Below are 54879 nucleotides of genomic sequence, written 5' to 3' on the forward strand. Positions count from 1 at the left end.
GACGCGGGTTTTTCAGTTTTTTAAGATGCTACTTTCCGAATCCATGTTTAACGAACACACCGTTTTACCGCAGCTTTATTCGGAAAACTCCCCCCATGTTCAGTCCCGGCTCAGTCCGCATTCAGCGAACGTTCAGCTAGCCGACGTATACTTGATCGAAGCGGGCAATCTTTGGAGGCATAACTATGAAGAACGACAAAAATGCGAGGATTTTGCTCGTCGACGACGAGCCGCATATTCTGCAGTTTTTGGAGATGGGACTTGTCGAGGAGGGTTACCGGATCGCAACCGCGCCGGACGGCATGACCGCCGTCAACCTCGCAGGGGAGTTCCAGCCGCACGTTGTCGTATTGGATGTCATGATACCGGGCATGGACGGATTCGAGACGTGCCGGCTCCTGAAAAAAAAGGGCGCGGACATGGCCGTGATCATGCTTACCGCTAGAGATGAAGTTGAGGATCGGGTTAAAGGACTCAAGCTGGGGGCGGACGACTACTTGGTCAAGCCGTTCAGTTTTGACGAATTGCTCGCGCGTATCGAGGCCAGACTCCGGAACCAGTTCCCTTCCCTGTTCGGCGAGGTGGCGCTCGGTCCTTTCCGTCTGGACGACCGCCGCAGAGAAATCGTCTTCATGGACAGAGTGCTGGAGCTCTCGCCAACGGAATACGATTTGCTCAAGTACTTGGTCATCAATCACGGGATCGTCCTCAGCAAATCCAAGATACTCGATGCGGTTTGGGGCTATGATTTCGGGGGCGAGGAAAACATCGTCGAGGTCTATGTCCGATCGCTAAGGGAGAAGCTGAACGACAAGGAACACCGGCTGATCCGGACGCTGCGCGGTGCCGGGTACAGGGTGGATCTGCCATGAACGGCAGGCGGCGGCCTTTTGCCCATTGGTTGAACCGCCATTCGCTCCGCTTTCAGCTGTTAGCCAGGTCGCTCCTCATTCTGGCCGCTTTGTTAATGCTGATCGGGGTGCTGCAATACGTACTTATGAAAGATTTTCTATACCGGAATGAAGCGGAATCGATGTCCGCAGCGGCCAGAGGGCCTCTAAAAGATATCATGGAACGATTCGGTATCGGAATCGAGCATGACAACCCCGGCGGCGCCAACGACGGAGCGGAGAACCGGCGGGGCCCGGTATTTTTTCTGGAGAACACTTCGTTTGCGTTTGTCGGCACAGACGCCGGCTTCATCGATATTACCGGAGCAAACAACGGCGCTATATCGCCAAAGCTGTCGGAATCGGACTATACGAATGTGCTGACAAATAGGCGTTCTTCCAATCCTTCGCAACCATACCGTGTCGTTCGCGACACCGAAGGCACCGAGCAGCTGCTTGTTTTTCGTCCCGTCGGGGGCCCGGGCGGCCTGAACGGGATTATTCAGATCGGCAAGCCTACCGCTCCGCTCAAAGCCGTGGTGCTGCAGCAATTGGTCATATTCGCCGCGCTTTCGCTGGGGGCGCTGACCGGCGGTTTGGCCTTGTATTTGCCGGTGCTGCGGCGCACGCTGAAGCCGTTGCAGCAGATCGTCGGTACGGTGGAACGGATCGGCGCGGGCAATCTGGACGAACGGTTTCCTGCCCGGCAAGGGCAGGAAGAGATAGACCGGCTGGCGGAATCGTTTAACGGCATGCTGGGCAGATTGGCGGCGTCATTCGAGGCTGAGCGCGAAGCCAAAGAACAGATGAGTCGGTTTATCGCCGACGCTTCCCACGAACTGCGCACGCCGCTCACCTCGATTCATGGATTTATCGAGGTGCTGCTTCGCGGAGCCGCCGACAAGCGGGAACAGTTGTATGCGGCGCTCAACAGCATGCACGGCGAATCCGCCCGCATTAGAAAATTGGTGGAGGATCTGCTGACGCTGGCCAAGCTCGACCGCGCTCCCGGACTTATGCCGCGAGAGACACGGCTGGATGAAGTCATCTCCGAGATGGAGCCGCATCTTCGCATGCTGGCCGGAAACCGAACGCTCCGGTTCGATCTTGCAACCGGACTTCGCGGAATGTACGATCCCGACAAAATAAAGCAAGTCATATTAAACTTGTTTCAGAACGCTGTGCAGCACACGGACCCGGAGCGGGGATTCATTGCGGTGACGCTCCGGTCGGAGGGGAGCTCGGGCTGCATAGCGGTAACGGATAACGGTCCGGGCATCGCAGAACCGCACGTGCCGCACCTGTTCGACCGCTTCTATAGAAGCGATGCATCCCGTACGCGCAAACATGGCGGCGCCGGCTTGGGACTCTCCATCTCCAAGGCGATCGCGGAAGCCCATGGCGGGACCGTCGAAGTCAGCAGCGAAGCGGGCCGCGGCAGCACGTTTACGCTGCGCCTTCCGCTAAGCGTTGCATAAGCATGAAAACCTACTTTCGTCAGTCCTTTGGCCTCAATGTGTTGAGCCAGCGTCTTATGGGATTCGTCGGAGATCACGACCCTGCTGATAAACCCGTTCGTGTGCGATTCCGAAGCGAACGTCATGGAGCCGATTTCCTCCGAAACATCGACGAGCGGCATCCAGAGCGTGATCGTTTTGTCCGTATCGAGCGGCCAATAAACCTGATCCTGATGCCACGGTGTGTGTCCCCTCCCGGCTCTTTAAACAGCGCCTGGTCGTGGTAGATCCGGACGCCCTTCACGCCCATCAGGTCAGCCGCATCCTGGCGATCCCTCCCGGTTAGCGAGCTTAATATTCCCAAGGCATCTTGACCGGCGCCCCGATGTTCTCCGTTCGGAGCAGCATCCTGGCACGCTCGGATAGCCGGTCGTATGTCTCCTGCGGAATCGGCGTTCCTCCGCCTGCGCCGTACCATTCGCGGTTATAGATGAACGCCAGATTGGTCCGCAACGTATCCGTCACGTTCGGCGTTCCGCGGTGCCACATCCGGATATCGCGGATCACCATCGAACCCGCTTTCATGATGACCTTTTCGGAATGCATGTATTTCGCGGCCCGCACCATATCGCCCCAAATGTCGGTATAGCGCGTACTGTCCGGATCGAGATGCGTGCCTCCGGGCCGGGGCCCGCCGTATCCGAAGCGAAATAAACGCACCGGCAATCCGAACCTATCAACTGATCGATAATCGATAAGGCCATAGGGTTGGCCATGATGTGTTCCGCACAGAACGGCTCGATATAAGGCAGGAACATCTGCGCACGGTTCGTTCCGCTGTTGAAGCCTTTCCTGGCTGTGAATTGTTCTAACAGCGGCACGAAAGCTTCGCGCAGCTCTTTAATCTGCCCGTCGCCAAGCACCTGTTCGAGTACGATATACCCGTTCTTTCGCACCTGTTCCGCCGCGATCAGCACATTCTCTTGCTCCAGCAAGCCCGTTTCTCTTTCCCTGTCGCTGAGTTTGATAAACATGCCCTCACCCTCCTACCTGTTGATTAAGGTTCTGCATGCGTTGTCCTTGTTGTCCGTTAAGATCCTGCATCCGTTCCGTGAAAAAGGACATCCCCCGCTTGAAAGCGGTTAATCCGTACAGCATGGAGCTCCAGTCGATGACGGTTACCTTCGTCGGATACCAACGGTCCGGCTGCTCCAGGTGCCACCAGGAATAGCGGTGCAGGCCATACTTGTAGGGATCCCTGAATTTCTCTTCATCTTGAAGATCCTGCGGATTCACGTACTCGTCGTAAGGAATATGCGCCCGGTACAAGGCATACAGGTCGTAGATCCCGGCAGGGTACACCGGAAGGAAACCGGCGACGATGTAAGCGGATGCGATATTGTGCGGCGCGTTGTTGATTTTATCCGCATGATAACCGCCGAAAAGCCCATCGTTGGGACCCGCTCCATATCCCCAAACATAGGAAGGCACATCGCTCAGTTCCTTCCACTTCAACCGATCGGCCATGCAGGCGTTCGCATAGAACTCACGGTAGGTTTCGCTCTTCGCATATTCGGGGACGAGGAAGAACGGAAACTGGTGAACGAACGAAGACAGAAACGCTTGCTCGAACGTCGTATCCGTAAGCACCGGTATGTCGCGGTAGTTGATTTGAGGCAGCTCATTGATCCGTTCCTCGGCAAAGGTGTTATACCACAAATCTTGAATATCCGGATCTTCGGGCTGGCACAGCAGGGCCAGATACGCGACCAAAACATATTCGTTATACGGCGGGAGCGGTGCCCTGCCTTTTCCGTCCTTGACGATCATGTTAATGACGCCTCTCTCTTTGTCGGCCACGACGACGCGCCAATCGACCGACCCCAGCAGCTTGTGAGCCATACCGGCGATTTCAGGCGCGCTATCCTTGAAATGATGTCCGGCGAACAGCGCCCCTGCCACAAGCAGCGACGTATCGATGGTCGATATCTCCGAATGAAGGTTCGCGCCGGTTTCCATATCGACGAAGTGGGCGAAAAATCCGGTGGACGGGTCGCGTTCGGGCTTGCAGCCGTCAATTTCTCCCATCGCCCCGCGCAATGTCTGTTTTACTTTCTCCGCGGCATTGCTGTCCCAGCCCTCCATGTCGGCCACGCAAAGACCGATCAAGCCGACGCCGGTTGCGGCGATGGAGCATCGGCTCTCCGGATTTTCATCCATCGCCAGGTACGCATCCGCGTACAACCCGGTGCGGGGATGGCGGCACGCATCAAGCAATTGATAGGAATCCTTATATTGACGGTCGAAGAATGCCCTCACTTTGTCCGGCAGTTGATTGTATTCGTTCGAAATCGTATTCACAACCACATTCTCCTCTCTTTATCCTTCGGTATCGAATCAATCCATTAACGGAAGCCGATCGTCAAACGGTCGTCTACTCTGGCATGCTTTCTCGAACGCACCAGCGTGACGCTGCCGCTCCGCTCACATACATAATCCCCGCTCGGCATAATCTCCCGATCCGTGCCGATCGCAATAATATCTTCCGGCTGAGTGAGCCGGAATTGCAGCGACCGCTCCGTAACGGCCGTGATTTCGGCTGTGGAATAAACAATCTTCACCCCGTGATAGACGACATTCACAGGCAGCATAACGCCGTCCTTGCCCGACAGCACGAATGACCGGCCTTCGAACAGCGGCTGCCCTTTATCGTAAATATGGATTTCTTTGTCGAACCCGTCCAGATTGAGCATATGAATAAAACGCTCTCCGTCCTGCGTAGCGGTGGAAGTCACGAACACGCCGTGATAAGGGCCGTCCTGCGTAATCCCGGCAGTCGCGCCCAGCCTTTCCAGCGCCTCGCGGAAAAGCGGAATGTCGCACCGGTACGCCGCCGCAAAGACGACCGCCTTCCCTTTTCCGACCTCCGCTTCAAACGCGCACACTTCATCCGTACCGTAAACACGCATGATCGGTTGTGTATTTCCATGCTCGAAAATTTGCGCGAAATGCGATCTGACCTCCGGCCTCGGCGCCGCCCAGCCGTCCGCGCATAAGGACAGATAATAATTCTCCTCAACTCTGCGCGCGCCTTTCGGTTCGACACCGAGCGCATCCGCCAGAATCGTGCAATGCTTGCCTTCCATATCGTAGAGCGGTACTTCCCCGTACAGCAAAACACTTCCGCCGGACACCATGAAATCGGCCAGCTTCCGTTGGATATGAGCATGCATGTAGCGGGCGGACGGGAGCGCGATGACCTTCGTTTTTCCCGGATCGATCGGGCGGTTCTGCACATCGACCGAGCCGAAACGATAACCGGCCAGCAGCATGGCGCGGGCCATAATCTCCCACGGCCCGTGAGCGCGGTTCGCCTCAATGTTCTGAACGATCTCCCGCATCTTCGCGCTTTGCCGATACCGGTATTCGGTCATGTAATAGTCGGGTATGAACGCGAATGCGACATCGTCGCGTTCCTCGTCCATGACGGCCAATTTGTCCGCGACGGCAAGCACTGTCTTATTGACGCGCGCCATTCTCAGATACGTGTACCTTAATTCGCCGTCCGGTCCTACCGGAGCGGCGAAGCCGTGGCGTTCGCCGGTAAACGCAATGCGGTCGTTGCCGTCCCCAAGCTTCAAGTCCATCCGGTAATTGTAGCCGCCGCTGAACAGGTAGAAGTTGATCAGCCGGTTGCCTTGCGCGATGCACATCCGCGTCTTGAAGTCCGCTGCCGACGGATCGAGTCGCCCACCGAACGTTTCGCCGAAGTTTGCATCTCCGCAGTTGAACTCCAGCGACGCAAGCGGCTGATCGGGCAGGTGAACGGCATCCATGAAGCCGTTGATTAAATAAAGGTCCTGAAAGCTTTCCATGTTCAGGTCGCCGAAGTAAATATCGGAGCCCGACAAGTAGCCCGGCGCCTGAGTATACGATTCGTACAGCTGGCTGATCCCGATCGGGTAAGTGAATCCTCTTCCGCCGCCCGTGCCGTGAATGTTGACCAGGAAAGGAATGCCGCTCGCGCCGAACTCCTCCGCGCAGCGCCGCAGCTCCGCAATATATTTCGCAAACCGGCGGCGCATATAATAGCCGAGATCCTGGCGCAGCTCCGCCGCATACTGTTCGGAAGGAGAACGCACGCCCTTCCTGAAGGCATCCTCCTCATCGAGGTTGAACGGATATCTCTGCGCCAGCGTTTCAGCGTCATATTGCAGCTTCAGCCAGGCCGCAAAGTCACTCAGCACATTATCCGTCAAATCCGGCGAGTTGCTTACCCACGAGAGCATGCCGACTTCGTTATCCAACTGAAGGCCGATAACATTTCCGCCTTTGCCGTGCAGCCGCCCGGCCAGAACCGGAATGACTTCGGCGTACCAGCTGCGTGCGGCACGCAGGAAGCTTGGCGCCAAATAATCCACCGTCTTCGTCGAGACCGGCCGTCCGTCCCATGTGACCGGCACGATTTCGGGGAATTTCTCGTACACCCAATAAGGGAGCCCTTCGTTTTTCATTTCCGCCATAATGAACGGACCGGGCCGGGCAATGAAGTAAAGGCCGTTGTCTGCGCAGAGCTCAACGAAGCCGACAAGGTCGAGCTCCGGACGCGTCCTGCCCGTCAAATCGAACTGCCCTTCCTCCGGCTCGTGGCAGAGCCACGGGATATAGGAAGCGACTGCGTTGAAGCCCGCGTCCTTCAGCTTGTCGATCCGGTCCTGCCAATCTTCCTTCGCCAAGCGGTAATAGTGGATTTCGCCGCACATGACGATCTGCGGCCGGCCGTCAATCCAGATTTGTTTATTTTTAATTTCAACCATGTTTTCGCCTTCTTCACTTCGGATTGGCAGAATAGGTGAAACGTTTCGATAGCCATAAAAAAATCCATCCTCACGCACAAAGCTTCCCTGCGGGGCCTAATTAATATTCAGTACCGAATCACGCAAAACGAGCTGCGTCGGAAGCTTGTAGTAAGGTTCCGTGCTGTGTCCCTCCAGCATCTCGAAGATCAAATGGGCCGCAAGCGCGCCGCGCTCATATTTGGGCTGCATGATTGTCGTCAGCGCGGGCTGGACATATTTCGCCAATTCGATATCGTCAAACCCGATCACGGATACGTCGGCCGGCACCTTAATCCCGTGCTCCTTGAAGGCGTTGATGCCCCCGATCGCCATTTCATCGTTCGCATACATGACGGCGCTCGGCAAATTGCCCTGTGCGATCAGCATTTTCGTCATGCTGAAACCGTTCTCGCGGTTGAAAAGCCCGAACTGGTGCAGTCTGTTCCTGCCTTCCAACCCATGCTTTTGCAGCGCTCTTTCATAGCCGTGAATCCGCATGTAATGGAGCTCGCTTACCGTCATGCCGCTGATGTAGGCGATATCCCGATGCCCTTGAGTGATCAGAAGCTCGGCACCCAAATAGGAGCCCGCTTCGTTGTCCACTTCGATGCTGACGATGTGTTCGCTGTCCGCCTTGCGGTCCAGCAGAATGATCGGAAACTTTTTTCTCGCCGATTTAATGAGGATTTCCTCGCTGATGTTGTGGGCCAGCACGATAGCGCCGTCAACCCGCTTCTCCGTCAAAAATTTAACCGCCGTCGACGTTTCGCCGCCGACCGAGCTGCAGGCCAGCAAGTCGTACCCTTTCGACAAGGTCACTTCCTGGATGCCTTTCACCAATTCCGCATAGTACGGGCCGGCCAAATCGGTGACGATCAGCGCGATCGTTCTCGTGCTGCTCCGCTTCAGATCCGAGGCGATCCCGTTCTTCTGATAATTCAGCTGGCGGGCGGCGTCCAATATTTTTTCCTTTGTCTTTTTGCTTATTTTAGTATCGTTATTCAGGGCATAAGACACCGTCGATATCGATACTCCGGCCATCCTGGCGATATCTTTGATCGTAGCCATGTCGGTATCTCCATTTTCTATGAATATTAAAATTTCCTTATTATAACATGAGATCCTTGACCTAAAGCACCTTATTTTTTCAATTCGCCTTTTTAAACTTGAGCGTGACGGCCTCGCTTAGATTGCGCAGCACCAACCGCCCATTCACACTAACTGCCGGCATGTTCACGCTCCATTTGCCCGTGATGCGCATGCTCACCGTCCCGCTCTTGCCCACCGGCCGCACCGTCAGCCTCACCTCGTCGTCGCCCGCTTGAAGTTCGGTGATCTCAACCGTGGCATATTCGATTCGAAGCCCGGGATGCAGCTCAAAGTTTCTTACAAACAACGCACCGGAGCACGGCGGAAGCACGATCTCTTCCCCGTCGAACAGCGGCTGTCCGTTCTCATAGATTTGTCCGGCCTGCTCAATCTCATCATAGTTGCCGATCTTTTAGTGTTCATCCTCATTCTCCGGTGATGCCGGTTTTGTCGACGACCTCTACAAACCATTTCTGGGCGAAAAGATAAAGCGTGAGCAGGGGCAATATGATAAGCACGGTGCCCGCAAGCTTGATGGATTCGTTGATATTCACGGTCTGGCTCGCCCCCTGGCTTGAAGAGAAAGCCTGCTTGAACGCGATATCGAACGTTTGGAGCATAACCGGCAGCGTTCTCATGCTTTCGCCGAGATACAGCGATGCCGTATACGTCTCATTCCAATGCCAGACGAGCGAGAACAGAAACACGACGACGATGGCCGGCACCGAGATCGGCATGATGATGCGGAAGAAGATCGCAAGCGCCCCCGCTCCGTCAAGCTGGGCGGATTCTTCCAGCGATTTGGGTATCGTTCTGAAAAATTGCGTGTAGATCAGGATGAACAGCGCACTTTTGATGCCCCCCGCGAAAATCGCGGGAATAATGAAAGGCAGCGGCGAGCCCAGCATGCCGTATTCCTTAAACAGAAGGAACAGCGGGATCATGACGACCTGCACCGGGATGATGAATGTGAACAGGATGAATACGAACATCAGATTTTTCCCCGGAAAGTTGAACCGCGCAAAGCCGTAGCCGACGAACGCGCAGGAGATCGTTTGGGCGATGGCCGGCAGTACCGAGTTTAACAAAGATGCGGCGAACGCCTTCGGAAAATCCAGCACTTCCCATGCTTTCTGATAGTTGTCGAAATACAGCGATTTCGGCAGCCACTGGACGGTCGGATCGAGCAAATCCTGCAGGCTCTTGAAGCTTTGCGAGGTCATGAACAGAAACGGATACAAATAGACGAACCCGATGCTGATCAGCAGAGCGTACACGACCAGCTTGAGAACAAGGCCGTCGTTGCCCTGCTTGCCGAGCAGAAACTTTTTAATCTTGTACCAGAATCTTTCGACGACTGATTTATCCAGCCTCCGGATTGCTTTGCCTAATGATGGGAGCTCTTCCTTCATCCCATTCACCTCCCTGCTTTTCTCGGATTGTAGTCGTCGTTTCGGCCGAAGACCAGGACCACGACCAGAAGGATGGTGAAGATCACCATAAAATAAATCCATGCAAGCGCGGTTGCGTACCCGAACCCCGTATCGATCTGGAACATGTTCACTTTAATCAGGTCGATGACGTTGTTAAGCGAGTTGGTGAATAGATCGACCACCGTATAGATGATGTTGACCAGGATGAAAGGCTTGATGCTCGGCAGCGTAATCTTCCAAAAGATTTCCCAGGGCGAGGCCCCGTCGATCGAGGCCGCTTCATAAATTTGGCTGTTCACCTTCTGCAATCCGGCGAGGAAAATCAGGATCTGCACGCCCGAGTACCACAGAATGACGATCAGCTGTTGGATAATGCTGATAATCGGCTCCGACCACGAGGGGTCCAGATTGTTTTGCAAATAGTCGATGATGCCGTAACGCTCGACGATCGGCACCGACGCGGCGCCCTGCGCAAACAGCTCTTTGACGACCTGTCCGCTCGTGATGACGACCGGCAAGAAGAAAATCGCCCGGAAAAATCCTTTGAACCGTATCGGCTGGTTAATCAGGAGAGCGACCAGCAGCGAGAAAACGATGACGATCGGAATCATGAACACAACCGATTTAATAAACATCAGCAGTTCTTCCACGTATTTCGGATCGGACAGAAACGCATATTTGAAATTGTTCCATCGGATGAAATCCTTCTTGATGCCGTTGGATGAGATAATGACTTTATTAAAGCTCATATTCAGCGAAAAATAGATCGGATACGCCATAAACAGCAGGAATCCGAGTATCCACGGCAGCACGAACATGTAGCCCGTCATCATTTCCCTGTTTCTTCGAAACATTCTCCGCAGCATTGTCATTCACCCCCGACTGTCACAAAACCCATTGGAGGGACGGTGCGGCCTCGCACCTGCATATCCTTCTGCCGGTAATTGACGATTATTTTCACGCCGTTCGAGTACACGACCTCCACCACGCCCCAGTCGAGCACATTGCGCTCTTCGATCGCGGCGTTCTGCACCTGCTTTAACGCGCTGTTCACTTTCTCATACGTCGTCTTGATGTCCGCTCTCCAATCCTCGAAATACGAGGTGAACAGGTGGTTTGACAGCGTGTCCTTTAATTTCCACGACGGCTCGTTCATCACGTAATAGGAAGGATACGCGCCGTACTCGATCATCCGGAGCATGTATTCCTGCGGATTCGCGTTGTAATTGACGTTGGGAGCGAAATAGTCGCGATAGCCGTGCAGGACCGTCTGCAGAAAAGGAACCGTGTCCGTGGCAAACATATACTGCGACGAATACAGCGGCATTTCGTACATTTGATCCGCATACCGCCACATATAATCGAACGGCTTGTAATACGCCAATTTATCCGTTTGCTCGCGCAAGGTCCGGCTTAGTTTCTGGTATTCGTCCGCGGCCTCGGCTCTGGACATTCCGTCCTTCGGATTGAAATCCGAATACAGGATCCACCCGGTTTTATCCAACGCCAGCGCGTCTATGCCCATGTCCGCAAATTGCCGGACGTCTTTGGCCGCGATCCTGCCCGCCGCGGTCGGATTCATGAAATAGACGGTCAAGTCGGCGCTGCTCTCCGCGTCGAACCAGAGATAGTAGATGTCGCTCATCACCCGGTTGCCTGCCGTCCGCAGTCCGTCGACCTTCGGATTGAAATGATCGTTGCTGCCGAAAGCATTCGTATAGTCGTTGTAAAGATACAGCGACACGCCCTTCTGCTCGAGGTCTTCCTTCAGCCGCATCAGCTTTTGCTTCCCGCCGAGATCCTTCGACACCGGGAACTTATCGGGATTGTTTCCGTTCACGCCGCCGCTGTTCCAGCCTTGGAATACCGCGGAAATGTTGCGGATCCCGTCGCTTTGCAGCCGGTCGATGATCGATTCGGCCTCTTCGAAGCTCGTCATTTTGACGACACGGTTGCCTATAAGTCCCGGCGTCTTCTCCGCGCCGAGCATTTCGACCTTCAGCGGAATATCCCCTTCAGACTTCCGCTTCGGCGCGAGCACTCCTTGCTCCTCGAGATAGCCGCGGTAAGCCTTGGCCATGCCGACATAATCGGCGTCCTTGCCGCTCAGGAACATGTACCGTACCTGCCGGTCATCGCGATTTCTTTCCTTCTGATAGGTATTGAAGCCGCCCATGCTTTTGCTTGTCGGCTGGAAGTACGGGTAGCGCAGCATAAACTTCGGCGACGCCCAATAAAAATCCGTGTTCACGCCGCTTGGATAAGCGGAAATCCGCGCGTTGTATTTGCCGTCTTCGATTATCCCGATGAAGCCGTTCTGTTTAACCCCATGCACGAATCCGAACACGGGCATCATAATCGGCTGCTCGGGCAGGGTGAACCGGTCTTTCACCGATTCCACCGCCATATCCAGGCCGTACACCCTGCCCTCGAACGCCTGGTCGTACTGCGGGTGGTTTTGCTGGAACCGGATCAGCGCCCCGCTGCCGTCGGGGATAAAGATATAACCCGGACGCTCGTTTTTGCGGACCGCCCCCAGAAAAGGAAATGGCTGAATCGACGAGAGCCTGCCGGCTCCTTTCTCCACGATCGCCTGATCGGGAAGCCTGACGACGAGGGAGTCGGCTTCGAGCTTCACTTCCATCGCAAACGTCACACCGATGTTTTCCAGCGCATAGGTGGCGGAGAAGCCGTCCGGCAAAGGCTGAATCCGCTGCGTGGCGGCTCCGAGCGAACGGTAGCTGCCCCTGTTCTGCATCGCGCTCTCGTCGAAGTACTCCACCAGGAAAGGCGAGCGGACCGCCGCGCCCCACTCTTCGTTGAGCCGGGCCTGGGCGATCGTCGTCTCGTCCGGCACGGAGCTCCATACATATCCCGTCGCTTTATTTTTAATCATGACGCTTTGCGCGTCATTTGACGCGAACAGCTGCAGACTTTCGTTCTCCGCCATCAGCTTCATGCCCTCCGGCACGTTCCGCGCCGGCACCTTCGCGCCTCCGGCCTGCTCGGGCGCGGTATAGCTGTTGATTTTATACTGGACGGGGCTATCCTCCGGTTTGGCGAGGGTGGGCTCGGGCGGATCGGCGCCCGGTTCTTCGCCCAGCGCCAGCCGCACGATTCCGAAGAACAGCAGGCAGACGAGAGCGATGTAGCCGGCTCCCTTAATAACGGTAGACACGATACTTCACCTCTTGGAAGATAGAATACATAAAGTCCGTAACCTGGTTGGAGAGTCCGAACAGGATGAAGACCAGCAGCGCCATAATCAGCATACCGAACAAGGTTAAGAGAATGTTTTTGATCGTCTGCCCGATTTCATAGCCGTGGATTTCCTTGACCATCATGAACATGAGGAAGACGGAATACACGACGATCAGGTTGGAAGCGAAGTCGTACAGCACAACCTCCAGCGACGTCAAGCCTTTGGACATGACCGCCACCGGCGCGGCAAAAATAAAATAAGGGCCTAGCGCGTATACGGAGCCTTTATAGATATCCTTGAATTTCCCTTCGCCGTCGTTGATCGTGCTGACCAAATAGTTGGCGATCAGCCAGGCGAAGAAAGGAATGTACACCTTGAATGCCTCGGAGAGCAAGCTGATTTTTTTGACGTCCCAACTTGTAAACAGGAAATTCGTGTAATAGATTTCCACCACTCTCACAACGAACAGCAGAATAAGCAGAATCGTCGCGGACCATACAGACGCTTTGCCTTCGTTTTCAAGCTCGTAAAAGCCGTCGACCGGGTGCCGCATCATGCGGAACGCGTGCAGAAGCTGCGCAATAAGCTTGCGGCTTTTCAGCCATTTCCAGCCCGCGACCGCCTCGCGTCCGAAGCCGTATTTGCGGTAGAGCTTGCGCAATATCGCGATAGCAGACAAGGCAAGCCCGATGCCGACGAGAAATTTGGAGGCGTACTCCATCAGCCATGCCCGCCGGATTTCCCAGTAAGCGTTGGAATACTCGGCCTTGTTGCCTGCCGTCTTGAACTCCTCGAGCGCCGTGGCGTAGTCCCCTTGCTTCATGGCCGCCATGCCGAGTCCGGTATGGGCCAGACCGAACATGCTGTTGAGGCGGAGTACCTTGCGCCACGGCTCTTCGCTCTTCGCGTATTTGCCGTCCATGTAATACACAAGGGCTTCGCGCACGACATCGGCGAACTCCGTCGGCTTCAGAATTTGAATGTTGCTGCGCTGTTTATCGGTAATAAACAGCCTGCCGTCCGAGCTGACCGCTATGCCGCTGGGCGACTTGAACAGTCCCAGGCGCTGGCTTCCCACATCGTTTCCTCCGAAAACAAAGAGCACCTGGCCGTCCTGATTGTATTCGACGATCCGGCCCCTGAAGGAGTCGACAGCATAAAAGTTTCCCAGCCGATCCACCGTAATGTCCGCGATATCCATCGGCGACCAAACATCGGCAAACAAATTTTTACCGGCAACATTCAGCTTTCGGATCCCGTCGAAGCCTTTGCCGATGGTGCTGGTGAACACGAGTCCTTCGCCGTCGATCGCCACGTTCGTGGCCGACGGCGGCAGCCGCTTCATCAATTGGTCCATCTGGGCTTCGGTGTAGAACATGCGCTGCAGATATCTGGTTAAGTTGAATTCGGTTTTATTGCCGCCGAAATAGCCGAAAAATTCACCCTCCCGGCTGATCTGGATCAACCCCTGGATCGTGCCTTCGCCCACCACATACAGATTTTTCCGTTTATCCGCGATCACCTTCGTCGGCTTGAAAGGACTGTTCTTCCCGAACAAGCGGGAATCCGGCTTGCCGAACTGTTTCAGCAAGGAACCGTCCTTCCCGAACAGGAACACCTTGCTTACGCCGTAATCGGCCACGTAGACCGTGCCTTCTTCATCGACATACACGCCGGTGGGCTTGGACAGCACGTCCTTGCCGATGGTCCGCAAGTAATTGCCCCATCGGTCGAATACCACAACCCGCCGGTTGCCGGTATCCGCAACGTACACCTCGTCGCGTGCGTCAATAAAAATATCTTCCGGGCGCGAGAGCGGCACGCTCGTCACGATGCCTTCCCCGTCCTTTTCGGCAATGTTGAATCCGTCCACCGCACCTGCGGGCAGGTAAGCGCTTTGGGTCCAGACCGGACCGTCGGCGTCGAACGTATACGTAAAGTAAGGCGCATTGGCGAAAGCGGGCGCGGGTTGCAGCATTAAGGCAAATACTGCGAGAAGCAGAACGTATTTGAACTTCACCAAGCTTTCCTCCTCCGCTATTTCAGCCCCGAATGCGCCATGGTGTCAAGTACTCTGCTCTGCATGATAACGAAAATAATCAGGTTGGGCACGAACATGATAAGCGCCGCCGCCGCTGCGATTCCCTGGCCTGCGACTTTGTTCTCCAGATTGCCTGTCAGCGTCGTCATATAGAAGGCAAAGGTTCGAAGCGTCTCGGTATTCATGTAGATCTCCGAAGTTTCGGTGTTGTTCCAGGCCGTTTGAAACGCCAGGATCGCGACTGTCGCCAGTGCAGGCATGATCACGGGGATAATGACTTTGCGGAACACCGTGAAATTCCCCGCCCCGTCCATCGCCGCGGCTTCAATCAAATCGTTCGGAATCTGATCGACGAACTGCTTGATCAGGAACAGGCCTACAGGCATCGCCAGCAGCGGAATGATATGGCCGAGCATATTGTCCGTAAGTCCCAGCCCGTCGACGATCAGATAGCGGGGGATGGCGACGGACGCCGGCACGAACATGAGCGCAATAATATTGGCCTCGAAAATGACGCCTTTGCTCTTGAACTTCAGCTTCGACAGGGCGAACCCGGCCATGGCGCTGATCACGATGCTGAGGAACACGACGGCGCCGGTGACGACGATGCTGTTAAACAGAAACCTTGTCATCGGGATGACCGTTACGCTGGTCACGTTGATCAGGTCGTAGAAATTTTTAAGCGACGGATTGTCCACGAAAAACCGCGGCGGATATAGAAAAAGTTCATTGATCGGCTTGAGCGATTGCGAGAACATAAACACGATCGGCATGATCATGAACACGGCCAAGGCGATTAGGAACAGATAGAACTTGATTTGCGATCGGTTGAACGTTGCCGGGTTGATTTTGCTTCCTTGGAATGAGCTCATGTCCCACCTCTTAGTCTTTTTCCGAGAACAGCCTCCAGCATATTTTGGACAGCCCGTACACGATGACGAGCAGCACGGCGGAAACTGCCGACGCATAACCCATGTCGTATCGGATGAACCCGTAGTCCTGGATGTGGTTGACCATAACCTGGCCCGCATATTGCGGTGTCGGATTGGCGCCCGAGAGCTGGACGCCGATGTCGCCGGCCTGGAAGGTGCCGACCACGGCCATTACGGCGCCGAACAGCATTTGCGGCTTCATGGACGGTATCGTAATATACCAGAGCTCCTGCAGCCGGTTCTTGATTCCGTCGATGTAACCGGCCTCGTACAGCTCGGGGTTGATGTTCAATATGCCGGCTAGCATGGCAAGGAACCCTACGCCCATGCTGTTCCAGAGCGTAACGACGACCATGATCGCCATCAAATATTTCGGCGATTGCGTCCACTGGATCGGTTCGGAAATGATCCCGATGCCGAGCAGGAAATTGTTCAGGTAGCCCGCGGCGTCTCCGCTGAACACGACAAGCCATACGACGGCCATCGCGACCGAAGCCGTCATGGACGGCGAGTAAATGGCAAGCGTCAGCAAAGATCTGGACCGTCTCGGAATCTGGGCCAGGAGCCAGGCCAGCCAGAACGACAGAATATACCCGCCCGGTCCGACCAGCAAAGAGAACTTGAACGTGTTCGGCAGGACGTACATCATGAATATATTATCCTGGGTCAGCAGGTTTACATAGTTTTTCAAGCCGATGAACACAGGCGCTTGGACGGTATTGAAATACGTAAACGATAAATAAATGGCCACGATGACCGGAATGACGATAAATATCGTAAACATGACGACGAACGGGCCGACGAAAATCATGGCGTCCAGTTCCCTGCGCAAGCTTTTGCTCCATCTCACTCGTCCTCACCTCTTGCCCCGTCGACATCCTTAATGGAAGGCACTTTCAATTTCTTCACGACCTTGCCGTCTTTCACATAACCGAACTCTTCCATCTTCTTCATAATCTCGCGGTTGGCGAGTATGACGGCGTCTTCAATCGTCTTTCTCGGATTTTTCCCGTCGATGACGACTTTGTTCCAGGAGTTGCTGAGCTCTCTGTCCAGCATATAATCGCCCGGGATGCGGGCCACATCCTTCAGCCATTTCCACTGCTCGAGAATGACGTCCAGATCTTCCTCCGGCCATGGCAATTGAGCGAACGCTTCAAGATTGGCGCTGTTCCAACGGTACGCAGGTCCGTAGCTGGTTTCGATCAAATTGCCGAATTCCGCCTGCGCTTCCGCGGAGGTCCACCACTTGATGAACGCCCAGGCCTGCTCCTGCTTTGCGCTGCTCTTGAAGGCAACGACGCCTTGCCCGGTACCGGGCGCCCACCGCACGATTTCGCCCTGTTCGTTTCTCACGCCCGGATAAGGCGCGATCTTCCACGAGCCGGCAAGCTCGGGCGCGGCCGTCGTCAGCTCCACATACGTGTTGTAGTTGGATATGCCGACCGGCAAATTGCCGTCGCGGAATTGATTGTAAAAATTCGCCACCTGCAGCGGCATGTTGTACACCGTGAAAATATTTGTCATAAGCTTGAAGCCTTCCAGTGCCTGCTCGCTGTCCACGGCGCTTCTGGTCCCGTCCTCCGAGAACAACTCTCCGCCCTGCTGGTAAATAAAAGGCGCCGTGAGGCTGAAGTTCTTCAATGCGGCCGAATCGGCGATCGGAACGTAGAAATTCATGCCGTAGCGCTGAAGGTCCGGCAGGATGCCCAGCACCTCGTCCCAGGTTTGCGGCACCTTCAGCTTCAAGGCGTCCAGAATGTCCTTCCGGTAGTAAAGAACCCAGAAATTTTGCGTTTCCGGCAGCGCGTATACATTCCCATCGAATATGAACGGCAGCATCGCTCCCGGAGAAAATCTGCCCGCAACCTCCTCGTAATCGGGATACCGGCTGAGGTCCGTCAACGCGCCGCGCAGCGCGAGTTCGTAAGGCAGCTTCTCACTGACGCCGAGCGCCGCGTCGGGCGATGCTCCGGAGGCATTCGCCAGGATCAGCTTTTGCTCGTTGGGCATGATCGATAAAGAAACCCGGATCCCGGTCTTCTCCGTAAATTCCCGGTCCGCCATCTGCTGCATGAGCATGACATACTGCCTTGGCCGGTTTACCCATATTCGCAGCGAGCCTTCGTCTGCCGGATTGATCCGCGAGTAATCCTTGGCAAACGACAGGAAGAATGATTTGCTCATCGACCGGACTTTCGGCCACCAGCCCGCTGCAGCCTTCGGCAGCCTGGAGTTCGCATAAATGTAAAATTTATCGATTTGCAGCTCCTGTTTCGGCAAAACAAGCAGCAGATCGCCCAATTTCTGGTTGACCGAGCCGGAGCCCTCCGATATTCGATCGAACCGGTAGGGTATCGATTCGGGATCATCGGCCAGCTTCTCCAGCTGTTCGGCGCTGATCGTCAGATTGCGCGCCTCATCCGGGCTTCTGCCGCTGACTTCCCGCAAATACCCGTACTCTTCGCGAAGCTTTGCGGCGATTCCGTTAAGCCTTTCCGTGATGTCGGGCATTTGCTCGGTGATGTTCCAATCCCGGTTGACGTCCTGCGTATTGCCGGTAGCCATCTTGATTTCAAGATTAAGGGAGCCCAGCTGATCCATGGCCTCTCTTACCGTCTGTATGGCCCGTTGGTATGGAGCAGGATTCGCCACCAGCGAAAGCCGGTGTTCTCCTTTCGTCAGATAAAACTGAAACGCTTCGCCCTTCCCGTCGTTCAGCACTTCATTTCTCCAATCCGGCGCATACGCGAACGGATAGGCGGCTGCCTCCCGAAAAGGCACCTTTCCATCAAGCAGCAGCTTGCGGAACACCGGCATGTTGGTCTTGAAAAACTGCGTGTATTTAAAGGCAATTTGATAATAGCCGTCCTGCGGGGCTGTGATTTTCCAGGTCACGCTTTGTCCGCCTTGCTTCCAGCTGTCCGCTCCGATCGTATTCAAAGTGATGAGAGAGCCTCTGTACGGCGTCACATTGATATCGCCGCTCGCCACAGCCTGAATATAAGAGTCGGATCGCGTCGCCGGCTTCTCGGCTTCATAGGTTTGTAAAATCTCGCCGGCCGGCCGGGCCTCGCCTTTGTTTTGCCGGAGATACTCCTTGTAATCGGGAATCGTCTCCGGTGACTTGACGGTTACCCGCCCTACCTGCATGGCCTCGCGAATGTAGACCAATTGAATGCTGTTGCTGCCCTTCCTCAGAAAAAATTTCAGCGGTTCATCGTGAAGATAGCTTGCGTCCATAAGATCGACAGTCTGCCATTCCGACATTTCAACCTGCCTGGCATATACATCGTTTCCGAGCTTATCGCGTTGAAACTCTCCGGATTCGTTCGTCCACAGGCGCGGAAACACGATCCGCCTCGCTTCGAAATAGGGATACTCCCCGTTTATCTTGATGCCTCGTTCCGGTGCGGTAATTTTGCCGGGAAGCGCCAAATAATCTATCTGAATCCGGTAAAGTCCGTCCTGCGGCACATTGACCCGGAAATTGAGTTCGCTCGTCGTTTCTTCCCATACTACCGCAGCTCCATCATAGCCTTGCGCATTCGAAACGGAAGCCATCGGCGTCCGGCCGTTTCCGGCACGCATTTGGCCCGGATAAATCACCGTCTGAAAAGGTTGAACGTCACCATACTGTTTCTCCCACCCGGCGAGTACCTGGGCGTAATCTTCCTCGACAATTTGCTGCGTGAGCGGGCTTTCATTCCGTTTCGCGTCCGTTGATTGGCCGTCCTGTGCATCTTCTTGGGCGCTCTCGTCACCGCCGCCGAATAAATCATCCAGCAGACTCTTGGTGTCTTCTTGCGGATTTGCAGCTGCCGGACGCGGGCCGGAGGCGACAATGACGAAACACAGCATACATAGGACAAGCAGCAATGCCGGCGCTTTACGTTTCATAACTCTACCCCTCTTTGCAGTGAAAAATGTTTAAAAGAGCCGTTCTCCCCCTTACGAATAAGGGAGAGAACGTCGATACGGCGATCGTTATTTCGCGGCCGCGTTCAGCTGATCGTTGGCCGATTGATAAGTATCGTTCATTCTCTTCTCCAAATCGGCCGCAACGTCTTCCACTTTCACCTTGCGCTCCGTAACATCCTTCATCGTCGGCCCGAATACGGTATCCAAGGCCGTTTGATAGCCGGGCAGCCATTTGAGCAGATCCGTGAAGCCGTCCGGAATCATTTTGACCATTTCTTTCATACCCTCCGGCATGTCTTCCCGGCCGAGATACAAATTCCATACTTCCTCGTCGTTCACGAGCGGAACACTGCCGAGCGGCCACTCGGGCTGCAATCTTTGCATCCAGCCTTCTTTGGAGAAAGTTAGCCACTTGATGAACTCGAATGCTTCTTCCTTATACTTTGAGCTGCTGGACATGCCGACATAGTCGGTTACCATCGGAATTTTTTGCCCGCCGTCCCCGGCAGGGACCGGTCTGATATCCCACTTGAATTTGGCATTCTGCGCGTTGCCGCCGATACTCCAGGTGCCGTCGTACTGCATGGCGACCTTGCCGAGCATCCACGGCCACTGGTCTTTGCCGAACCATTGCTGAATTTCTTCCGGCTTATAAATATCATAAGTAACCTTGTCCGAATACATCAGCTCGTCGACGAAATCGGTCGCTTGCTTGAATGCCGGGCTCGTAAAATTGAATTTCTCGCCATCCCATGTATTCCACTGCAGATTCGAGTCAATCTGGGCCGGCAGCGTTTCGCGAAGCGCGGCAACGTTCGACATGCCGAATTGCTGATCGTTGAACTTCGTCAGTTTGACGGCGGCATCGCGCATGTCCTCCATCGTCCAATTCATCGGCGGCACCGGCACGTTCTCCTTCTCGAAAAGATCCAGGTTCAGGTTAATGCCGAACAGGAACAGGGAATGCGGAAGCGCATACTGTTTGCCGTCGTAATTCGCCGTTGCGTCCAGGTTTTTGAATGTTTTGCCCTGGCCGTATTCGTCGTCGTTGTTCAGATACGGCGTCAAGTCTTCGAGCCAGCCGTTGGCCGCCGCGAACGGTACGCCGAAGGTCCACATGACGTCGGGAAGTTCGCCGGCTGCCGCAACTGCCGACAATTTTTCATTCCACGGCCAATCCACAGCGGTATCCTTCACAATTTTGATGTTGGGGTGAGTCGCCTCGAATGCTTTAATGTAACGGTCGCTTTCTTCCGGCGACATCCAGGTCGCCCATTTGAGCGTAACCGTCTCTTTCGGCGCGTCGGCCGCCGTGCCGCCTTCTTCTCCGGCTTCGTCCGCAGGAGCATCCGTATTGTCCGGCGAAGCGTTGCCCGTCTCATTGGCCGGAGCCTGGTTTCCCCCGCCGCCGTTGTTGCCGCCGCAGGCCGATAATACCAGCGCCAGGCACGTAATCAGTACTAACGACATGGCAAGTGCTTTTTTCATCTCGCATCTAACTCCTTCGAGTGTTTTTCGCTTACCGCTTATTGATCGAATCCGTTTCTTGCAACCCGCCCGTTTGTGACTCCGGTACTGCCGATTGGCTTCACATCACCTCCCGCAATGGTTTTCTTCCGGGCCTCAGGCACAGCTTGAACGGCGGCTTTGGTATAGAAACGTTTCGACAATCGACTCAAATGCTCCCTTTCCCATGATTGCAAAAACTTATTCGCAGGTTCAAGGCCCTCTGTTTCACACAGTCAAACAAACTTGGCATATGACTTGTTACACGGTATATGTATGCGGTTTCAAGACCGTGGAAACCCTTACATTTTTATTGAATAATACTTGTGCATTGTGTTTAGTTCAGCATGTCGTGATCTATCGCGAACGTTCAGAAATGACTCGAAACGTTTCACCCATTACTTGAAATTTAACACACCCTTTTGAACGAAATCAATATTATTTTTTCTATTCGAGACTTGGGAACTACACAGACATGGCAAGCGATTCGGATAACGACAGCACTTCCTCAGCGGCCACTTCCCTGCCGAGACGGTCCGACATGTAAATGCCTTCACTAATCAGCATCGTTTGCAACGCAACTTCAGCAGTCGGCAGCAGATCGACTTTGCCTTGCAGCGCCGCGATCCAATGATGCTGCGAAGAATCATACGCGTCGGTGTTGTCCCGGAGATTACGCCACCGGAAGTCCATCGCATTCAGATTGAAGCTGCTGTCCATTTCCAAGTCGCACATATTGGTGTGATAGCTGAGCGGCACAGGTTTGCCTGCGGCATATCCGGGCAGCCTGAGCCCTCCTTCGGAGCCGACAACGCTGCTGCCCTCGAAGTCATTTAAATGAATCGCCCACGATTCGATAATATCCAGCGTGATGCCGCCTTTGAACCGCACAAAACCGACGCCCAGCTCTTCCACGTTGAACTGTGAAATATTTTTCCGCCGCTTGTCGATTTCCATCTCCTGATACGTTTGGCCTGTGATCGTCAGCACTTCAGGCGCGTCAAGCAGGTACAGGATCTGCGAGATGTTATAGACGCCCATATCCAAGAGCGCGCCGCCTCCGGCCGTTTCCTTGCGCGTGAAATATTGCGTTCCATAGCCGTCAACGTAAGGGCGGCCCCGTCGGCGATATCCGGTGGAACGGGCATGGAACAGCCTGCCGAGCTTGCCCTCCTCGATGAGCACCTTGGCCGCTTTCGTTTCTTTAAAATACAGGAAACTCAGTTGAATGTGCAGCTTCTTTCCGTACTGCTTGGCGGCATCGAGCATCGCTTTGCCGTCGATGAAAGAGCCTGCGATCGGCTTCTCGCAATACACATGTTTGCCGGCTTTCAGCGCTTCGATGGTGACGGGAGCATGGAAGTTATTATGCAGGCACACGTCCACCGCATCGATGTCGTCCCGCTTCAGCATTTCCCGGAAGTCGGAATAGGTGTGTGCAATATTATACTTTTCAGCGACACTTCCGAGCTCGGATTCATTAACATCGGCAGCAGCTACAACCTCTGCGCCTTCAATGTCCTTATAAGAATCAAGGTGAACTTTGCCGATCATCCCTACGCCTATCATACCGATCCTGATCTTATCCATCGTCATCCCTTGTTGCTTTCCTGCTTCAGTTTCGTCAAAAGGCGGCGTATATTGGCAAGCTGCCACTCTACTTCGACGTATTCGTTGTTGCCGGAATGGTGCTCCACGCTGTAATGCCCGGTATAACCCGCATCCATCAGGTTCCCGATTTTTTCTTCATAGCTTGGGAGTACCCATGCCGCAAAATGGGTATGAAAAGCGTACTTGGCGCACAGCTTATCGCCGTTCTCCTTATCGGCATCCCAGTTTTCCAGATGAAGCAGAATACCGAATGCCGGGCTGTCTACCGCTTCTACCAGTTTTCTGATATTTTCGGGATCGCGCGAAGTGCCCCAGTGATTTTCCGGACCGACTTTATAACCGCCATCCTCTGCACGGCGTGCGTACTCCTTGTAAATTTTCACCGTATACTCAAATTGCTCCTCGGTCATACCGAGTTCTTGCCCGCCCATATCGATCCTTACCGTTTGCGCGCCTAATATTTCAGCGGCGCGCAGGTTCTGCAGGGCGTTCCGATAGTGCTTCTCTCTGAGCTCCGGATCCTCTTCCCACACGTGAGCGCCGTCTACGCACAGATTGGCGAGATGCAGCTCCTTTTCATCCATTGCGGATCTGATCTTGCGCAAATAATCATCCTCGTAGGATGCCAGCATAATGTTCCAAATATCTGCGCCGCTCACATGATAACGGTACTTCAAGCTTTCCAGATAGCCGAAAAGGTCGATCCTTCCCTCATTAAACATGCCGTGAAATGAATAGGATGCGATGGAAATATTCATTTTTCTCCTCCTTAATCAGGTTAAACGTTTCGATCAAACCACGAATCGCGAATACGAATTAATCCTCCACAAGTTCAAACATGGCTTCCAGCCCTTCGGCACTGCTCGGCCCCATCGTCACTTTGAACATGCCTGGCTCCAACGTGTGCCGCAGCTGCCTGCCTACAAAGCTGAGCTGCCGCGCCGAGACGGAGAATCTCACCTCCCTGCTCTCACCGGCTTCCAGGAGAAGCTTGCGAAAAGCCTTCAATTCCTTCTCCGGCCGCGTAATCGACGCCGCCATCCAAATAGCGCTTCATGCGGGGCCGTCCCGTGCGCTTGGCGTTATACGAGATCGGAACCTGACCGACCGTCCGCGGAAAGGTAAAGCCCCCGAAGCCTATTCGAAACGTTTCACTAAACAGCTAGAAAATTTCGTGCAGCTTATACCGCATACAAGGACTGCTTCTGAATCTATTCACTGTATAAGATACCATCCCGTTTGTTTTTTTGTAAACCCTTTCTTTTTGTGGCGCACCCAGGACCGCCCGACTGCGCCATTTCCTCCGGCGTCTTCAATGCAATGGAGACGGACATGTTTCATCGGCAGCGTACCTCCGTTCGTGCATTTCCTTTTACCGGTAAATGGCTGTTCCCTATATTCCCTAAATCCGGTTAAAGTCATGTATCTGGACGATCCTTTCCTTCCTCGTTCCGCAAACAGCACAGGTTATGATTTCGCCATGCGTGCCACACCAAAAAGGGGCGTCCCCGCAAGGCAATGTCATTAAGTTAACCTGAAAGACTAAACTGGAATTAAAAATGAAATCCGAAACGGCATGGGAAAAAGCCCTGTGCCGTTTGTTTTTTGTGCAAGCAAGGAAAAAAGGGTACAGCAAACAAACGGATGGAATATCCGCTAAAAAAAGGGTCACGAATTATGCTACTCTGTAGACGAAGCTAACAGCTGATTTATAGCGGATTTTGCGCGTATTCTCCTGCCCTGGGCGGATGGGTCGAATCGGCAAAATGTTTTTGCGAATCAGCGCTTCAACATCGGGCGGGGGTTCATCACCACGTGAACGCAGGAAGTGTCTACAAACGTGAACGGCAACCGTGAAGTTGACTTGGTAGAGGTGCCGTTTAGCCATTTTGGAAATGACTACGTGCGAGGTAATCATTTCAGTGAAATTGTACATGATCATTCTTGCGAAAATCTCTTGGATGATGGACTCTTGTTTCTTTGCGTGAAAACTCGTCAACCCGACGGTGTATTTCAATGCTCTGAAAGAGGTTTCAATGCCCCATCGCATGTTATAAATGGACTTGAGTTCATCGGGTGGGAAATCAACGGCGGAAAGATTGGTAATGACGGTTTCATAAGCGCCACTCGGCAGGACGAAACGAACAACCCGAAAGGAAATCGGGTAATACAAGTTTTCATGCAAATCTAAAAAATCAAATGTTGATTTGGAAGGGATGAACTTGTACATCCCGGGATGGGCCTTGACCGCTTTGGTTTATTTTTTGGTGAGTGTCAGATGAACGTCCATATCAAACTCTCCGCTAGAGGGCAAACGCAAGCCCGAAAGAATACCACTGGAATCCACATCCTTTACCCGTATGACGTAGTTCCACCCTTTGCGCTCAATATGCGCGAAATTGTTGTAACTTTCATAACCTCTATCGGAAACAACAATGGTTTTGCCTTTGATGGGGGAACGATCAACCATATCTGCCAGTACCCTTCCCTCATTGCACAACCTTCGTGGCTGAATAATGGCATCAACGTAAAGTCTGTTACACAAGTCATAGGCTGCGTTCAAATGCAGAAGGTTATAGCCTTTCGTGTTTGGTTGACTTAGAAAATGAGTATCCGTGTCCGCAGGATCAGTTGCGATATGCAAATCCGAACCATCAATGGCAAGTAATCGATACCCTCGGTAATACTTGATATCCGCAAACGATTGCGTAAATTCGTGGAACACGAATTCCACAGCAGACGGCAGGATTTTATTCCTCTGCTGAACAAAAGCAGAAGTGGTTGCGGTGTTTACGTCATAACCCTGCGATTCCAAGAGTTCCTTATAGATAGAGGCTGTTACCGCCCATTGAGATCAGGAGTTGCATAACCGTTTCAAAGGGCAGCTTTTTCTTTCGGGTAAAATCTTTTTCAGGGTATTTGACATAAGGTGCTGGTGCGGCTGACATTTCTCGTATGAGAGATGTCAGCGTTTCTTTTAGCGNGGGTAAAATCTTTTTCAGGGTATTTGACATAAGGTGCTGGTGCGGCTGACATTTCTCGTATGAGAGATGTCAGCGTTTCTTTTAGCGAATTCGCGTACTCATTCATTGACGTAACCTCCCACTATAAAGTAATGTTTTCTCCTGTTTTCTCACTCATTCTCAAGATTTCAACTTTGACAACATAAGAGGTGCTGGTGGAGAATGTAGTCTGCACCACGATTATCTGTAAGAGCGTAGGCGGGAACAGAGCTTAGGATCATTTTGTTCCAAAACTGTCGATAATGAATTATGATCGCACAGTGGATCTCCACATTCACCCTTGGGGTTTACCCTCCCATGTCACGCTGGGTCTATGCCCTTACATTCCTTCGTTCTACCTCTCAAGGGGTGGATGCCGATTCTTGCTCCTTGTTTTTCAAGGGGCTTCGCCACACACTTCCAACTGCTTGTCAAGTTCTATTTCTATTTTTTGCACAAAAAAAAGAGCGGGCTATCTATTCGATAACCTGCTCTTTTTCTTGATTTTTGGCCTTGCGCCTTATCTTAATGACATTGACCCGCAAGGACGCCCCTTCTTGTGATTAAGATCGCAGTACGTTCTGGAAATATGCCCTGCCCCCGGACACGCTTACTCCGAAATATCCGCTGCCGAAGCGCGTATCGTTTACGTCGATGACCGGCGACGCGCCGCCGTCGAAGTAAACCTTGATATTGGTGCCGCTTGTCACGACTCTGACGCGATAGGTTTTACCTGCCTGGACAAGCGTAGGCGAGGTCGCCAATACCTGACTGCTGCTGAAGCTGCCGTTCACTTTGTAGAACAGGCGCACGCCCCGCTGGACCGGATCCGCTTGGAGATAATAGCCGTCGGAGCCGTCGGAGTCGGACCGGAAGATGAGCGAGCCGCTGCCGCCGGTTTCATCCGGCTTGATGTCCGCTTCATAAGTGAAATTCGTGCCGGTCGCCGTGGACATGTATGCGCTGTCCCTGTCGAACGTTCCCGCGATGCCGTCGCCTGTGGCGACCCATAGCGCCGCGGGATATGACGCCCAACCGGTCAGGTTCGTGTTCAGCGAAGCGCCGACGTTGACGACGGTGGTGCCGACAATCGAGCCGTCTTGTGTGGTCGCTGTGATGACTGTACGCCCTTGAGCGACTCCCGTCACGATCGCGCTGCGGGAATCGACCGCCGAAACCGTCGCCACCGACGCATTGCCGGAGCTCCAGGTCACGTTTTTGTTCGCGGCCGTCCGCGGCAACACCGTCATATAGAGCCGTTGGGTCGATCCGGCGCCGAGCTCGATTTTGCCGCGGTCCATGACCACACGCTCCGGCGTTGCGCCGCCCGTCGGTTCATAGCGCCACGTGTTCGCTAACGGATACACTTTGAGCGAGACAACGGTCACATTGCCGCCCGTGGCGTAGAAAGACATGCCGTCGCGGGTGAGGTCCGGCAGGATGATGTTCGAAAAAACAGCTTTGCCGTCGTTGCCAAACACCTCAACGGACGACTCATCCACGTAGATTCTCATCTTGACGCGGTTGTTTACGGGAGACAGAACCGCTTCGCGTTGCGCGGTGAAATAAGCCGTGAAATCGTCCCGTCCGGCATTGCCGCGGTTGACGAACATTTTGGAGTTGACGGCGTTGTAGCCGACAACCGTCTTCTGATCTCCCAATTCGCGGAGCCGGAATCCGAATTCGGAGGCCGCGCCCGAGGCCGGCAACTCCACCTCCGCTTCGATCTCATAAGCGTTGCCCGACAGGCCTGCAAGCAGGTTGGAGCTGTCAGGCGCCACCGTGACATTGCTCCACGAGCTTGCACTCCCGCGCAGCGCATTCAGCTCGGCGATCGGCGTTTGAACCAGGCGCATCCCTTCGCCCGCAAAGTTCTTCAGCGTAAGCACCCGGGGAATAGACATTTGGTGCTTCCAGGGCCATGTCGGAAAGCTGAACGGATAATCCCAATTGCTCATCCAGCCAAGTTGAATTCGCCGCCCGTCTGCGGCGGGAATGTCCGAGAAGGTCATGGCTGCGTACATGTCTTTGCCGTATTCGCCGCGGAGCACGGTGCTCGCCGGATTGTCGCTTGTAAACGCGGTGCCGTCGAACGTTCCGACGAAATACTCCGAAGAGGAGCCGTCCGTCTGTGCGGACGGTCCGGTGCTGATGACGAGCACCCATTTCTTGTTCGAGGGATTCCCGTCTACGGCCAGCTGGAAAAAGTCAGGGGTTTCCCATGTCCCGCCGTGAAGATAGGGACCGTATCCGAAGGAGCTGGCATACGTCCAATTGAGCAAATCTGCAGAAGTGAAGAACCGGACGTGATCCCCGCCCGAGACAACCATCACCCACTGGGAGCGATCGCCGTCCCATACGACTTTGGGATCTCGGAAGTCCCAATTGCCGTTGGCGCCGCCGGGATTCTGAATGATCGGATTGCCGCCGTAAAATTCCCATGTCCGGCCCTTGTCTCTGCTGTACGCGACGCCGATCTTCTGATTGCCGCCCGGTTTGTCCGGATGGAACATCGTATAGTAGGCAATGAGCCCCGATCCTCCGCTGAACAAACCGGAGACGTTATTCGCGTCGACAACCGCCGATCCCGACCAGGCATGGCCCGAGTCCGTCCATGGAAGCGCGATCGGCAGGCGCTTCCAGTTAACGAGGTCGGTGCTGACCGCATGCGTCCAATTGCCCCCGTCCTGCGTGAACAGATGATATTCACCCTCATAGTACACGAGACCGTTCGGATCGCTGATCCATTGCTGCGCCATAGTATAGTGATATTGAGGACGGTTCAGTCCGGTATAATACTCGCTAAGCGGGAATACATAGACGTTCTGGAAATAAGCAGTTCCGTTGTAGGCGCTCAGTCCCAGTCTGCCTGAGGAATAGCTCGCATCCGTCACGGTGATTGCCGGTGTCGCGTAACCGTCCACATACACCTTGATGCCGGAGCCGTTCGCGATCACTTCGATATGGTACGTCTTCCCCGCGTCGATCGTCATGTTCGCGGTAGCGATCGTGGCTCCTCCATTGGCATTGAACAACCGGACCCGGTCGAGATTCGGATCGATGTTCAGCACATAGCCGGCGGAACCGGTCGAGTCGGCACGGAACACAAGCGCGGCAGTGCCCAGCGGCGAGCCGGCGTCCACTTTCAAATCGCCTTCGAGCACGAAGTCGGTTGCCGTGGTGGCAGCGATACGGAACGTGTCCGCGGCTCCCGAGCTGACCGCCTTGACCCCGTTCAAATGCGGAGTCCACGCGCTGCCGGACGTCGTCCAGCCGTTCAGGTTCGTAAGCATATCGCTGATCATGATATTCTGGAACGTTACGCTGCCGTTATAAACGCCCAGCCCGGCAAATCCGCTTGCGTACGAGCTGTCGGTAACGGTGATAACCGGATCGTAACCGTTCGCGGGAACAAAGCTCGTTTGCAAGTAAACCTTGATCGTCGAACCTTCGGCCTTGATCTTCACATGATACACTTTGCCGGTGTCGATCGTCGCGGTGTACGTCGCCAGGGTGACGTCCCCGTTCGTTTTGTACAGCCGGAGCCGGTCCAGGTTCGGATCAACCTGCAGCGCATACGCCTGCGAGCCGCCGGCGCTCGAACGGAACAGCAGCGTGCCGACCGCATAAGGGTCTTGCACGATCATATCCGCTTCATACGTGAAGTTGTCCGCGCTCGTCCCGGAAATCGCATAAGCGTTCTGACCCCCGGCAGCGGTCGCCTTCCAGCCCTGCGAAGTCGTCGTCCACGTTCCCGACGCCGGATTCCAGCCGGTCACATTCGTTTTGGTCTCATAAACGTACACATTCTGGAAATAAGCGGTGCCGTTGTAGACGTTGAAGCCGATGTTCCCTTTCGTGTATTTGGTATCGCTGACCGAAATGGCCAGGGTACTTCCCAAATAAATCTTGGTGACGGACCCGTCCGACACGACTTTCAAACGATAGAACGCACCCGTGTTAATCGTCGTGCTGTAAGGCGACCCGACATCCGAGCCCGTGGCGAAATCGAACAAACGAACGCGGTCCAGATTCGGATCGATGTGGACCACATATCCGTTGGAACCGTCCTCGCCCGCGCGAAACACGAGCGCCCCTACGCCGAACGGCGTGGAAGCGTCCACCTTGACATCGGCCTCGTACACGAAATTCGTCCCGACCGTCGCTGTCGACATATTGAACGCGTTGGCGCCTCCTGCGCTGACGCCTTTCAGACCGTCTCCCGCAACCGTCGTCCATGTGCCGGAAACCGGCAGGTAACCCGGCATGTTGGTATTCCAGTCCGCAGCAAAGACGGTATTGGCACCGAAGAACACGACGCTGGACCATACTAATGCGAAAATCAATCCCGCCTTGAGCGAAATCATGCGATTACGTTTCATGGGCATGCATCTCCTTGTCTTAATGGGGGTTGACGAACAAACGCCTCTACGGCGTGGCTTCCAGTAAATCTCAACAATTCCATAAAAGATGAAACCGCTTTCATTTATGGTCATTTTGAGAGCTTTGCTGGCAGCAAAGCTCATCGGCGCCGTTCAGTTCCTACGTTTCCGGCCAAATCGATTTCATTTCCCAGGCGTCGAGACATCCCAGCACTCCTGCGCCCTGTCGCGCGAACAGACGAACCGCGGTACTGGACGGATCAGGATAAATCCGGTTCGTGACGGTGATGCGCCCGTCGTTGGCAAACAGCTCCACGGACGAACGGTCAATAAACAAATGGAGCTTGATACGGCCGTCTTCCATTGGCGACAGAGGAGCTTCGCTGATTCCTCCGTCTCCGCTGCCCGACCTGCCGCGGTCCATCAACAGCTTGCGGTCCGCCTTCCGATAGACGATTTCCGTAAATTCCGAGCCGTCTTCCGAACAACGGATACGCAGTCCGAATTCCGCTTCATCGGATGCCGCCGTATCGAATACCGCGATAATCTCCAATGCGTCGCCGCGAATTTGCGGCAGCGGGATGAACGTATCCGCGCCAATTTCAAGCCCGCCAATCGCCGTATGACTGCCGCGCAAAGCCTCAAGCTCCGGCACGGGCAACATCCTTACGGTTCCGTCTGCGGCCAAGGTCAATTCGCGCGGAACCGTCAGGGCGCCCATCCACCCTTCCGCGTGCTCCGGCATCCGGGCCCCCCAGATGTTCATCCACCCGAACAGAATTGTTCTGCCACGGCTGTCAAGCATCGTCTGCGGGGCATAGAAATCGAAGCCGTAGTCGAGCCGGGCATGATGACGCCGATGAAACCTGCCGCTCCCGTAGTCGAAATCTCCCGTCATATAGAGCGTTTTGGTCGCGCCCATGTTCATCGGGGATACGATGAGAACGTGCCGGCCATGATCGCCCAACGGGAACAAATCCGGACATTCCCACATATTGCCCATCGTCCCGTCGCTTTCCGCCGCCACTCCGACATAGCGCCATTTCCGCAAGTCATCCGAAGCGTAAAGCAGCGCTTTGCCAAGCCCGTCTTTGCCGTACCCGACGACCATATACCAGACATCTTCATACTTCCATACCTTCGGATCCCGAAATCCGAAGCCTCCTTCCTCTGGAGGTCCCGGAATGATCGGCCCCGCCGGATGCTTCATAAAATGAACGCCGTCGGCGCTTGTCGCCAGACACTGCACCTCCACCGGATTCCTGCCGTCAACATGCCCGGTATAAACGAGCGACAGCACTCCGTTGTCATCAACCGCGCTGCCCGACCAGCAACCGCCCGCACTTCCGCTTCCGTCCAGTTCATAAGGCTCGGAAGGAGCGAGAGCCACCGGCAGGTGTTCCCAATGGACCAAGTCCGCGCTTTTGGCATGGCCCCAGTGCATCGGCCCCTGCTTCGGTTCAAACGGGTAGTGCTGATAGAACACATGGTACTCGCCTTTGAATTGGATCAAGCCGTTGGGATCATTCATCCAACCGGCCGGAGGCATCAAATGGTAATGCAGCCGAAAACGGTTGTCCTTGATTGCCGTTGCCGGGTCAGCCAGTGCCTTGTTCGCACGATCGATTTGTTCCTGGTGTGTCATTGTGCATAGGCCTCCATATGGATGTCATCTTGTGAATACGCAAACCGGTAAAGACCGCACTGCCTCCCGAAGCGAACAGCTCCAAACCGGCGCTTCCGGGATCCGGATAGATCAAGGAGGTGAAAACCTGCAGGCCGTCGTCGAAGAAGAGCTCGATGCTTGAGGCATCAACGAAGGCATGCAGTGTCAATCGGTTCGCCGACCGGTATCTCGGCGCGTTGAACCGCTTCGCGAAACGGGCCGGATTGCCCGAACGGTTCCGAATATCCGAGAAGCCGGAGCGCGTACGGTCCAGGAACAGTTCATGCGTTCGAGCGCAATAGCCTGCAACGGTCGCTTCCGAATCTGAGGTTCTGAACCGAAAGCCGAACTCGTCGATTTCCTCCCACTCTACAGTCGCCTCCAACTCATAAGAGGAGCCGGTGAAATCCAACCGGATCACACCATCCTCAACCCGAAGCTCCCGCAGTTGTGAAGATTCCCCGCGCAGCCGCTTCAATTCGGCGATCGGCTGCTGCGCCAGCCTGACCGCCTCTCCCTCCGTCCGGAGAGAAAGGGCTCTGGGGATCGACATGGCCCCCTTCCAGGGATCGGTCGGCGCGTCGAACGGATACATCCAGTTGGACATCCAGCCAAGCCAGATCCTTCTGCCGTCCTCCTCCGGAATGTCCGAATAAGATACCGCCGCGTAGAAATCCCGACCGAAATCCGTCCAGCGCACTTCGTTGCCGGGCAAATCGTTAACGAATTGCCGGCCGTCGAAACGACCGATAAAACACTGCGCCGTCGAGCCGTCCGTCTCCTCATTGTCGCCGATGCTCACATGCAGAACCCATTTCACGTCATGATCATTCCCATCTACCGCAAGCGGAAACAAATCCGGGCATTCCCATACGGCGGCATGCGAACCCTGGCCTTCTCCGAATTCGCTTTCGAACGTCCAGTCGATCAAATTGGGCGAGCTGTAGAAACGGACCCTTTTATCTGCGGAAACAACCATCACCCATCTGCCGGTTTCCGGGTGCCAGAGCACCTTGGGATCGCGAAAATCCTTTAACCCCGGATTCGGGATGACCGGGTTTCCTGCGAACTTGGCCCAGGTGCGCCCCTTGTCGCTGCTGTATGCGAGGCTCTGGGATTGAAGTCCGTCCTTGAAGTGCGTGAAGACGGCTGCCAATCCCGGTTTGCCGTTAAAAAGACCGCTCGTATCCCGCCAATCCACCACCGCGCTCCCCGACCAGGCATCCCCAAGCTCGTCGCCGGCCAGAGCCAGCGGAAGATGCTCCCAATAGAGCAGATCGCGGCTCACCGCGTGTCCCCACCTGCCCGTGTACTGGTAGCATTGATGATACTCGCCCTCGAAGCACACCATGCCGTTCGGGTCGCTCATCGCTCCCGAAGGAGCCGACAAATGATACTGAAGCCGATACGGTTCCTGATAAGCCGTCGCAACCATCCTCATTCTCCCCTGACCGGTTCGCCTCCCATGCTGAACAGAAAGGTCCTTCACGACAACGGGATCGCTCCGGACCTCTCCCCATTCGAGCTGTATGAACGGCGAATCGTTATGGTTATTGCGTTAAAGTGATCTTAATGCCTTCTTCAAGCAGATTCTTGGCGTTCGTTGCAAACGTGCCTACAGGCGTGCCGTCCTTGATGCCTGTCATGGCAGCCCCGTTCGCATCCCAGTACTTCTCGACGCCGATCGGCGTGAACAGGATATTGCCCGCCAGCTTGTTCATCAGATCAACCTTCTCTTGGCCGAAGTTTTTGACATTGTTCCCGGCAGCGGCCTTCACCTCATTCTCGGATACCATCTTGATGAACGCGGCAGCACCCTCCGGATTTTTCGAGGCCGTCGGAATCGCCCATCCGGACAATCCGCCCGGACCTGCGTCCGGTGTGCCTTTCGGGCCGGTCGGTACCGGTACGAAATCAATCTCATAGTCGCTCTTGAATACATTGAAGCCTGCCATACCGTATTCCGCGGTCATGGCGAGCTTGCCGTTCTTGAATTCGCCGATGAAGTAGTCGCCTTCTTTCTCCGCATCGATGAACTTGTCTTTCAGAAGCGCGTCCTGCGCAAACTGCATCGCTTCCTTCACGTTCTCGGATTCGTAATTGGTCGTGATGGTGCCGTCGTCGTTAAAGGACATAATCGTTTTGCCGTTCGAAGCGACGTACAGCGGATAGCCGGCGTCCCACCAGCCGAAGCCGAACTGGTCGTTCTTGCCGTCGCCGTCCGTATCCATGGTGAGCGCTTTCGCGACCTCCCGGAACGAATCCCACGTCCAGTTTCCTTCCGCATAGTACTCGGATGGCGTCTTCACGCCATTGTTCGCAAACAACGTTTTATTGTAATAAATGACGATCGGAGCGGCCGAAGTGCCGGCCGCATACGGTTTGCCGCCGAACGTGAACGTGTCCGTCACCGCGCTGTTCCAGAACGAGTCGGACAGGTCGATGTATTGATCGATCGGCTGCACGATTTTCTTGAGCGGATACACCGGGAAGTTCTGGTCGTTTGCCTGCGCAACGTCAACTTGATCGCCGGCATTGACCATGGAGATCAGCGTAGGCTTCTGATCGCCCCAAGGAACGGCGATAACGGTAACCTTGCCGCCATACGTCTGTTCGAACTGCGGAATCGTTTCGTATACCGCATCATACGCGTCCGGATTAGCGGCCTTATTTTCTTCATACTGCTCTTTTGACGTGTGATACAGAATCGTGATGTTGCCGTCGGCGAGCTTCGTCCCGTCCGTCGATGCCGTGTCAGCCGCTTTGTCATCCTCCGCCGGAGCGTTATTGCCCGCGGCATTCGTTCCCGCTCCGGCGTTGCTGCCGTTGTTTCCGCCATTACCGCCGCAGCCCGCAAGCAATGCCATGAGCATGAATGCGGCCAGTGCAATCGCAAATACGGATCGTTTGTTGTTTTTCATTGTCTCTTGTTCCTCCTCATTGTAGATGGATAACTCCCTGAATGACTCATTGAACGACTCCCTCTGCCTTTAAACCATGATTCCAACCTGCCGCTCATCACCCGGCCGGCACCGCCTCCCTTCATATTGAAAAAAATCAATCGTACTGCGCTGCAAGCCTACTTGATACCCACATTCTCCACACTATCCGTGAAGTAGCGCTGCGTAACCAGATACAGAATCACGAGAGGCAATATCGACAGAAGCGCACCTGCCTGAATTCGGGTGACGATAACCAACGGATCGCTGATCGTTTGGACATTGACGACCGATTCCAGATCGACCCGGAGGGAGGACAGCGCAATGGCGAAGTTCTTCTTGAGATTGCCGAGCAGCAGATTCGACATGTAGTATTCATTCCAATGCCAGACGAACGAGAAGAGAAACACGGTAATAATCGCGTTCCTGGCGTTCGGCAGCATAATGAAGAAGAATGTCTTGAAAGGTCCATAGCCGTCCACATAGGCCGCATCCTCCAGCTCTTTGGGCATGCCCGAAAAAAACTGGCGGAAGATGAAAATGTAGAGGCCCGAGCGCAGCCCCATCGCGAACAGCGACGGCAAGTAGAAAGCCGAGTAATTCCCGACCAGGCTGATGGAATCCGGCCCACCGGCTATGGCGGACAAAATACCCATTAAGCCAAAGGCATCGAAATACTTCATTTCCGCATACAAAGGAAGAATAATCGTTTGCACCGGCACCATCAGCGTCAGAATGACGAGGGTGAACAAGACCTTCGCGAACGGAAAGCGAAACCTTGCAAAGCCATAGGCGACGAAGGCAGAAGAAAACACATCAAGCAGCCCGCTGCCGATCCCGATGTACATGCTGTTGGCGAAGGCGTCCCAGAAATCCATCACCCGGAGGGTGTCGGTAAAGTTCGATAAAGTGAAGCTTTTCGGAATCCAGATGACGCTCGGATCCATCGCTTCCTCCGGACGCCTGAGCGCCATGCTCAGCATATAGAGCAGCGGATATAGCAGCTGATAGGCCAAGACGGCCAGCACAGCGGCGCGGATGAAGGAAACGGCCGCCTTGCGTGTGCGTTTGTTCCATTTATTCGCGATCATCGCTTTCAAGTGGTTCACCGCTTTCGTTTAATCCTGGAGATTGACGATTCGTTTCTTGATCAGCGCGTAAAGAGCGCCGAGGAATAACGCGATGCCCAGAAGATACAGCCAAGCCAGCGCGCTGCTGTACCCGAACCGGACTTGCGAGAATGCCGTGTTGTAAATCATGAGAATGACTCCGTTGCCGTAATCGGTGAACGTATCGATGATCGTGTAGACGACATTGAGCAGCATGATCGGCGTAAGCATGGGCAGCGTAATTTTCCAGAATTGCTCCCATGCTCTTGCGCCTTCCACGGCGGAGGCTTCATACAAATCGCCTGATATCGCATGCAGGCCTGCCAGGAACAGAAGCACCTGTACCCCGGAGCGCCATGTGAGGTCGAAAATGCGAGCAATGACATTGTTGAACACTTCAATTAATTGCGGACCGATTCCAAGCTCCGTCAGTATGCCGTTAATACCTGCGCCGCTGAACAAATACACGCTCTCTGCTCCGCCCCGCAATCCCTGTGAGAAAACATCCTCCTTGAGGATTTGCATCAATACGCCCGAAGCGATAATGACCGGCAGGAAGGAAATCGCTCGCATGAGCCCTCTGCCTCTGAATTTATTCTTCAGGAGCACCGCCACAAACAGGCTGTATATCAGGATGAGGGGAACGCTATAGAACATGTTCACGAAGGAATTGACGGCTTCCCTTATAAATTGCGGGTCCCGGAAAATGGCATATCGGAAATTTTCCCATCCTGCGAAGCTTCCCTTGAGCCCGTCAGGCGTCAGCTCCATATTATAGAACGAGTATTTAAAAGACGTGATCAAGGGACCCGCGAAAAAGAGAATGAACCCGATCACCCACGGCAGCACGAACAGGAATCCGTACCATTGTTTTTTCTTCGTGTACGGCAGCGAACGAAGTCTGCTGATCATTGTTTTTCACTCCTTACCGGACACGATAGCCGTATGGTTCGATTCGTTCGTTATCCACCGTCACCGTCTCATCCGTGTAATTGACCACCGCGGATTTCCCGCCCGAGAAGGTCGTCCGGTAGACGCCTTCCGCCAGCTTCTCGTGATCGGTAATGGCCTTGCCCAGGATGGGCGCCAGTGCTTCATTCAATTCCTTGTACTGAGCCGCCACATCGTTAAACCAACGATTGAAATCGCCGCTGTACAAGCCGTCGAAGTCGGTCCCGATCAGCAGGCTGCCGTCTCGCGCGATAAAACGGTAAACCGGCAAGGTTCCTGCCTCGATCAGCTTCAGCATATACGCTCTGGTGTTGCCCATCAGATTGATCGGCTCGCCGTATGCCGGGATCAGTCCGCTGACGGCTATGCTGTAGAACGGAACCGCTTCGTCCTGTATATCGAACCGGCTCGAGTACAGCGGCACACCGGTCAGGTTCTCGGCGCTGGGGAACGTGTAGGCGTTAGGCCGATCGAACGATAAGCCTGCGATGCGGGAGGCAGCCGTCTCCAGGCTCTGCTCCCACAGCTGTCCGGTCTCGTTTTTTGCCAGCGTATTGCGGCGAAAATCGGAGTACACCATGGAACCGATGTTCTGCAGGGCGACACGTTCCAGACCTTTCTTCCCGGCGGAAGCGGAGAACCGTTCCAGCGCTTTCTTGACGGACTCCGGCTTGAGCAAATACCAGGGCTTCACCGTTGTATCCCTGGTTCCGTTACTGATCAGAAACTCGTACTGCAGAGATGGAGCGCGGCTGATATTTTTGGCGGCATCGAAAAACTTGTTGAAGCCGTTTCCGTTCTTATAGAGACTGACAGGATCGACGACAGGATAGAAGGCTACTCCCTTGTCATCCATGGTCTGAAGCAGCTTGCGAAATGCCTTATCGCCGCCGAGATTGCTTTCCGCATTCAAGGAGGCCGGTATCTGGTCTTTCATACCGCCCTTCATCCAGCCTTGGTAACGGATGCCGAGATTCGTCATGCCGCCTTCGATCAGACGGCCGGCAACCGTTTCCAGATCTTTGAAGCTGGTCAATGCTTCAACGGTTCCATAGGGGATGCCAAGGAAGGTATCCCGCTTTCTCACCCCTCCCAGAAACTCCATCATGAGCGGGATGGGGCCGGAAGCCTTCGCTGCAGCGGGTCTCACGCCTTTCTCCTCCGTCAAATACGTCCGGTAGCGTTCCGCCATGCCCGCATAATCGGCCTTCTCGCCGTTCAGGAAATAATATCTCACCTCGTAAGGCTGATTTCCGGTTACGGATTGGGAAGCGCGAACGACCGACTTCTCATTCAAGCTTCCGGCCATCAAAATGTTCGTCTCGAATTCCGTCAGGTTGAGATAGCTTGAAACCGCGTTATACTGATTGCTCTTGCGGCTGCCTTCCGCGATGATTCCGGCTTGATAGGCGCCTTGATGAATGACCGCGAGAAAGGCTTGGTCATTCCGCTTAAGACCGTAGACCGGCAGGCGGACGGTCTCCGTAACCTTGCTCTGCTCCGGCATACCGATTGCCTGATCGCCGCCATAAACCCGTTCATTATAGTTGCGGTAGATGCTTTTGTTGTTGTTGAACCGGATCAGCGCCCCGCTTCCGTCCGGGACGAACAAATAGCCGTCGTCCTGCAGGCTGCCGGCTCCGAAGAACGGCATCAGATAAATATTGACGAGCCGGTATTTATCACGCTGCTCGATGCGGTCCGCTGCGATCGTCGCGCTGAACGCATCGCCCTTGATGCTGTACCTGACGGGAATCGCAAAGCCCGCCTTCGGAAAATCAAACAGCACCTCGACGCCGCCTTCGATCTTCTTCCAGGCAAAAGCTTTCTCTTGAATACTGCCGATGTAATTGTTCAGCTGAAACGGCTTGCCCAGCGGATCCACATAATCCAGCAGCAGCTGGGCGTTAAGATCCTGCTTCTTGATCCCCTTCGCGATTTCATCGCTTTCCCTGTCGGCCGGATTGCTCGACCAGACCGCGCCCGACGACAGATCCGTCACGGTCACTTCCGCCGTCTGCGGATTAAAATCAAGCGTCAGCCGCCCGGTCGCGGCAGCACGCACACTCGGCCCCGCCGGGTCTGCCGCCGCGAGTTCCACGCTCGAATGCTCGGCCTTTCCCGTTTCAGGCTGCGCCAAACCGAATGCGGAGAAGGCGAGCGAAGCAACCGTCAATACCGCTATCCACCATCGTGCTCGCATTCCATGCCCCCCTTTCTCAGCTGCAGCCTAATAGCGGAACAGCAATTCGTTGTATATGCTATAAATGAACACGTAGGCCTGCTGGAACAACGTGTAGAACAGGACGCCCAGGAAGACGATGATCCCCATGGCGGCCAGCGTGAGTGCCAGAGACTGAAGATTCCGCACAAAACCGTAGTCATGTATCGTTTGCAGGCCGATCAGCATCAGCATGCCGCTCCACAGAGTCGCGACCACGGTCAGGTATTGCAGAAACACGCCCTCCTCCGCCAGCAGCACATTGCTTAACCACGTGGATAAAATGACTGCCGTCACATATGGAACGATGGCATAGGCGCTGACAATGATGATTTGAACGGCTTTTCCCTCCCCGTCCATCCATGTGGCGACCGCCCAATTCCCGACAACCCACAGTGCGAACAAGAGCACGGTCTTGGCTCCGATCAGCCAGATATTCAGTTCGCTGAGATCGTTATCATTGAACGCATATCCGGTGTTCTGTCTCTTCAGAACGGCCGCGAAGAAGAAGACAAGCACGATCAGCCCCGCTTGCGCCAGAGAACCTTTTCCTTCTTCCTTGATCGCATAAAAACTGTTAAATGGGTGAAGCAGGCATTGGATCAGATTAATACCGCCCCGAAAAGGATTGTGAAGCGTCACGCACTTTCCTCCCTTCTTTGGTCACCCGAATGAACCGATACACTTTATATCCGTAATACAGGACGACCAGACTGATGATGAGCGTCATGACAAGCGGCAAGGCGGTTCGAACCGCATCGATCCGGATGAACGCATAGGAGTCGGAATATCCGGTCCGGTCGCTTCCCAACCTGTAGTAGCGCATCGCTTCATCATACTTCTCCTGCTTTTCCAGTGCTTTCGCCATCCCGATATAGGCAAGCTCGTTGTGGACGTTCCGTTTGGAAACGATTTCCCACTTCGCAGCCGCCTCCTCGTATAAACCCTGGTTGTACAGTACAGTCGCCTGCCGCACCAATTCGCCGTACTCCGTCCGGACAAAGCGGGTAATATTGCGCTTGCCTGCATCCAGCACAAGCACGGAATCGTTCCAGTAGGCTACGGCCGCCGGCTGCAGGAAGGTTCCCGCCTGGTTGCCCAGCGCCCCGAATACCGCAACCGGGTTGCCTTCCTGGTCGTACTCAAACACTCGTCCCCTCGTTCGATCCAATCCCGCGATAAAGCCGTCCCGATCAATCGCAACGTCGACGAACGACGTATCCTGCTTCACCGCCTTGACCAGCGGAATTTCCTTATCTCCGTAATCGTTCGCTCCGTTCCGGCCCGTCAGAACGTTATTGCCGAGCGGATTAAGCTTCTTGATTTCCTGTCTGGAGTTCTGCGAGACGATCGTCGTCGTATAGACGAAACCGTCCGGGCCGATATCCAGATTGGAGTATTCGATCGGCAGCAGCTTGACCATTCCCTCACGCTGCTCCTTGGAAAGCACGCTCTTCCAGAACGTTTCAAGTACGACCGTGGGCGTAACCTCCACTTTATTGCTTCCGAAGTAACCGAGAAACGAGCCGTCCCGATCGAATTGCATCAGTCCGAAGAACTGCCCCTCCGATAACACATACATTCTTCCGGCTGCATCCGCTGCGACCTTGGCCGGCTTGAATACGAAGTCTTTCGGGATCAGCGGATGCGCCGGTTTCTCGAGCACGAACTCCACCTGGCCCGCGACATTGACCCGAAGCACGCGCCCATTGCCTTTATCCGCGATGTACATCGTTCCATCTTCCGATTTGTACAACCCGGTCGGGCCTGATAAGGACGTTTCTTTGCCGTTCCAGGCCAGCTTGTCGATAATCCCGGTCGCCTGGAATCGGCCGTTCAGTTTGACGATCCGGTTATTGCCGGTGTCGGCCACATAAATGGCGGCATCCCGATCGACAAACAGGTCCTGCGGTTCGTTGAAATGCTCCGCCCCGGCCTCCAGTCCGGTGTAGGTTCTATCCGGGATGAAGCTGTTCGGCGATGCCTTCGATTCATTCCATTCGTTGTAAACATAGGCCTGATACGGCGCCTCCGCGTAGATCGTGGAGGAACCGGCCGAAAGCAGCGGAAGCAGAATAGCAGCGGCGATTATGCTCTTGATTTTCATGGCTCCTCCTGTTACTTGATGCCGGCGAAGGTCATCGTCTCCACTACTTTTCGCTGAAGCGCAATAAATACGACAATCGGCGGTATCATCAGAATGACCGATGCGGCCGCTCCGGCGCCCATTCGGGCAATCGGGTCTCCCGCCACGATCTGCTCCAGGGCCATGCGGAACACCTTCAACGATTCGCTGTAAACCAGTTCCTTGGGCGAGTAGTTCCACAGATTGATGAACTGGAAAATAACGACGGTAAGAATGGCCGGCAGCGTATTGGGCCATACGATCCGAAAAAAAGAGGTAAACTCGCTTGCCCCATCGATCCTCGCCGCCTCCAGAATGGCATCGGGAATCTGCTCGATAAACTGCTTCATCAAGAACAGACCCAGCGATGCCCCGATCCAGGGAAGCACCAGAGCGGCATAGGAATCCACAAGATTGAGCTTCGACAGCAGGACGAACTGCGGAATGAAGGTCACCTGCGGAACGAACATCAGAGCCATCACAATAATGGAGAAAATGATGTTCCTCCCCGGGAAACGGTGCTTGGCAAGCGGGTATGCCGCCATGGAAGCGAATACCACATGGAACAAGGTGCCGAGCACGGCCACAAGCGTCGTATTGAAAATATAGCGAAACAACGGCACCCACATATTCGATGCCAGCAGAAACAAATCGCTGTAGTTGGCGAGCGTTGGCCTGACCACGGTAAACCGCGGCGGAAATTGCAACAGCTCATCAATCGGCTTAAGCGATGTAATAACGGCAAAGATGAACGGCAGCGCGGAGAACAGACCGAGAAGGACAACAAAGCCGAATACCACGATATTGCCTGTCATCGAACGCCTCGAATGAATGCCGGCTTTCTTTTTTGTCAAGGAAATCACGCCGCTCCCTCCTTCCCGATTAGATGCCTACTTTATTCAGCAGCCTGGTCACGATCCGATTGGTCAGAACCATTAAGACGAACAGGACGACCGCCAGAGAAGAAGCGTAGCCCATCTCATAGCGAATACTGCCATAATCCATAATGTGGGTAACCATCGTTTCCCCCGCATACTCGGTGCTTGGGAATCCCGCCAGTTGAATGGATACGTCGGCAACGCTGAACGAGATGACGATCTGCATGACGGCCCCGAACACCAGCTGCGGAATCATCGACGGCAGCGTAATGTACCACAGCTCCTGAAAGCGGTTTTTGATCCCATCCATCACACCCGCTTCATACAAGCTTCCGTCGATGGTTTGCAAGCCGGCAACGAAGGCCAGAAAGCTGATTCCCATACTCATCCACAGTTGAACGATGATCAGAATGACCAGCAGCTGGTTCTGGTCGATCAGCCACGCAACCGGCTCCCGCAGAAAACCCCACTTCATCAGCGTCCCGTTCAGATAGCCAAAGGCATCGGGGCTGAATATCAGCCTCCACATGGGGTAGACGGAAACCCCGATGATGGTCGGGATATAGAAGAGAACGGTTGCGATGGACCGCAGCGTACGGGATAAATCATTGATGATCCAGGCGACAATAAAGCTGAGCGCGTAGCTGATCGGGCCGGTAATAAACGCGAACAGCATCGTATTCTTGAGCGCAATGATGAAAATATCGTCGTCCAGGAAAAGCCGAATGTAGTTATACCAGCCGATGAACCTCGGCGGTTCGATCAGATTGTAATAAGTAAAACCCATGACAACCGATAGAATGACGGGCAGAATGGTGAACAGGATAAAGAAGATCATGTATGGAGCCATTAACAGATAACTTTCACGATGCCTCTTGAATGCGGCGGCTGCCGTTCTCATCTCAATCACCCACCCCGAATTCATACCGTTTGCGTTTGATCTCTTCGTTGATTTGTTTGTTCCAATAGAACAGACTCTCGCGCGGATTCTCCAGATTGAACACCACGTTGCGGAAGGCATTGTCGATATTGCGGGACGTGTAGTAACCGCCCGGCAGTTCCGGAATTTCGTTCACTTGACCCCATTGCTCCAAGAGCGCGGCTTGCTCCGAACGGCTCCAATTGGCCGAGTCGAAGGCTTCCAGATTGGCCGGCATCCGTCTGCCCAGCACGCCCAATTCGTTCTCCAGCTCCTTGGCGAAGCGGCTTTGAATCTCCGGTTGGTTCCACCATTGCAGGAATGTCCACGCATCCGCTTTGTTGACAGCTTTGTTCAGCATAATCCCCGCCGTTCCGGTCGCCCCCGTCGCACGATTGACCGTTCCGTCCGCTTGCTTGACGCCTGGGATCGGGACCATCTTCCATGTGCCCGCAATCTCGGGTGCTGCCTTGGCCAGCCTGTTGTACAGCTTGTAGCCGGATATGACAATCGGCATCTCGCCGGTGCGGAATCGGTTGAAATCGTCCTTGTAGAGCGGATAGTCGTAAAGCATGTAGAAATCGGTCCATTGCTTGAACGCCCGATAGGCCGAGGGCTCATCGAAACGGGTTGCGCTTAATTCCTTGTTATAAAGCCCGCTGCCGTTCTGCATCAGCAGGGACGGGAACAGATTCAGGGTCCCCATGCCGCGGCTCAGCAGCTGAAAAGCATCCAGGTTCTCGTAGGGGAGCCCGATCTGCATATTGCGGATCTGCAGCTTCGGCGCAATCTCAAGCAGCTCTTCCCAGGTCTGCGGCGGTTCGACGCCAAGCTCCTTCAGAATATCTTCCCGGTAAAACATCATGAAGAATTCCTGCTCTTCCGGTATCGCATACGTACGGCCTTCGTATTGATAAGGAGTGAAGGCGGACGGCATATATTGTCCCGGCAGCTGCTCGAACCCTTCGAAGCCGTCCAGCGGAGCCAACGCGCCTCGTATCGCGAGGTTCATGGCGTCGCCGCGGCTGGTCAGGAGGTTGACATCCGGCCCCTCTCCTGCCATAACCGCTACAACCAAAGCGTTCTCTACCAAATTGAACTCGACCTTAATGCCGGTTTCGGGCGTGAAGGATTCGTCGATCAACCGCTTCACGACATAGGCCTGGTCCCTTCCCAGTCCTGTCCAAACTTCAACGGATTTCGCTTCCCCGCTGCCGTCATCCAGGGAGTTGTAGTTCTCGAAAAAGGAGCCCGCGAAAGCCCTCAGTTCATGTATGCCCTTCTGCATCCAACCCGCTTCGGCCTTGGGTCGCTTGCGTTCGGGCGATGCAGCGTACAGATAGTCAAGCTCAAGCGGCTGGCTGCTGACATTTAGCATCCAGTCGGCCAAACCCGTTAAATTCGTTTTGTAGCTGTCGAGCCGCTTCGGAATCGTATCCGGCCGGTCGATGAAACTGTTCACCTGACGAACCAGCAGCATCAGCGAGCGTGAGCCCGGATTATTGCTTCCCGTCAAGGAATCCAGCCGTTTGGCTTCCGCCTGCATGCGGCCGGACAAGCTTTCGAATCTCGGCAGCAGATCAGGAATGGCTCTCTCCAATTCATAGTCGCGGTACGGATCCGGTCTTGCGCTCGTCACCATCACGATTTCCCGGTACACCGACTGAAGCTCGGCAATCATATCCTTCACCGATCGGAGCGAAGGTTCCAGCTCGCCCAGCGTGCCCTCAAGCCTGATTTCGCGGACACCCTTCGTTAAGTAGAAGGAATACGGCTTTCCGGTCTCTTCCCCCAGCTCCTTGACCGCCCACTTCAGGCCGTAGGGGAAGCGGACGTTCCCCAGCTCTTTGAAGGGAACCTGTCCATCGATATAGATTTTTCTTGATACGAAAGAACCTTTGACATCGTTCTGACGATAACGAAATCCGATTTTGTACCAGCCGTCCTCAGGCACCTCGAGTTGCCAGCTGATCCATTGCCCCGGGGTATCCCAGTTGCTGCCTCCGATCGTGTTGACCCGCATCTTCACCGGATGGTAAGGAGTTGTAAGCGGGCTCGTACGGTCCATGGTCGGAAACAGTCCGGAAGACGATTTCAGATACGCCCGTTCCGCTTGGACGGAAGCGATAAAATCGCCGGGAGCCTTGGACTGTGCGGCTTTCGATTGTTGTTCCAGGCGGTAACCCTTATAATCTATAAGCTTTTTGGCTTGAGTCAATTGCAAGTAGTCGACCACTGCCGATTCGCGAACATTCTCGATCCGGATACGGTGTTTGCCTTGCGAAAGCTCCACCAGAAGCGGCCCGCCTTGGCCGCCCGGCTGAATGACTTTGCTTTCCAGCCACATAGGCTGTTCGATTTGCTTAGGCCGCAGGTCGTTGCCGCGGCTTTGCTTCAATGCTCCGCTCTCATCGCGCCAGACCCGGTTCAACTCAAAGGGCTCGCTGTTTCCCGTCAGCCGCTCGCCATCGACCAGCAGTTGGAATTCGATATCCTGCCCATTCCCTTCGAGCGGGTAGTAACCAACGGATAACTCGTATGCGGATGCTTCGGCGATAGTCACATCCCATTCCATGACATCGCCTTCTTCCCAACGCATGACATTCCGACGGCCTTCCCATTCCCGTATCGGCGCAGCCGTCGTATTTCGAGCAATGGTATCCTCCGCTTGGAGCGCCTTCCCGTCTGCCGGACGTGCCGCGCCGGCATATTCATAATCCGCTGCCGCGACGCTTTCTTGCTCCTTAAAGGCAAGCACCGTGATTACAGTCAGGATCATTAAAAACAGGAGACTGAGTGCCGCGGCCATCATCCACTTCGATTTCGTCCTCACAGTTAACCCCCGCTATTTGTTACTTCAAGTTATACCAAATCCGTTCAGAAACTGATTTCACTTTCCTCTGTTGAAAACATGCAATATGTTCAGAAGCTTACTTCCTGGAGACAAACACGTTGATCGACTTGACCGCGCTTCCGTCTTTGCTGCTCACGGTAAGCTCCGCTCTCCCCTCTTTGATCCCCGTTACCTCGGCAGCCGTGTCCCCGCGCTCCTGCACCGTCACGACCGACTCATCGCCGGACACCCACTTCACTTGCTGCTTCGCTCCGTACGGAACGACGGCGGCCGTCAGGCTGCGGACATCTCCTTCAGTCAATTGCAGGATGTTATCACTCACCAACATGCGCTTCGGAATGGCGCCGTCAGGATCTTCATCCCGCCATACGGATCGCATCGGATAATAGACCGCTTTGTCCAGGGCAACCTTGCCGCCAGCCGCAAAGAGCTCCAATCCGTTGCTGAGCGGGTCCGGAAACACAATCGCGCTCATGACGGCTTCTCCGTCGTTCGCGAACACTTCCACCGTCGAGTCGTCCACAAAAACCCTCAGCTTGATTTTGCCGCCCCTGACCTTCAAAGGCGCAGTCATCCGCTCCGCAAAGTTCGCCTCAAAGGAGCTTTCGCCGGATCGCGTACGGTCCAATACGAGCTCCTGGGCCGCGGAATCATAGCTGATGACCGTCTCCTGCCCGCTTCCTTTTCTGACCTTGATGCCGAAAGCGCCGGACTGCCCACTCGGCGTAAACGTCATTTCCGCCTCATAGGAGGCGCCCTTTATGCCCTCGAACGGATTGTCCCCCGGCGCAAGCGTTTGCTTCTTCAGCTTCCTGGGTTTGCCTCGCAGCATCGCCAGCTCCTCAACCGGCTCCTGAATCATGCGCAGCCCTTCTCCCGGAATGTCCCGCAGCCGAAGCTCGCGAGGAAGCGACATATTCCCCTTCCACACACCGGTCGGCATGGCAAAAGGGTAACGCCAATTGGACATCCAGCCCAGCCATATACGACGGCCATCCTCTTGCGGAATATCCGAGTAGGACATGGCTGCATAGAAGTCCTTGCCATAGTCGGTCCACAGCTTGACGGCCGGCAGATTGTCATTCTTGAACTTCTTTCCGTCGAAGGAGCCGATGAAATATTGCGCTTTGGAACCTTTGGTCTGTGTGTTGTTCCCGAGACTGACCGTCAGCACCCACCGCTTCTCCGAGGTTCCCTCGATCGGCAGCTCGAACAAGTCCGGAGTTTCCCAAACCGCGGCATGTGAACCGTTCCCCGGACCGAACTCGCCGGTCCACTCCCATGTCTTAAGGTCCGGTGAATTATAGAACCATACCTTTTTATCCACCGAAACGACCATGACCCATTTGCCGGTCGGCTCGTGCCAGAACACCTTCGGATCCCGAAAATCCTTTACACCTGGATTCGGGATAACCGGATTGCCTTCATACTTCGTCCACGTCCGCCCTTTATCCGAGCTGTAGGCAATGCTTTGCGACTGAAGTCCGTTCTTGAAGTGGGTGAAGATCGCAACGAGCCCCGGCTTGCCGCCAAAAAAGCCGCTCGTATCCTTCCAGTCAACGACCGCGCTGCCGGACCAGATATCGCCAAGCTCATCCTTGGCAATGGCCAGCGGGAGCTGCTCCCAATGGATCAAATCCTTGCTGACCGCATGCCCCCACTGGCCGCTGCGCTGGTAAAACTGGTGGTATTCCCCTGCGAAGTACACCATGCCGTTCGGATCGCTCATATTCGCGGTCTCCGGCGACAGATGGTATTGCGGGCGAAATTTCTCCGTGTAATAATCCGGCTTGGGATTATAGCTGAAACCGGCGGGAAGCGCGAAGGATTGTGCCTCCCTCTTCTGCCACTGCTCCTTGAGGGCTGCTGCCGAAATGAACAGAATTACAATTGCAATAGCGGCAGCCAGCGTAAAGCTGCGACGAGAAATCGACTGTTTCATGAAAGGACCCCCACTCCGGTATTAGTCATGTGCCATTGTACCGATTTGCCGCTCAAAAAGAATTCACTTTACTCTGTTGCGCAGTTTCAATTTGTTCAGGCGCGCCAAAAAAAGCCCCCGGGATCCCGGGGACTTCTACAACGTTAAACATTCTACTTTTTGTTTATGACCTGCTCCCGATATTCCTTCGGGCTCATCCCGTAATACTTCTTGAAGGATGTGCTGAAATAACTGGAGCTGGAATACCCCACCAATGTCGCAATGTCCGTCAGTTTCAATCCGCTCTCGCCCAGCAGCTGCTCGGCTTTCGTCATGCGAAGCTTCGTCACGTAATCGCTGAAGGTAATGCCTGCGTTCTGTTTGAACAACCCGGACAAATAGGTTTCATTTAAATGAAACATTTCGGCAAGCGAGGAAAGCGTCAGCTCATATGAAAAGTTTTCATCCACATACTTGCGTATGGCTTCAGCCAGTGTCTGTCCCCCTGCAAACCTTGTCTTCTTCACTTCGTCCATGACCAGGTGAGCCAGCTCATCCAACTGCTCCAGCACCTGCTCCCGGGAACGGTGATCCCACACCGTCATCTGGCAGTGGAACAGGTGCTTTTGCAGCGACGAATTTCCAAGCTCGAACTTTTTGGCAATCGCAATGAACAACAGGATTATCCGGAACGTCATGAAGGTGAAAGACATCATCGGTGTATCGCGATCCGTGGTGAAAAGAGCATGCACCTGCCTGGTGAAGGCCCGGATATCCAGATTCTCGATGGCCAGCATCAACTTGCGTTCCAACTCCGGTGTAAAGGCGTTCGTCAGCTCCAGTGTTCGTTTGTCTCCGCTCACGGCGGTCTCCTCAATCGTACTTTGGCTCCAGGAAAGCATACTCGAGGCATAGCCGTTCTTGATCCGGTTCAAGCCCTGGAAAGGCTCTCCGATCCCGGCCGCGCTGTCCAGCCGCAAGTACTGCTTGATTTTGCGCTTCAGCTCCCGGACGAACCTGGCCGCAAACCCATCCAACGCCTTGGTGTCGTCAAGCAAAAAGAGAAAATGCAGCATCGCCGGCTGGCTCACGTCTTGAAATGGAAAGATCCGGCCCTCTTTCTCCGCCATTTCCCTCCCCATCATCTGGAAGGACAATTGAAGCAAATCTTTCCGGTCATGCCACTCACCGATCCGCCCTTGCGGAATACGCATCTCCAGGGTCACAACCTGCATATAGAGATTGTCGACCGCCAGCGATGACAGTTGGAGCTGATACATTCTCTCTTTCACCGCAGCCAGGCTGAACATTTCGTTGTTGACCAGCTGCAGCAGCAGCTGCTCCTGAAGAATCTGCAGCTGCTGCCGGCTCTGAATCCGGTCCATCTGCTTGCGCTGCTGTTGATGCCGGTCTTCCTCCAGCTCAAGCGCCAGCTTGGACAACAGATCAGACAACTCGCTGCGCACGACCGGTTTCAATAAGTAATCCTTCACTCCCAGTTGGATTGCCGCCTTGGTATATTCGAAATCGGAATATCCGGACAGGACAACGGTTCGGACCAGAGGGTACCTTTCCTTGCAGGCTTTAATGAGGGCAATGCCGTCCATCTGCGGCATTCGGATATCGGTCATTACCAGGTCCGGCAGCGGCTGGCTGTTCAGGATGCGGAGCGCCTCCTCTCCGTTGGACGCCTCATATTCGATTCGGAAGCCTGCCGCCTCCCAGTTGATTTTGGCCTTTATACTGTTTCGCACACCCGCTTCGTCGTCGACCAGCAATACTCTGAACATCATCTCAGCTCCTTACCAAGGGCAGTTGCAACGTGATGGCCGTACCTTCGCCGAGTTTGGATTCCACTTGCAGCGTGAACTGCTCGCCGTAAAACAGCCGGCAACGGGCCAGTACGTTCCGCAAGCCGATGCTGTGTCCGCCGCTATCCAGGATACGGATCGATTCACCCGAGCGCACCTCCGCCACGAGGCTGTCGACCAGCTCCTGCGGCATGCCGATACCGTTATCCGTCACGGTCAGCGACAACCGGTCCTCGACAACCCGGGTCGCCAGCGATATGCCGGCTTTGCCTTCCTTCTCCAGACTGTACTTGACCGCATTCTCGATAAGCGGCTGCAAAATGAACTTGGCGATCGTCCATTCACCGGCCGCCGGGTCTTCTTCCATGGCAACATGCAGGTGATCCTCGTATCTCAACTGCAGGATAAACAAATAATCCCGTATATAATCCAACTCTTCTTTGACCATGACGATGTCGCTGCCCAGATCAAGAGAGTACCGCATCATTTTGCCCAGCGCCTCGGTGGCGTCCATAACGAGCTCCTCCCGCTTCGCCGCCGCAAGTCCGCTGATAATCTCGAGCGTATTGTAATAGAAGTGGGGGGTGATCTGGAGCAGAAGCGCCTTGTATTCGGCATTTTTGCGCCGCAAATTGGTCTCAAACTCCGTTTCGATCAAATAGCGCAGACGCTCCGTCATATTTTCAAACGTCCGTGTCACGTAGCCGATCTCGCTGTGGCCGGCCCTTGCTTCCGGCATCTTCTGCCTCGCTCGCCCGAACTCCCCGCGTTCGACATGCTTCATAGCCCTGGCCATAGCACTCAGCGGCTTTGTAATACCGAAGGAAAGCAAGAAAGCGACGACAATAACCGCGACCAGGAGAAGTACGCTGAGCAGCAGCAGCATGCGCGTAGTGTCACTGATTTGCTGGTATAACTCCTTTTCGGGAACTTCGCCGACAATGATCCAATCCTGCACAGGCAATCTGCGGAAAAATAACAGATAGGTGACATCGTTCTGCTCAATCGGGAAAACACCGCTGGTTTTGCCTTCGAACCGCTGCTCCAATTGGCTTAATCCGTTACGCAGAACGTCCCGGTTTTCGGTGAGATCCTGTCCCAGAACGCTCGTCCCATCCTGGGTGAGCAGATAAACCTTCCCGGTTTTACCGAAACCGATCTTTTCGATCGCGTCCCGCAATACACCGGTCGGATAATTGATTTTGACGAAACCGATCTCCCGAAGCGACTGAAGATGCACCAAGGGCAAGAGAAAGCTGTTTACATCCCGGCCGGTTAAAATTTGATCGGCTTGATCCCTGTCCTTATGGGCATTCGTCCACCTTCTCCCGTACTGCCTGTATTGCGAATGCCATTCGGTCAGGATGTAATCCTTGTCCTGCGTCCACAAGCCGCCGGTTTGATCGGTGAAAGCGCTGAGGGTTATGCCGTTCGAGTTGTTTACCGCATAGGATGAGAAATACTCCCGAAGCTTTTGCTTGGCAAGGACGCGCTCTTCAACCGAGCTCTCCGGATTAAGCTGCAGGGCGGTCCACTCCTGGGTGATCCGGTTGCTCATGACCTGTGTGCCGATATCCTCCACCTGCGTCAGCAAGGTCACGACATGGGAGGCAAATTGGTCGATCGTCTGTGAAGTCGAGGTCTCGATCGAAGACCGGATCAATGCGGAGGACTCCCGGCTTAATATAAAGATGACTGTAGTGAGCGGTACAATCAGCAATATGGAGAATACCACCATCAATCTGCTGCGCAGCGAGTAGAACATACAATCCCCCTGAAGAATCCTGCTTCCTAGTGGAATCATATCAGAATTCGGGCAGGCACATATTCAATTTTCTCAGGTTGTCAATTTCAAAATCCTTATCACTATTTCTGGGCTTCCAAAAGCGAGTAAGCCGCATCGATTTTCTTGATCGCTTCAGCCACAGACTCATCGACACTGCGCTTGCCGATCGTAACTTCCTCAAACACTTTGTTTACCGCCTCGGACATCTGCGGAAATATCGGCGTAATCGGACGCGAACGACCGAAGCGTTGATTCTGAACGACGAAGATGTTCATCGGATATTCATTCAACTCACCGATTTCCTTCGCTACGGAGTAGCGTACCGGAATATCTTTCGTCATGGAAACATACATTTTCTGTCCCTCGTATCCGGTTACGAAATTTACAAATTCCCACGCAGCCTCCGCATTGCCGCTGCGGGAAGATATGGCGAGCGCCCAGCTCCCGTTCGCGACGGCTTGCTCCGCTTCTTTCGGCAAAGGGGCTACATCATAATCTTCTCCCAGCTTGAAATCGGGGAAGTTGGCGGCAAAGTGGGACAGCGACCAGGAACCGTCGATGGTCATGGCCAGCTTGCCGCTCGGGAACGGATCGGGCGGATATTCCAATGCTGAAACTTTATGCGCGTTATAGAGATCCGAATAAAACCGAATCGCTTTTTTCGTTTCCGCCGAATCCAGATACCCTTGTGATGTCGTGCCGTCAGGACTCATCACTTCGCCGCCGAATTGCCAGATAATCGGATATTTAAAATAGGCGGTCGCCCCGGCATTCTGGAATCCCTGTGCCGGATCGATCCCATAAATGCCCTTATCCGGTTCGGTCAATTTTCGCGCGGCATCCAACACTTGATCCCATGTGATCGGTTGTTCCGGGTTTCTGGAAGGAAGCGGAATACCTTTGGCCTCAAACATCTTTTTATTATAGAAGAGCGCGATCGACGACTCGGTTAACGGCGCCATATAAATTTCGTCCTTATAGGTATAGGCAGACAGGGTCGATGGCGGAATATCCTCAATGTTGCCGTCCGAATTAAAATAATCGGTCAGCGGCAGCAGCGCTCCGGCTTCGGCGTAAGAAGCCATGTTCGGCGCATCGATACTCATAATATCCGGAGGCTGACCAGAAGCGATGGAGGTTCGCAGCTTGGTATCATAATCAGCGTACGGAATCGGGCTCATCTTGATGGTGATGCCGGGGTTTTCCTCCATAAACCGTGCGACTAATTGATCGTAGGCCGAGTTTTCAGCATTGTTCCCCGAATTCCGCCAGAACGTAAGCGTTGTCTTTTCTGTCACAGGCTCACTCGAGTCCGTTTCTGCAGGTGACGGCCGACCGGCGTCGCTGCCGGCGCACCCGGCCAACAGAACAATTATAAACACAATCACAAGACCCGGCTTGATTTTTTTCTCTTTCAAGCGTACCGCCCCCTTTCGTTTATGCATGAAGCTTCTTCCCGTATCGTATCAAACAAAAGGTTTCGATATATTCACTATTCTCTGATCTGACCTTTAAAATTATTTTGGTTATTGTCCGAGTGCCTTTTAGGTGAAGTCTACCACGTCAGTCAGCAAAATCAAGACCGAATTGCCCCCGCGAAATACGATGAGATGCTCCATGAACATACAGTTATCTATTAAATATATCGCATGATGTTAGATATAATTACATAATATCAAAAACTATATTGACACAAGACCGGATTTCTACTATGATTTATCCATTGTTAGTTTTTACTTCAAACAAACTAACTCACGCAAGGGAGACCAAGATGAAAAAAACAGGAAGCCTCGATTTGATCAAAAGTATTAACCGTTCTTTGGTGCTTGAGCAGATTCGCGGGCATCAGCCGATCACGAGGGCGGAGATCGCCAAAAAATTAAATTTGAGCCGCTCAACCGTATCGCTCATCATCGATGACCTGATTGAAAAAAAGTTCGTCAGCGAATTGGGTTTTGGCGATTCCACCAGAGAAGGCGGGCGGCGGGGGATGAAGCTCGGATTCAATCCGGCATCGGCTTACGGGGTCGGCGTCGATATCGGCGGAACCAAAATTTTAGTGGTGATTACCGATCTTGATGGAAATGCCGTATACAAAGAGAAGCGATCCTCCGTTAATCAAATACCCGAAATGACGGAGATGATTCAGGATTGCATCCGCAACTCCCGTATCGACTTGGAACAAATCATTGCAATGGGGATCGGGATTCCCGGTACTTTCGACAGGAATACGGGTGTATTGCTCGATGCGCCGGCGCTCGGCTTGAAGAATGTGAACGTCAAAAAGGAAATTGAGCCTCACTTTCCATTCCCCGTATTTCTGAACAATGACGTTAACTGTGCCGCGCTGGGCGAAAGATGGCGGGGCTCGGGAGACAACGCCGACGATGTCGTATTCATTGCGATCGGAACCGGCGTGGGGAGCGCGATTATCGCCAACGGGACGCTGGTAGAGGGACACCGGTCCGTTGCCGGGGAGATCGGTTACTTCATTACGCCCGAGGAAATTCGAAACCATATCGTCAACCGTCCCGATGAATTCGGTACCTTTGAGAACAAAACATCAGGTATGGCGCTGGGCAAAAGCGGATATTCGGCGGAAGAACTTTTCGAGCAATACGCCAAAGGTGACCCTAAAGCGGCAGATTATGTGGATCAGTTTGTAATCGAGATGTCGGCAGCGATTGCCAATATCGCCAGCTTGTTAAATCCCGAAAAAGTGATCATCGGCGGCGGCGTTTCGGAATCGCTGGCTTCCGTTATGGATGGTATCAAGAAAAGAGTAAGCGAATCCTCCCCCAACCGGAGCACGTTGCCTAAGAGGCACCCGCCGGGAAAAAGAAGGAGGGAAGCATCAAGCGACGACGCTTTCGATTGTCATCTGTCCTTGCGACTGGTTAACCTGAAAGCTTCCTCTGCCTTTTACGCCTCCCACAATAAAAGAACGCTAATCGCCGCGCATCATAATTTCTCTCGCAATAGCCTGCGCATAAGCCTTATCTTGATAGTGAGTCTCAAGCTGCTCAGTCAGTTCATTCTGCTGCTTCAGGTATTCCCGGCTGTATTCCTCGGCATAGCGCTTCAAATCGTGTTGGAGAACCAATTCAGCATAGGTAGGGCTTGCTGAATGATTTTTATCCGAAATTCAGAGCTAGGCGCCGACGTGACAGCATCGTGAAAATAAGGCAAAAAAGAACGCGGAGCCTGCGCTCCAGGTTCATCACCAGAAGTTGCAGCGTAATAACCGATTCGCTTGTCTTTGCAAGGCGTGCTCGAATGCAGCCAAGCCCGTACTTGCGCTTGCCTTCTCCGAACTTGCCTTCTATTGCGTTACGTTCTCCGGTGTCCTGTTTGGCAACTTGCTTCTCTTCGCTTGACGGACCGTTTTTGGGTTT

The 54879-nt window shown here is 54.2% G+C and carries 39 protein-coding genes and 1 pseudogene; 3 read left to right on the top strand and 37 right to left on the bottom strand.

The genetic code is table 11. From position 1 onward, the window contains the following. Positions 1-185: 185 nt before the first annotated feature. Positions 186-872: a response regulator transcription factor gene (locus BG52_RS07065; protein ID WP_036583844.1), complete on the top strand. Its 687-nt coding sequence runs from the start codon at positions 186-188 to the stop codon at positions 870-872. After that, the gene (locus tag BG52_RS07070; RefSeq protein ID WP_036583842.1) at positions 869-2368 is read left to right on the top strand and encodes a sensor histidine kinase; all 1500 of its coding nucleotides are present in this window, start codon (positions 869-871) and stop codon (positions 2366-2368) included. Before BG52_RS07065 ends, BG52_RS07070 begins: the two co-directional genes overlap by 4 nt. 110 nt (positions 2369-2478) lie before the next feature. Here BG52_RS07070 and BG52_RS16625 read toward each other — a convergent pair. From BG52_RS16625 to BG52_RS07245, 36 genes and pseudogenes are all read right to left on the bottom strand, one after another. Next, positions 2479-2544 (bottom strand): annotated as a pseudogene (locus BG52_RS16625) (hypothetical protein); the annotation flags it as partial. Positions 2545-2698: 154 nt separating this feature from the next. After that, positions 2699-2932 (bottom strand): hypothetical protein, encoded by a 234-nt coding sequence (locus tag BG52_RS15620; protein ID WP_036583841.1) that lies wholly within the window; start codon positions 2930-2932, stop codon positions 2699-2701. Beyond that, positions 2929-3381, bottom strand: a complete 453-nt coding sequence (locus BG52_RS07080) for a phytanoyl-CoA dioxygenase family protein (RefSeq protein ID WP_036583838.1) — start codon at positions 3379-3381, stop codon at positions 2929-2931. The genes BG52_RS15620 and BG52_RS07080 overlap by 4 nt, the downstream gene beginning before the upstream one ends. Before the next feature lie 4 nt (positions 3382-3385). After that, positions 3386-4708, bottom strand: coding sequence for a hypothetical protein (locus BG52_RS07085; protein ID WP_051587857.1), 1323 nt, complete (start codon positions 4706-4708; stop codon positions 3386-3388). 44 nt (positions 4709-4752) lie between these two features. Next, positions 4753-7164, bottom strand: a complete 2412-nt coding sequence (locus BG52_RS07090) for a beta-galactosidase (protein ID WP_036583836.1) — start codon at positions 7162-7164, stop codon at positions 4753-4755. A gap of 96 nt (positions 7165-7260) precedes the next feature. Further along, a complete protein-coding gene (locus BG52_RS07095) occupies positions 7261-8253 on the bottom strand; it encodes a LacI family DNA-binding transcriptional regulator (RefSeq protein ID WP_036583834.1) in 993 nt (330 codons plus the stop codon). Positions 8254-8332: 79 nt separating this feature from the next. Beyond that, entirely contained in the window at positions 8333-8605 is a 273-nt protein-coding gene (locus BG52_RS07100) for a hypothetical protein (protein WP_036583831.1), read from the bottom strand. Positions 8606-8699: 94 nt separating this feature from the next. Further along, positions 8700-9686 carry a carbohydrate ABC transporter permease gene (locus BG52_RS07105; RefSeq protein ID WP_190287488.1) on the bottom strand — a complete coding sequence of 329 codons (987 nt, stop codon included), beginning with the start codon at positions 9684-9686 and terminating at the stop codon, positions 8700-8702. Between the two features lie 5 nt (positions 9687-9691). After that, on the bottom strand, positions 9692-10573 hold the full coding sequence (locus tag BG52_RS07110; RefSeq protein ID WP_051587858.1) for a carbohydrate ABC transporter permease: 882 nt from the start codon (positions 10571-10573) through the stop codon (positions 9692-9694). Positions 10574-10575: 2 nt separating this feature from the next. Next, complete coding sequence (locus BG52_RS07115) at positions 10576-12885, bottom strand: DUF5696 domain-containing protein (protein ID WP_036583828.1); 2310 nt, start codon at positions 12883-12885, stop codon at positions 10576-10578. After that, positions 12869-14929: a YIP1 family protein gene (locus BG52_RS07120; RefSeq protein WP_051587861.1), complete on the bottom strand. Its 2061-nt coding sequence runs from the start codon at positions 14927-14929 to the stop codon at positions 12869-12871. The genes BG52_RS07115 and BG52_RS07120 overlap by 17 nt, the downstream gene beginning before the upstream one ends. A 17-nt stretch (positions 14930-14946) precedes the next feature. Next, positions 14947-15822: a carbohydrate ABC transporter permease gene (locus BG52_RS07125; RefSeq protein ID WP_036583826.1), complete on the bottom strand. Its 876-nt coding sequence runs from the start codon at positions 15820-15822 to the stop codon at positions 14947-14949. 10 nt (positions 15823-15832) lie between these two features. Further along, positions 15833-16732 (bottom strand): carbohydrate ABC transporter permease, encoded by a 900-nt coding sequence (locus BG52_RS07130; protein ID WP_036583823.1) that lies wholly within the window; start codon positions 16730-16732, stop codon positions 15833-15835. Next, positions 16729-19782 carry an extracellular solute-binding protein gene (locus BG52_RS07135; RefSeq protein ID WP_051587864.1) on the bottom strand — a complete coding sequence of 1018 codons (3054 nt, stop codon included), beginning with the start codon at positions 19780-19782 and terminating at the stop codon, positions 16729-16731. The genes BG52_RS07130 and BG52_RS07135 overlap by 4 nt, the downstream gene beginning before the upstream one ends. Before the next feature lie 87 nt (positions 19783-19869). After that, the gene (locus BG52_RS07140) at positions 19870-21291 is read right to left on the bottom strand and encodes an ABC transporter substrate-binding protein (RefSeq protein ID WP_036583821.1); all 1422 of its coding nucleotides are present in this window, start codon (positions 21289-21291) and stop codon (positions 19870-19872) included. Between the two features lie 483 nt (positions 21292-21774). After that, positions 21775-22899: a Gfo/Idh/MocA family protein gene (locus BG52_RS07145; protein WP_036583847.1), complete on the bottom strand. Its 1125-nt coding sequence runs from the start codon at positions 22897-22899 to the stop codon at positions 21775-21777. A 2-nt stretch (positions 22900-22901) separates the two neighbouring features. After that, positions 22902-23678, bottom strand: coding sequence for a sugar phosphate isomerase/epimerase family protein (locus tag BG52_RS07150; RefSeq protein ID WP_036583819.1), 777 nt, complete (start codon positions 23676-23678; stop codon positions 22902-22904). Between the two features lie 58 nt (positions 23679-23736). Further along, positions 23737-23961 (bottom strand): fibronectin type III-like domain-contianing protein, encoded by a 225-nt coding sequence (locus BG52_RS07155; RefSeq protein WP_036583817.1) that lies wholly within the window; start codon positions 23959-23961, stop codon positions 23737-23739. Between the two features lie 634 nt (positions 23962-24595). Next, positions 24596-25150, bottom strand: coding sequence for a transposase (locus BG52_RS16415; RefSeq protein WP_051603638.1), 555 nt, complete (start codon positions 25148-25150; stop codon positions 24596-24598). Positions 25151-25177: 27 nt separating this feature from the next. Next, positions 25178-25735: a transposase gene (locus tag BG52_RS16420; RefSeq protein ID WP_190294763.1), complete on the bottom strand. Its 558-nt coding sequence runs from the start codon at positions 25733-25735 to the stop codon at positions 25178-25180. A gap of 750 nt (positions 25736-26485) precedes the next feature. Further along, positions 26486-30304 (bottom strand): GH32 C-terminal domain-containing protein, encoded by a 3819-nt coding sequence (locus tag BG52_RS14850; RefSeq protein ID WP_051587739.1) that lies wholly within the window; start codon positions 30302-30304, stop codon positions 26486-26488. 160 nt (positions 30305-30464) lie between these two features. Beyond that, entirely contained in the window at positions 30465-31949 is a 1485-nt protein-coding gene (locus tag BG52_RS07175; RefSeq protein ID WP_036585468.1) for a glycoside hydrolase family 32 protein, read from the bottom strand. Then, a complete protein-coding gene (locus tag BG52_RS07180) occupies positions 31903-33405 on the bottom strand; it encodes a glycoside hydrolase family 32 protein (protein WP_051587740.1) in 1503 nt (500 codons plus the stop codon). The genes BG52_RS07175 and BG52_RS07180 overlap by 47 nt, the downstream gene beginning before the upstream one ends. Before the next feature lie 115 nt (positions 33406-33520). Continuing rightward, positions 33521-34891, bottom strand: coding sequence for an ABC transporter substrate-binding protein (locus tag BG52_RS07185; protein WP_036585470.1), 1371 nt, complete (start codon positions 34889-34891; stop codon positions 33521-33523). Between the two features lie 158 nt (positions 34892-35049). Further along, positions 35050-36018 carry a carbohydrate ABC transporter permease gene (locus tag BG52_RS07190; protein WP_144340759.1) on the bottom strand — a complete coding sequence of 323 codons (969 nt, stop codon included), beginning with the start codon at positions 36016-36018 and terminating at the stop codon, positions 35050-35052. A gap of 9 nt (positions 36019-36027) precedes the next feature. After that, on the bottom strand, positions 36028-36930 hold the full coding sequence (locus tag BG52_RS07195) for a carbohydrate ABC transporter permease (RefSeq protein ID WP_036585473.1): 903 nt from the start codon (positions 36928-36930) through the stop codon (positions 36028-36030). Positions 36931-36943: 13 nt separating this feature from the next. After that, positions 36944-39172, bottom strand: coding sequence for a DUF5696 domain-containing protein (locus BG52_RS07200; protein WP_036667033.1), 2229 nt, complete (start codon positions 39170-39172; stop codon positions 36944-36946). A 27-nt stretch (positions 39173-39199) separates the two neighbouring features. Further along, on the bottom strand, positions 39200-39832 hold the full coding sequence (locus BG52_RS07205; RefSeq protein ID WP_051587743.1) for a YIP1 family protein: 633 nt from the start codon (positions 39830-39832) through the stop codon (positions 39200-39202). Continuing rightward, positions 39798-41297: an NHL repeat-containing protein gene (locus tag BG52_RS07210; protein WP_051587744.1), complete on the bottom strand. Its 1500-nt coding sequence runs from the start codon at positions 41295-41297 to the stop codon at positions 39798-39800. The genes BG52_RS07205 and BG52_RS07210 overlap by 35 nt, the downstream gene beginning before the upstream one ends. Before the next feature lie 11 nt (positions 41298-41308). After that, positions 41309-42178: a carbohydrate ABC transporter permease gene (locus BG52_RS07215; protein ID WP_223298935.1), complete on the bottom strand. Its 870-nt coding sequence runs from the start codon at positions 42176-42178 to the stop codon at positions 41309-41311. Positions 42179-42197: 19 nt separating this feature from the next. Continuing rightward, positions 42198-43094 (bottom strand): carbohydrate ABC transporter permease, encoded by an 897-nt coding sequence (locus BG52_RS07220; protein ID WP_223298936.1) that lies wholly within the window; start codon positions 43092-43094, stop codon positions 42198-42200. Position 43095: 1 nt separating this feature from the next. Further along, complete coding sequence (locus BG52_RS07225; protein WP_036585854.1) at positions 43096-45945, bottom strand: extracellular solute-binding protein; 2850 nt, start codon at positions 45943-45945, stop codon at positions 43096-43098. 97 nt (positions 45946-46042) lie between these two features. Then, on the bottom strand, positions 46043-47908 hold the full coding sequence (locus tag BG52_RS07230; protein ID WP_051587748.1) for a glycoside hydrolase family 32 protein: 1866 nt from the start codon (positions 47906-47908) through the stop codon (positions 46043-46045). 152 nt (positions 47909-48060) lie between these two features. Continuing rightward, the gene (locus BG52_RS07235; RefSeq protein WP_036585862.1) at positions 48061-49677 is read right to left on the bottom strand and encodes a response regulator transcription factor; all 1617 of its coding nucleotides are present in this window, start codon (positions 49675-49677) and stop codon (positions 48061-48063) included. Positions 49678-49681: 4 nt separating this feature from the next. Continuing rightward, on the bottom strand, positions 49682-51463 hold the full coding sequence (locus BG52_RS07240) for a cache domain-containing sensor histidine kinase (RefSeq protein WP_036585852.1): 1782 nt from the start codon (positions 51461-51463) through the stop codon (positions 49682-49684). Between the two features lie 101 nt (positions 51464-51564). Next, the gene (locus BG52_RS07245; RefSeq protein WP_223298937.1) at positions 51565-52902 is read right to left on the bottom strand and encodes an ABC transporter substrate-binding protein; all 1338 of its coding nucleotides are present in this window, start codon (positions 52900-52902) and stop codon (positions 51565-51567) included. A 353-nt stretch (positions 52903-53255) separates the two neighbouring features. Here BG52_RS07245 and BG52_RS07250 point away from each other — a divergent pair, with 353 nt between their 5' ends. Further along, positions 53256-54611, top strand: a complete 1356-nt coding sequence (locus tag BG52_RS07250) for an ROK family transcriptional regulator (RefSeq protein WP_051602293.1) — start codon at positions 53256-53258, stop codon at positions 54609-54611. A gap of 7 nt (positions 54612-54618) precedes the next feature. Here BG52_RS07250 and BG52_RS07255 read toward each other — a convergent pair. Continuing rightward, the coding region (locus BG52_RS07255) for a transposase (RefSeq protein WP_036667035.1) at positions 54619-54879 on the bottom strand (261 nt) is incomplete at its 5' end.

This window comes from Paenibacillus darwinianus, from assembly GCF_000598065.1.
Taxonomy (GTDB): domain Bacteria; phylum Bacillota; class Bacilli; order Paenibacillales; family Paenibacillaceae; genus Paenibacillus_I; species Paenibacillus_I darwinianus.

What these genes read in the sequence shown, in the direction of transcription:
- BG52_RS07195 (WP_036585473.1), bottom strand. Translation starts at nt 36,930, where the DNA reads ATGATCAGCAGACTTCGTTCGCTGCCGTACACGAAGAAAAAACAATGG.
- BG52_RS07185 (WP_036585470.1), bottom strand. Translation starts at nt 34,891, where the DNA reads ATGAAAAACAACAAACGATCCGTATTTGCGATTGCACTGGCCGCATTC.
- BG52_RS07105 (WP_190287488.1), bottom strand. Translation starts at nt 9,686, where the DNA reads ATGAAGGAAGAGCTCCCATCATTAGGCAAAGCAATCCGGAGGCTGGAT.
- BG52_RS07125 (WP_036583826.1), bottom strand. Translation starts at nt 15,822, where the DNA reads ATGAGCTCATTCCAAGGAAGCAAAATCAACCCGGCAACGTTCAACCGA.
- BG52_RS07200 (WP_036667033.1), bottom strand. Translation starts at nt 39,172, where the DNA reads ATGCGAGCACGATGGTGGATAGCGGTATTGACGGTTGCTTCGCTCGCC.
- BG52_RS07175 (WP_036585468.1), bottom strand. Translation starts at nt 31,949, where the DNA reads ATGACACACCAGGAACAAATCGATCGTGCGAACAAGGCACTGGCTGAC.
- BG52_RS07110 (WP_051587858.1), bottom strand. Translation starts at nt 10,573, where the DNA reads ATGCTGCGGAGAATGTTTCGAAGAAACAGGGAAATGATGACGGGCTAC.
- BG52_RS07210 (WP_051587744.1), bottom strand. Translation starts at nt 41,297, where the DNA reads ATGAAAATCAAGAGCATAATCGCCGCTGCTATTCTGCTTCCGCTGCTT.
- BG52_RS07135 (WP_051587864.1), bottom strand. Translation starts at nt 19,782, where the DNA reads ATGAAACGTAAAGCGCCGGCATTGCTGCTTGTCCTATGTATGCTGTGT.
- BG52_RS07180 (WP_051587740.1), bottom strand. Translation starts at nt 33,405, where the DNA reads ATGGTTGCGACGGCTTATCAGGAACCGTATCGGCTTCAGTATCATTTG.
- BG52_RS15620 (WP_036583841.1), bottom strand. Translation starts at nt 2,932, where the DNA reads ATGAAAGCGGGTTCGATGGTGATCCGCGATATCCGGATGTGGCACCGC.
- BG52_RS07220 (WP_223298936.1), bottom strand. Translation starts at nt 43,094, where the DNA reads ATGAGAACGGCAGCCGCCGCATTCAAGAGGCATCGTGAAAGTTATCTG.
- BG52_RS07250 (WP_051602293.1), top strand. Translation starts at nt 53,256, where the DNA reads ATGAAAAAAACAGGAAGCCTCGATTTGATCAAAAGTATTAACCGTTCT.
- BG52_RS07080 (WP_036583838.1), bottom strand. Translation starts at nt 3,381, where the DNA reads ATGTTTATCAAACTCAGCGACAGGGAAAGAGAAACGGGCTTGCTGGAG.
- BG52_RS14850 (WP_051587739.1), bottom strand. Translation starts at nt 30,304, where the DNA reads ATGAAACGTAATCGCATGATTTCGCTCAAGGCGGGATTGATTTTCGCA.
- BG52_RS07065 (WP_036583844.1), top strand. Translation starts at nt 186, where the DNA reads ATGAAGAACGACAAAAATGCGAGGATTTTGCTCGTCGACGACGAGCCG.
- BG52_RS07155 (WP_036583817.1), bottom strand. Translation starts at nt 23,961, where the DNA reads ATGGCGGCGTCGATTACGCGGCCGGAGAAGGAATTGAAGGCTTTTCGC.
- BG52_RS07095 (WP_036583834.1), bottom strand. Translation starts at nt 8,253, where the DNA reads ATGGCTACGATCAAAGATATCGCCAGGATGGCCGGAGTATCGATATCG.
- BG52_RS07145 (WP_036583847.1), bottom strand. Translation starts at nt 22,899, where the DNA reads ATGGATAAGATCAGGATCGGTATGATAGGCGTAGGGATGATCGGCAAA.
- BG52_RS07090 (WP_036583836.1), bottom strand. Translation starts at nt 7,164, where the DNA reads ATGGTTGAAATTAAAAATAAACAAATCTGGATTGACGGCCGGCCGCAG.
- BG52_RS16415 (WP_051603638.1), bottom strand. Translation starts at nt 25,150, where the DNA reads ATGTACAAGTTCATCCCTTCCAAATCAACATTTGATTTTTTAGATTTG.
- BG52_RS07235 (WP_036585862.1), bottom strand. Translation starts at nt 49,677, where the DNA reads ATGTTCAGAGTATTGCTGGTCGACGACGAAGCGGGTGTGCGAAACAGT.
- BG52_RS07240 (WP_036585852.1), bottom strand. Translation starts at nt 51,463, where the DNA reads ATGTTCTACTCGCTGCGCAGCAGATTGATGGTGGTATTCTCCATATTG.
- BG52_RS07070 (WP_036583842.1), top strand. Translation starts at nt 869, where the DNA reads ATGAACGGCAGGCGGCGGCCTTTTGCCCATTGGTTGAACCGCCATTCG.
- BG52_RS07140 (WP_036583821.1), bottom strand. Translation starts at nt 21,291, where the DNA reads ATGAAAAAAGCACTTGCCATGTCGTTAGTACTGATTACGTGCCTGGCG.
- BG52_RS07230 (WP_051587748.1), bottom strand. Translation starts at nt 47,908, where the DNA reads ATGAAACAGTCGATTTCTCGTCGCAGCTTTACGCTGGCTGCCGCTATT.
- BG52_RS07150 (WP_036583819.1), bottom strand. Translation starts at nt 23,678, where the DNA reads ATGAATATTTCCATCGCATCCTATTCATTTCACGGCATGTTTAATGAG.